Source organism: Ruegeria sp. B10, assembly GCF_056539825.1.
Window position 1 is genome coordinate 1 of record NZ_JBQFVP010000009.1, and the last position, 57671, is coordinate 57671.

The following is a 57671-nucleotide window of genomic DNA, read 5'->3' on the forward strand; positions in this document are numbered from 1 at the left end:
CAGGCTCTTCCATGTTGGCTTCAGCAAATCCCGGAAGCGTGCGCCAGACTGTAACGTCCGTGGTTTCAACACCGTAAAACTCGTCGAATCCTTGATTCGTTGGATAGCGTCCTTCGGTCCATCCAAGGTGCCACTTGCCGTACATGGCTGTGTTGTAGCCTACCACCTTCAGCATCTCGGCCATTGTGATTTCCCACAGAGTCAGACCGTAAACGCCGCCTCCCAGTGGGACTGTATGGTTTCCGCTCCGAATGCCATATCGTCCTGTCATGGTCGCTGCGCGGGACGGCGTGCACTGACTTTCCACGTTGAAGTTCGTGTGTCGTAATCCTTCCGCAGCGAGAGCGTCCATCATGGGGGTCGCCGCGACACGGATTATGCCGTCTCCATGAGCCTAGGTTCGCACCAGCAAAAATTATCTAGAAATATGAATATGATGTTGGGCTTATCTTGAGCTGAAACGACCGAGGCAAATAAAAAGGGATAAGGACATTAGGAATGTTCGCGACAACCTCTTTGCGGCAACGCCTCCGATCAAGGTCTCGGTTTCAAGACTGGCGAGCCAAGTCACCAGTCGTCAAGAACGTCCACTCGCAGGGGTGCTTTTCACTGCGTCCGAGCGTCAAAGTTTTAGGCGAAGCTGCGGCCCGGGACTAGTCGAACCTCACCCGGGATCTCTTAAGCTCACATAAGAAAAACCTTTGTTTTCCTTGACGAACAGTCGGCTCAGATGTTGCCATAGACTAGAATTCAGCTCGGCTGGGAGGTTCAAATGAAGATTTTTCTTAAGACATCGACAGCAATAGTTTCCGCAGCGTTCATAGCAAACTCTTCAAATGCTCAAGACGCTGCACAAGGCGGGCAAGTTGGAGAGATGACCATATCAGTTGATGATATGCGTGAACCAGCGCCTACTGATTTTTCGCCGTATGCAGGTCGAGATTTTCCGACACGCCCGCTTTGGGGTGACACTCACCTGCACACGTCAAACTCGCTCGATGCGCGCGGATTTGGCGTCATCCTGAGCCCAGACGATGCCTATAGGTTTGCACGTGGTGAGGAGGTCACCACATCGCATGGCCTCCGTGTGAAGCTGTCGCGTCCCCTCGACTGGCTTGTCGTATCTGATCATTCAGATGCCATGGGTGCCATGAATGAGATCGTGGCGGGGAACTCTACACTGATGCGTGACCCAACGCTGCGAGACTGGAACGAACGCCTCAACGCCGGCGGGGACGTCGCTCTGGGTGCAACCATGGAAGTTATTGAAACCTTTGCTGGCATCACCGGAGATGCTCTGCCCGAGGCTGTTTCAGATCGCAGGTTTGTACAATCCATATGGGATGAGTTCACGCAAACTGCGGATCATCACAACGCCCCTGGCACATTTACCGCATTCATTGGATACGAATGGACGTCCACCGAAGCTGGCAACAACCTGCACCGCAATGTGATCTACCGGGATGATGCCATTCGCGCGCGGCAAATGCTGCCTTTTACAACCGCTGAAACCTTTAATCCGGAACGGTTGTGGGACTGGATGGAAACATATGAACAAGAGACTGGTGGTCGTGTACTGGCCCTTGCTCATAACGGCAACGTCTCTAACGGCCTGATGTTTCCGGTCGAGACAAACCCTGAAACGGGTGAGCCTTTGACAGAAGATTATGCAGAGCGGCGTGCCAAGTGGGAGCCGATGTATGAGATCACCCAAATCAAAGGTGACGGAGAAACGCATCCGTTTTTAAGCCCAAACGATGAGTTCGCGGACTATGAAACTTGGGATAAATCCAACCTCGGCCCAACGCCCAAAGAGGATTGGATGCTTCAGTACGAGTATGCCCGAGAGGCTCTGAAGAACGGACTGAAGCTTGAGGCTCAACTAGGCACCAATCCATACAAATTCGGAGTGGTAGGTTCGACAGACAGCCATACTGCTTTGGCAACGGCGGAAGAAGACAACTTCTTTGGCAAACACTCTGGCGTCGAACCGGAGCCCGGTCGTTGGCAGCACGTCGTTGGTGAGTTCGATACGACAAGAATTCTTGGATGGGAAATGGCAGCGTCTGGTTACGCCGCAGTCTGGGCAGAAGATAACAAACGCGAAGCAATATTCGACGCAATGGAACGGAAGGAAGTCTATGGGACGACCGGCAGTCGCATTGCAGTTCGCTTCTTTGGTGGCTGGGACTTTACCGATGCTGATGCAAGGTCTCGTTTGCCCGCCGAAATAGGATATGAAAAAGGCGTTCCGATGGGAGGGGACCTCGCAGATGCAACAGAAGGCGCGGACGCCCCAACATTCCTGGTTGCTGCGCTGAAAGATCCATTTTCCGGCAATCTCGACCGAGTTCAGATTGTGAAAGGTTGGTTAAATGCCGATGGCGAAACTGAAGAGCGGGTCTATGACGTGGCGTGGTCGGGAGACCGAAAACTTGATGCGGACGGCAAGCTGCCAGCGGTCGGGAACACCGTGGATGTTGCAACGGGCACGTTTACCAATTCGATCGGTTCTCCAGAGCTGATCAGCGTTTGGACGGATCCTGAGTTCGATCCTTTAGTTAGCGCTTTCTACTATGCCCGTGTCCTAGAGATTCCCACTCCGAGGTGGACAATTTACGACGCCGTTCGGTTTGGAGACGAGGTGCCTGCCGAGGTGCCTACGTCAACGCAGGAACGTGCTTACACTTCGCCAATTTGGTATACTCCCAAAGGCTGAAATGTAACTCGTCCTTATGTTGGTGTCGTAAAAACCCGGCTGTTCCTGTCGCCGCAACATCGGGCTAGTCGGATTGTGCGAACGTCCACCTAGGGCTTCGAGCAGACATCGAAACACTCCAGTCGAGGGACTGCTTTGTGTCGGTACTGGCCACTACCGATTCAACGGATCAACTCCTGCAGTGTCCTAAAATCCTCGCTGCTTTCGGGTTCACCTCAAGGGCGATGACAGGCACGCAAAGAAAATCACTATGTTGACCGGTCAGTGATGACGCGCGGCGCATCAGTATGCTGTGTAAGAGAATAGCTTTTTGAGACTATGTACAAGCCGAATGGCTCGTGAATCCCAACGCAAATTTGTGTGACGCTGCCTCTTGCGGATCAAATAGGGAAATCGTCTGACGCTGATTGAAACCTCAAAATCCCCAAACAATTATCATGATTATCAAATTTTTGCAGAGAGAGCTGTCGCCTCCTTACGGCTGGTTCGATCCTCAGAACCGGAGCATACGTAAACGCGTACGGCTTTTCTTCAGGAGCACACATGAGCAAGCAATACTACGCACCCCATGGCGGACACCCCGGACAAGACCAGCTGTTGACGGACCGCGCCGTGTTTACGGATGCTTATGCCGTGATCCCCAAGGGCACCATGCGGGACATCGTGACGAGCTTTCTGCCGTTCTGGGACGATACGCGCCTATGGGTGATTTCGCGCCCACTGACAGGATTTGCCGAGACCTTCTCGCAATATATCGTGGAGGTGCAGCCGGGCGGAGGCTCGGACCGGCCCGAAACCGACCCCGAGGCCCAAGGCGTTCTGTTCGTAGTCGAAGGCACCGCAACGCTGATCGCTGCAGGTACGCGCCATGAGCTGACCCCCGGCGGCTATGCCTATCTGCCGCCCGGATGCGATTGGACCCTGCGTAACCACTCCGATGACACCTTGCGGTTCCATTGGATTCGCAAAGCCTATGAGGCCGTTGAGGGGTTGGGCACTCCAGATGTCCTTGTGCTGAATGAAAACGATATCGCGCCGACTCCAATGCCTGGCACAGATGGCAAATGGGCGACAACGCGATTTGTCGACCCGAATGACCTGCGCCACGACATGCATGTCACCGTGGTGACATTCGAACCCGGTGTGGTCATCCCTTTCCTCGAAACCCATGTCATGGAACACGGCCTCTATGTGCTTGAGGGTAAGGCGGTGTACCGGTTGAACAATGACTGGGTCGAGGTCGAGGCCGGAGACTACATGTGGCTGCGCGCATTTTGCCCACAAGCCTGCTACGCCGGTGGTCCGGGCAAGTTCCGGTATCTGCTTTATAAGGACGTGAACCGACACATGCCTCTGCGCCTTGGATCCGCTGCCAATCGGCGATAGAGGCCTCTCAGTTCACGCTTCCTCCGATGGCCTGAGTCAACGCTTGGCCCGCCTCGATCACGGGGCGGCTGAGCTTTTCGATCCCGTCCTTGCGCACCCGGCTGGTTGGTCCTGAGACGGAAATCCCCGCAACCGCTTCACCGTTCACGTCGAACACCGGCGCAGCGATACAGCGCATGCCCTCGTTCTTTTCTTCATTGTCGATCGAAAAGCCCCGCGCGCGGATAGAAGTCAGGTCCTGCTTCAGACTTTCTACAGTCGTGATCGATCGGTCCGTGAACGCATGCAACTGGACCGAGGCCAGCAACCTTTCCAACCGGTCCTCATCCATATGCGCTAGTAGGATCTTCCCGATCCCCGATGCGTGCATTGGCGACAATGTCCCGGGCGGAAAGAATGCCCGAATGCTGGCATGTGTTTCCACCTGGCTTAGAAACAAGACCGATCCTTCTTTCTGAATGCCTAAATTGGCGGTCTCACCCGTCGCTTCCATCAGCTTGCGCATCACCGGTCTTGCCCGATCCACAAGGCTGGTGCGCCGTAGAAATCGCGATCCTATGACAAAGGCGCGGGGGCCGATATGCCAGATCTGCTCGACGGGATCGAACTCTACCAGGCCTCTGCCCTCTAGCGTGACAAGGATGCGATAGACCGTGGCCGGGGACTGCTGCATTTCATCGGACAACATCGTCAGCGACTTGCCTTGCGCCTCGCTCAGATACTCGAAAACCTCCATCGCTCGGTCGAGGGATTTGATCGTGTTCTGAGCCGTTTTGTCATCCCACCCCCGCGGCCTTCCCCTGGCTTTTCGAAGGGAGCCAGCGCCATTTTTTTGAGAAACCATAAGAACCTTCGGATTTTTCGAAATTTTAATTCATCATATGAAAAACATAAGATACTGACAACTATAATTTAAATCTCGATTATTATTTTTTGAAAATCGTTTTCAAAAAAATTTAAAATCAAGAAGCTTGGCCTTAGGATGTCCCCAACGACGGAAGGAGACCATCCATGAGCTTTCAAAATCCCGTTTTCATTCCAGGCCCGACCAATATCCCTGAAAGCCTGCGCAAGGCTTGTGACATGCCCACGATCGACCACCGGTCACCGCTGTTTGGGCAAATTCTGCACCCTGCCCGCGCAGGTGTTCGGAAAGTTCTGAAAAGCGACAGCGCCGAGGTGTTCATCTTCCCCTCGACCGGGACGGGCGGCTGGGAAACAGCTTTGACCAACACCCTATCTGCCGGAGACAAGGTTCTGGCCGCGCGCAACGGTATGTTCAGCCATCGCTGGATCGACATGTGCCAACGCCATGGGTTGAACGTCGAGATCGTCGAAACCCCGTGGGGCCAAGGCCTGCCTGCCGACCGCTACGAAGAGATCCTGACCGCCGATACGAACCACGAGATCAAAGCTGTTCTTGCCACACACAACGAAACGGCGACTGGCGTAAAGTCGGACATCGCTGCCGTGCGCAAGGCGCTGAACGCGGCAGGGCATCCTGCATTGCTGTTCGTTGATGGTGTTTCGTCCATCGCGTCGATGGATTTCCGCTTTGATGAATGGGGCGTCGATGTGGCCGTCACCGGATCGCAAAAAGGGTTCATGCTGCCTGCTGGTCTCGCGATCGTCGGCTTTAGCCAAAAGGCGATGGAAGCCTCCAAAACCGGCACCCTGCCCCGCACCTTCTTTGACGTCCATGACATGGCCAAGGGCTACGCAAACAGCGCCTATCCCTACACGCCTGCCGTCGGCTTGATGAATGGCCTAAACCAGGCCTGCGACATGTTGCTGAAGGAAGGGTTGGAGAACGTCTTTGCCCGCCATACCCGCATTGCCGAAGGGGTGCGTGCCGCTGTAGGCGCATGGGGGCTGGACCTTTGTGCCGCGAACCCTGCGGTCTATTCCGACACGGTCAGCGCGATCCGCACGCCGGATGGTTTCAACGCGACCGATATCGTCACCCATGCCGCCGAGAAATACGGTGTCGCCTTTGGCGTCGGCCTCGGAGAAGTCGCTGGCAAGGTCTTCCGGATCGGACATCTGGGCAGCCTGACCGATGTTATGGCCTTGTCGGGGATCGCGACGGCCGAAATGTGCATGGTCGACCTGGGCCTCAACATCCAACTGGGTTCGGGCGTGGCGGCGGCCCAGGAATACTATCGTGGCCATCCAGCCGCCGTTCAAAAGGACGCTGCATGATGAAGGACCTCTCCATGTATATCCCGACCTATGAGGACATGCTCGAAGCGCATACCCGGATTGAGCCTTACATCCGCCGGACCTCGGTTCGGACCTCGGACTACCTGAACGAATTGACGGGCGCCCAGCTGTTCTTCAAATGCGAGAACTTTCAGGAACCGGGTGCCTTCAAGGTGCGCGGCGCCACCAACGCAGTGTTCGGCCTTGACGAGGATCAGGCGCAAAAAGGGGTTGCCACCCATTCCTCGGGCAACCACGCGTCGTGCCTGTCCTACGCCGCATCGAGGCGCGGTATTCCATGCAACGTGGTGATGCCGCGCACGGCGCCTCAGGCCAAGAAAGACACGGTGCGTCGCTACGGAGGAAAAATCACCGAGTGTGAGCCTTCAACCACCTCTCGCGAGGCGACCTTCGCCCAAGTTCAGGCGGCCACGGGGGGGGATTTTGTCCACCCCTACAACGACCCGCGAGTGATCGCCGGACAGGGGACCTGCTCGCGCGAATTCATCGAACAGACCGATGGTTTGGACGCGGTGGTTGCCCCCATCGGCGGCGGCGGCATGGTGTCTGGCACGTGCCTGACCTTGTCCACCCTTGCGCCCGAAACCGCAATCATTGCGGCGGAGCCTGAACAGGCCGACGACGCCTATCGCAGTTTCAAGGCGGGCCACATCATCGCCGATGACGCGCCAAAAACCATTGCTGACGGCCTGTTGGTGCCCCTGAAAGACCTGACATGGCACTTCGTTTCGAACCACGTTTCCGAGATCTACACGGCCTCGGAACAAGAAATCATCGACGCGATGAAGCTGACGTGGAAACACCTTCGGATCGTGATGGAGCCGTCCTCGGCCGTGCCTCTGGCCACAATCCTCAAGAACCCCGACGCGTTTAAAGGCAAGCGGGTCGGCCTGATCATCACCGGTGGCAATGTCGATCTGGACAAGCTGCCCTGGCTGAACACCTGACCCAGTCGCAACAGACATCAATCCCGACACAGGAATACGGACATGAAAGATATGACCAATCTCGACTCATTCGAAGTAGGCTATGACATTCCGGCCAAGCCCGGAATGGATGAAGCAGATATCCAGACCCCCAGCCTCGTGCTGGATCTCGATGCACTTGAACGCAACATCAAGAAGATGGGTGACTATGCCAAGGCCCACGGTATGCGCCACCGCGTCCACGGCAAAATGCACAAATCCGTCGATGTCGCGAAACTTCAGGAACGCCTCGGCGGAGCCGTGGGCGTGTGCTGTCAGAAGGTCTCAGAGGCTGAAGTTTTCGTGCGTGGCGGGATCAAGGACGTGTTGGTCTCGAACCAGGTACGCGACCCCGCCAAGATCGACCGCCTGGCCAGCCTGCCAAAACTCGGCAGCCGCATCATCGTATGTGTCGACGATATTGACAATGTCGCAGACCTTTCCGGTGCAGCGGTCGATCACGGCACTCAGCTTGAGGTCTTCGTCGAGATCGACTGCGGCGCGGGACGGTGCGGGGTGACCACAACACCTCAGGTGATCGAAATTGCCAAAGCCGTCGAGGCGGCCGACAATCTCAAATTCACCGGCATTCAGGCCTATCAGGGCGCGATGCAGCATCTCGACAGCTACGAGGCGCGCAAGGAAAAGCTGGATACCGCAATTGCGATGGTCAAAGACGCCGTTGACGGCCTGAAAGCCGCAGGAATCGATTGCGAGCTGGTTTCCGGCGGCGGTACCGGCTCTTACTATTTCGAATCCAACTCGGGCGTATATAATGAGCTTCAATGCGGGTCCTACGCCTTCATGGATGCCGACTACGGCCGCATTTTGGACAAGGACGGCAACCGTATCGACCGGGGTGAGTGGGAGAACGCTCTGTTCATCCTGACCAGCGTCATGAGCCACGCCAAAGCCGACAAGGCGATCGTCGATGCAGGCCTCAAAGCGCAATCGGTAGACAGCGGCTTACCCGTCGTGTTTGGGCGCGACGACGTTGAGTACATTAAATGCTCGGACGAGCATGGCGTTGTGATGGATACGGATGGTGTTCTCAAGGTCAACGACAAGCTCAAGCTGGTGCCCGGTCACTGCGACCCAACGGCCAATGTACATGATTGGTATGTCGGCGTGCGCAACGGCAAGGTTGAGGCCGTCTGGCCCGTATCTGCCCGTGGTCGCGCCTACTAAGGCCAAACAATCTAAGAAATCTGGCTCGACAGCAGCCTGATCCTCGCCCGTGTGCCTCCTCTCCCTTCGGGGAATCGCGCGGGCGAACGAATTCCAAGTGGAGACTGACATGTTGATCGTACCCGAGCGCGAGATCGCCGGATTGATGACCCGCCAAGCGGCCTTTGATGCCGTTGAGAGCGTCTTTGCGGCAATGGCCGCGGGCGATGCCTATAACTTCCCTGTCGTGCGTGAGGCTATCGGCCACGAAGACGCTCTGTATGGCTTCAAGGGTGGTTTTGACCGCGCCGGCCTGACTTTGGGCCTGAAGGCCGGTGGCTACTGGCCAAACAATCTTGAGAAACGCGGGTTGATCAACCACCAATCCACGGTTTTCCTGTTCGATCCCGACACCGGCAAACCCTCAGCGATGGTGGGCGGCAACCTGCTGACGGCGCTGCGCACAGCGGCGGCCTCGTCAGTGTCAATCAAACATCTGGCCCGCGCAGATGCCAAGGTGATCGGCATGATAGGGGCGGGCCATCAGGCCGCCTTTCAACTGCGCGCCGCGCTGGAACAGCGTAGCTTTGAAAAGGTCATTGGCTGGAACTACCACCCGGAAATGCTGCCCAATATCGAGAAAGTCGCTGTTGAGGCAGGTGTCCCATTTGAGGCGGTCGAACTTGACGGGATGACCGAAGCGGATGTGATCATCTCGATCACTTCGGCTTTTGCGCCGTCGTTGATGGCGCACCATGTCAGCCCCGGAACGCATGTTGCTTGCATGGGAACAGACACCAAAGGCAAGCAAGAGGTCGAATCCGCCCTGCTGGCCAAAGCGAGTGTCTTCACAGACGAGGTTGCGCAATCCATCACCATTGGCGAGGCACAGCACGCCGTCGCAGAAGGTCTGATCAGCCAAAGCGACGTCGCTCAGCTTGGCGCGGTCATCAATGGAACGCATGAGGGCCGCTCGGCCGATGATCAGATCACATTGTTTGACGGCACGGGCGTTGGTCTGCAGGATCTTGCGGTGGCCGCAGCGGTGGTCGACCTTGCCGTAGTAAAAGGGATCGCGATCGAGGTCGATTTCTGACTCCAAAGCAAACGCTGAAACTTGGTTCCGAGTGACAAGTCGTTCCTCGGTGTGCAACGGACACGCTGGCTGACGGCCCGGGGTAAGCGCCCCGGCCAATGTCATTCCACCCGGAAGATGTTGATAGGCGTTGAATTTTCGCTGGATTTCCAGCCTCATGCGCAGGGAAGTTGCGATACCCTGCGCATCTTAACGCGGTTTATTCGACGATAAGGTACGGGAACTCGAACCAATGCTCCTGTAGGTTGGGTCCAGTTCCAATTCTATCCACGACCGCAAAAAGGCCCGGATCATGGAGCGGGGTCAGTACCCCGTGCCAAGTGTTGCGGTGGTAGTTCACCCCCTGCCCCGGCGCAGTTATGAACGCAATCGGGTGGCCGGGTTTTCCGTCTTCATCGGGGGCCACAACCACAACGAACGGCTTATCCGACAATGGCAGAAACGCCTGACTGCCTTCAGGGTGACGTTCCACCATATCCAGCCTGGTCGGCAGGCTGAAAGCCTCGGACTGGAACACGCTGATCCCCGCACGGCCGTCGTGGAAATCCAACTCCGCGCGGTCATGATAGCGGGCGCATTTGCCCTGATTGATGTACTTGTCCACCTCACCCGCCGCTTGGATCACATCTCCAAACGGCGCAAAGGCATCGGAGGTCAGGGGCTGCAGCTTCAAATCGATGGTCATTCCGAGAACTTCTCGATCAAGCGCAACTCGGCGATCCGTTCGACCTGACGGCAGGCTTCGTCGAACTCGGTGTCCCGATCACTGTCAATGCGACGGTGAAAGGCCTCCAGGATGCTGGCCTTCGTGTTGTCCTTGACGGCGATGATGAAAGGAAAGCCGAATTTGGCCGTGTAGGCCTCATTCAACGCGGTAAAGGTTTCGCGTTCTTCATCCGTCAGCATATCTAGACCGGCCCCAGCCTGTTCCGCCGTGCTTTCCTTGGTCAGCCGCCCGGCGGCGGCAAGCTTGCCCGCCAGATCCGGGTGCGCCGTCAGGACACCAAGGCGTTGCTCGGTCGTGGAGGTGCGGAAAACACGCGCAAGCGCGTTATGGACGCCAGCCGCATTGTCATGGGTCAGTCCCAGTTCAAGGTCAAACGCGCCTTCGGCAATCCATGGGCTGTGTTCGAACACGCCGCCAAATTCCGACACGAAGGTGGGCTGGTCCATTTCGGACGGGGTGAGGCGTTGCATCGGCGGGTATTCCTTTGCCCAGTGATCGGCAATCTGTTCACGTGTCGCGAACCAGACACCATCATGTTGTCTGAAATAGTCCAACGCGCGTTTCAGCGCCATGGCGCGACCCGGACGGCCGATCAAGCGGCAGTGCAACCCGATCGAGAGCATTTTCGGCGTACCCGCAGTGCCCTCGGCATAGAGCATGTCAAAACTGTCTTTCAGATAGCTTTCGAATTGCTCTCCATTTGTATACCCGGCCTGAATCGCAAACCGCATGTCATTGCAATCCATCGTATAGGGCACAATCAACTGATCCTTGCCCCCTGCCTTGATCCAATAGGGCAGATCATCGGCGTAGCTGTCCGCGATATAGGCAAAGTCGCCCTCTTTGGCGGCAAGATCGATCGTATTCATCGAGCACCGACCAGTATACCAACCGCGCGGAGGCTGGCCGGTGACTTCCGTGTGCAGTCGGATCGCCTCGCGGATTTGGGCACGCTCATCTTGCGGGTCCATATCCTTGTGTTCGATCCATTTCAGCCCGTGGCTTGCGATCTCCCAGCCTGCATGCTTCATCGCCGCAATCTGCGCCGGGGCACGCGCCAAAGCGGTCGCCACGCCATAAACAGTCACAGGCAGATCCTGCAAAAGGTGGTGAACACGCCAGAACCCGGCACGACTACCGTATTCGTAAATCGATTCCATGTTCCAGTGCCGCTGCCCTGGCCAAGGGGCCGCACCGGTGATCTCGGACAGAAATGCCTCGGAAGCAGCGTCACCGTGCAAGATGTTGTTTTCGCCACCTTCTTCATAGTTCAATACGATCTGAATCGCGATCCGGGCCCCATTGGGCCAGTTGGCTTTGGGCATTTGACTGCCATAGCCGGTCATATCTCGTGGATAAGGCTTCACATCTGTTTCCTTCTTCTTGAGTTCCTCAATACTCCGGATAATCAAAGAAATTTTTCAAAAAATACGAAAAGCAGCTTCGGATACTCTGGCTTTGCCCTCGGACGAGAAAACAGACTAAGGAATGAGCAACTTTAGGAGTGGCGCAAATGACCGGTTACCTTACCACACATGTCCTGGATACTGCGCGGGGATGTCCCGCCGAAGGACTGAAAATCGAGCTGTACCGCATCAATGGCACAGACCGCACCTTGCTGAAAGCACTGGTGACAAATGACGACGGCAGAACCGACGAACAGATTCTGCCGCAATCCGAGTTTTCAACGGGCGAATACGAGCTGATTTTCTATGCTGGCGCGTACCTTGATGCCTCAGGCACCCCGCCCGAAGATCCTCGATTCCTGGATGTGATACCGATCCGGTTCGGGATGTCCGAGCAGTCTCACTATCATGTGCCTCTGCTTCTTTCCCCTTTTGGATACTCTACCTACCGCGGCAGCTGAGGCCTTGTCGCTCTAGTTGTTCGCAGCAGCGATCGAGGATCCGATACGCTCTATGATAAACTCCATGAACAGACGCGTTTTGGGGTCTTGCATGCGGCGGTGCGTAAACAGGCACGCCATCTGAATGGGTTCTGGTGGCGTTTCTGTTGCGACCGGAACTAGATTTCCGGCCTTAAGGTGCTGTGCGATCTCAAAGATCGGCTTCAGCGCGATCCCGTGACCCGCAAGCGCCCAATCCGTCAACACATCACCATCGTCTGATTCATAGCGGCCAGAAACGCGAAATCGCTTTGGCCCCGTTTGAGTTCTGAGAAGCCATTGAAACTCGGTCGCGCCCGGAAAGCGCAGGTTGAGGCATTCGTGATTGTCGGCGATCAAATCGTCTCCACTTGCCGGCATTCCGCGTTTTTTGATGTATTTTGGGGATGCGCACAGCACTCTTTCAACATCGGCGATCTTGCGAATGCGCAAGTTGCTGTCCTCGGGCTGCCCAAGAAAGAACGCAAGATCCAGACCTTCTGTTGTCAGGTCGACTTTTCGATCTGTCAGCCTCAGCCTGACATTGACCTCGGGGTACTCGGCCAGAAACTTTGGCACCTGCGGCGCGATCAGTCTGCGACCGACACCCAGCGGCGCAGCCACGTAGAGAGATCCTTTCAGATTCTCGGTAATATTGACGATCTGAGCCTCGGCATTTTCAACGGCCTCAAGTATTTCAGCGGCCCCCCGATAAAACGATTGCCCCTGTTCCGTCGGCGTCAGGCTGCGCGTCGTGCGTTGAAACAGCCGCACGCCCAGATGCTCCTCCAATTGCGATATCCGCGCCGAGGTGACAGCCGGAGAAACCCTCAGATCACGGCCAGCGGCGGACATGCTGCCCAACTCGTAGACTCGGACAAAGGTTCTGATGTTATCTAGATAAGACATTTTTTTGCATTTTTTGATACTGCTTGGTCTTTGCTAGCAATACCAGAACAAAGCAGTCTCGCATAGAGTGAGCGGAAGCAAAGAATCTTAGGAGCAAACCCATGTATGATCTGGCCGTGATGTGGGAGTGGATTGCCTTTTCCGTCCGCTGGCTGCACGTGATCACAGCGATGGCGTGGATTGGGGCATCTTTCTACTTTATCGCGCTTGACCTGATGCTTAAGCCAAACCCTGCGCTGCCAGATGGGGCCTATGGCGAAGAATGGGAGGTCCATGGCGGCGGGTTTTACCACACCGTAAAATACCTCGTGGCGCCCGCCCGGATGCCCGAGCATCTGACTTGGCACAAATGGCAAAGCTACACGACATGGCTGTCCGGCGCCGCGCTTCTGATGATCATCTACTGGGTCGGAGGAGAGCTGTTCCTGCTGGACCCGACCAAGGTCGATCTGGCGCTGTGGCAGGGAATTCTGATCTCGGGCGGGTCGCTGACCATTGGTTGGTTGCTCTATGACCAGATGTGCAAATCCAAGCTGAGCGATCATCCCACCATTCTGATGCTGTTGTTGTTCGTGATCCTGGTGATCATGTCCTGGGGCTACAACCAGATATTCACCGGACGGGCCGCGCTGCTGCATCTTGGGGCGTTTACCGCAACGATCATGACGGCCAATGTGTTCTTTCAGATCATGCCGAACCAGCGCATCGTGGTCGCAGACCTCAAGGCGGGTCGAACCCCTGACGCCAAGTACGGCAAGATTGCCAAGGTACGCTCGACTCATAATAACTATCTAACACTGCCGGTCGTGTTCCTGATGCTGTCGAACCACTACCCGCTGGCCTTCGGCACTGAATATTCATGGATCATTGCAAGCCTCATCTTTCTGACCGGCGTCACCATTCGCCACTATTTCAACACCATGCATGCGACCGGAACAGGCCCTCATTGGACCTGGGCAGTAACGGTCCTTCTGATGATCGCGATTGCATGGCTGTCCTCGGTCCGGTCCGGCGAAACATGGGAAGAAGCCGAAGCGCGCGAACTGACACCCTATGAACAGAAATTCGCCTCGGCCGAGGGGTTCGAGGCGGCCTATGACATGGTTCTGGGCAACTGCTCCATGTGTCATGCGCGCGAGCCGGTTTATGGCACAATGAAATGGGCACCCAAGAAAGTGTATCTTGAAACGCCCGGCGATGTCGCTCGTCAGGCTGATCAAATCTATCTGCAGGCCGGGATCAGCCATGCTATGCCGCCGCCAGCCGCGGTTCAAATGGATGACGAAGCCCGTCAGACAATCATCGCATGGGTGCGAGAAGTCAGAGGCCAGTAGATCCCGACGTGTAGCAGGTGATACAGGCCCCGCCTGCTGCTTTATCCAAAGAACCTTTTGCTGTTTTTCGCGATGTGTTCGACGAACAGGCGGACTTTGGGATCCTGAAGTTTTTTATGCGGATAGAGGCAGCCGAAGATGGTCGGCAATGGCGGTGTCGCGGGTAGAACCTCAACCAACTGGCCTGACGCGAGATACTCTTTCACATCAAAGCGCGGTTTGTTGACGATCCCCTTGCCCGCCAAGGCCCAGTCCGTCAGGACATCGCCGTCATCCGCATCATACTTGCCCCGAACCTCAAGCTTGCGCGGACCCATATCGGTATTCAGGGTCCAGAAATACTCGGGCGATCTGGGGTAGCGCAGCAGCAGGCAATTGTGCTGAGAGTGCAATAGGTCATCCGGCGTTTTAGGCACACCAAAGTTTGACAGATATTCGGGCGAGGCACATAGCAGCCGGTCGCAATCCGCGAATTTCCGCAGTTTCATCGTGGAATCGCCCGGCTCTCCGATAAAGAACGCAATATCCAGACCGTCGGCCATCATGTCCACTTTGCGGTCGGACAGGCGCATGCGGATCTCGGTCTCTGGATAACGCTCCGAGAAATCCGGCACCAGCGGCGCAACGATTCTGCGCCCAACCCCCAGCGGCGCTGTGATGCGGATTGCGCCTCGAGGGGCGTCCGAAAAACTGGCGACGCGCGCCTCGGCGTGGTCCAACGCCAGCAAAACGGCCTTGGCCTCATCATAGAAAACCTCGCCGACCTCTGTTGCCGTCATCGAGCGGGTCGTTCTGTTGAACAGGCGCACGCCCAGATGGTTCTCCAGCTCTTTCAGACGTTTGCTGGCCACCGCGGGTGTCAGCCGCAGGTCACGGCCGCCGGACGTGATGCTGCCAAGCTCCATCACCCTAACGAAGACCCGCAAGCTTTCGATGTATGACATTCATTCCTCCGACTGCGGGAAGACTGCGACGGTGGGATTTATTTTTCAACGTTTTGTTGAAAGTATTTGTCATTTCCGACGATTTTAAGACTCAATCTCTGACTCTATGGTCCTGCGGCGACCCACCCGAAGGCAGGTGTAGAGGGAGATTAGCATGACGCCGCGCACTGACATCCGATTTGTCCTAAATGGCAAGGATGTATCCGTTCCAGACCTATCAGCCGACCAGACTCTTCTGGATTTTCTACGTCTCGAACGACGACTGACCGGCACCAAGGAAGGCTGCGCCGAAGGCGATTGCGGCGCATGTACCGTATTTGTCGGGCGGCTTGGGCGGACAGGACTTGCCTATGCTCCGGTGAACGCGTGCATTCGGTTCCTCGCCTCTTTAGACGGCTGCCATGTCGTGACGGTTGAGCATCTGTCCGGCCACGAAGGTCGCCTGCATCCGGTACAGCAAGCTATGGTGGACCATCACGGCAGTCAGTGCGGGTTCTGCACGCCGGGCTTCGTGATGGCGCTCTATGCGCTGTGGATGCAAACGCCTGAGCCAACAGAGGCGCAGGTCGAAACCGCTTTGCAGGGCAATTTGTGCCGTTGCACCGGGTATGAGCCGATCATTCGGGCGGCCGTTGCAGTCAGTCGCTATGGCACCCCAGCCTCGGACTACTTGAACACCGAACGCGAGGCCATGACCGCGCGTCTGGCAGCGCTGAAAGACGGGCGGCGCGTTGTCACGGGGCCGAAGGACAATCTGAGCATCCTTCCCTCCAGCGTGGATGACTTGGCCGAGTGCCTGCAGACCTATCCGGAGGCCACCATTGTCGCGGGCGCAACGGATGTGGGCCTTTGGGTCACGAAATTCCTGCGCAAAATCGGACCGGCGATCTTTACCGGGCATCTCGAAGACTTGAAAACAGTTGAAAAACAGGGCCAACACCTGCTGATCGGTGCAGGTGCCAGCTACACCGATTGCCAAGACTTGCTCTCCGAGCATCTACCGCACCTGGCCTCATACTGGGATCGTATTGCCGGGTGGCAGGTGCGCAATATGGGCACAGTGGGTGGCAACATCGCCAACGGCTCTCCCATCGGGGACACGCCGCCCGTCTTGATCGCGCTTGGAGCGGAAATCACGCTGCGCCGTGGGCCGGATGTCCGGACAATGCCCCTTGGAGCCTTTTTCATTGACTACGGCAAACAGGATCGCCAACCGGACGAATTTGTCGAAAGCATCCGCGTTCCCCTTCCCCAGCCAAAAGACCTGAACGCCGCCTACAAGATCTCGAAGCGCCGGGATGAGGATATCTCCTCGGTCGCGGCAGGAATTCATATCTCGGTTGAAGATGGCATCATCCGCGACGCCCGCATCGCTATGGGTGGCATGGCCGCGACGCCAAAACGCGCATCTGCTGCCGAGGTCGCTCTGAACGGTCAGCCCTGGTCGCGGGAAAGTTTCGAAGCTGCGGCAACGGCGTTGGCTCAGGATTTCTCGCCCCTGACCGACTGGCGAGCCTCGTCCGACTATCGGATTCTGATTGCCCAGAACCTGCTGCGTCGGTTCTTCCTTGAGCACGATGCCCAGACAGACACCCCCGTTCAACTGGCCTGCGCGTAACAAGGAGACGACACAATGAAAGACACCGTTTCCATCGTTGGAGCCGCCCACACCGACGTCAACCACGACAGCGCGATCAAGCATGTTACCGGAGGGGCCGACTACACCGACGATATCGCCCTGCCCCAAGGCGCGCTGCACGCCTATCTTGGCGTGTCCGGAGTGGCCCATGCCAAACTGTTGGGCATCGATTTTGCGAAGGTTCTGGCGACACCCGGCGTTGTTGGGGTTCTGACGGCAGATGACGTGCCCGGGATCAATGATATAAGCCCGACGCATCTGAACGACGAGCCGGTTTTCCCAACCGATACCATTCAGTTTCACGGCCAGCCTCTGTTTGCCGTCATTGCCGAAACTCGCGACATCGCACGCCGTGCCGCCGAGCTGGCAGACATAGAATACGAACCCCTGCCCCATGCGCTAGATCCGATTGAGGCCAAAAACGCAGGCTACCCGCATGTCACCGCCCCCCTCAAGCTAGAGCGCGGAGATGTTGCCCCGGCTCAGGCGGCGGCCCCCAACCGGATTAAGGGCCGGATGCGCGTGGGCGGTCAGGATCACATGTATCTTGAAGGTCACATCGCCTTTGCCATTCCGGGCGAGGATGATGATGTGGTTTTGCATTGCTCGACCCAGCATCCGTCTGAGGCGCAGAATATGGTGGCCCATGTGCTTGGCGTGCCGTCCAATGCCGTTGTGGTCAATGTCCGCCGCATGGGTGGTGGCTTTGGCGGCAAGGAAAGCCAGATGAACCTGTTCTGCGTTGTGGCCGCCATGGCCGCGAAGAAGTGGAACAGGGCCGTCAAGATCAGACCCGACCGGGATCAGGACATGACGGCGACGGGAAAACGCCATGACTTTGTGATCGACTATGACGTGGCCTTTGACGCTGCGGGACGCATTCAGGCTGTTGAAAGCAACTTTGCCGCGCGCTGCGGGTTCTCGGCTGATCTGTCGGGGCCGGTGACCGACCGGGCGCTGTTTCATGCAGACAATGCTTATTTTTATCCGAATGTGCGCCTTAACAGCCACCCGATGAAAACCAACACGGTCTCAAACACCGCATTCCGCGGATTTGGCGGACCGCAGGGGGTGATCGCGGCGGAAAGGATGATCGAGGAAATTGCCTATGCCACGGGTCAGGACCCTCTGGATGTGCGCAAGGTCAATTTCTATGGAATCGAAGACCGGAACGTGACGCCTTATCATCAGGTGGTCAAAGACAGCATTCTGGACCGGCTGGTCGGAGAGTTGGAGGAGACCTCAGACTACCGCCAGCGCCGTCAGGACATTATCGCTTTCAACCAATCCTCCCCGATCCTGAAAAAGGGGATCGCGCTGACGCCGGTGAAATTCGGCATCTCGTTCACGGCGACGTGGTACAATCAGGCCGGTGCACTGGTGCATGTCTACAAAGACGGTTCGATCCATCTTAACCACGGCGGCACCGAAATGGGGCAAGGCCTCAACACCAAGGTCGCGCAGGTGGTGGCTGAGGCCTTTCAGGTTGATTTCAGCCGGATCAAGATCACCAAAACGACGACCGAGAAGGTCCCGAACACATCCGCCACTGCAGCCTCCAGCGGCACCGATCTGAACGGAATGGCCGCGTTGAATGCGGTCGAGCAGATCAAGGAACGGCTGGTGAAATTCGCCTCGGAAACATGGGATGTGAGCCCCGAGCAGGTGATCTTTCTCACCAATCATGTCCATATCGGCGAAGATGTTCTGCCCTTCGATGCCTTCATAAAAAAGGCCTATCTGGCGCGTGTGCAGCTGTCGGCAGCCGGGTTCTACAAAACCCCCAAAATCCACTGGGATCGTGACAAGGGACAAGGCCGTCCGTTCTACTACTACGCCTATGGGGCATCCTGTTCGGAAGTGACCATAGATACCCTGACCGGAGAATACCGGGTCGACCGCACGGATGTTCTGCACGATGTCGGACGCTCACTGAATCCCGTTCTCGATAAGGGTCAGGTTGAGGGGGCTTTTGTTCAGGGTATGGGCTGGCTGACCACCGAAGAGCTTTGGTGGGATGATGCCGGTCGCCTGCGCACGCATGCTCCGTCGACATACAAGATCCCGCTGGCCTCGGATCGCCCGCGTGTCTTCAATGTCAAACTCGCCGATTGGTCGGAAAACCGAGAGTTGACGATCAAACACTCTAAAGCCGTGGGCGAGCCGCCCTTCATGCTGGGTATTTCGGTCTTCGAGGCCCTGTCGATGGCTGTGGCATCCGTCACCGACTACCGGGAATGTCCTCGACTGGACGCCCCAGCCACACCCGAGCGTGTCCTCATGGCCGTTGCTCGCCTTCAAAACGGTTCCTAAGCGATGCCCGCCGAGCAGTCCCTGAAGACGTTTCTGTCCGAACAAAGCAGCGTGATCCGTATCGCGCTGACGCGTGTGCGCGGGTCTTCGCCCCGCAACGAAGGGACCGAAATGTTCGTGGCGCCAAATGCGCTTTGGGGGACGATCGGCGGTGGGCAGCTTGAGTTCATGGCTATCAACGCCGCGCGGGATATGCTGCGGGACGGGTCGCTACAGCGGGATATGGATGTACCGCTCGGACCCGAAATTGGCCAATGCTGCGGGGGACGGGTCGAGCTGCAACTGACCCGCATGCGGTCCTCGGACAAAGGGGCTGCAACCGACCGGGCGACGCGACGCGACGATGCCTTGCCACATGTCTACGTGATGGGAGCTGGTCATGTGGGGCGCGCGCTTGCGGATCTTTTTCAGCACTTGCCTGTGCGCTGCATTCTCGTTGACACACGGGCCGAGGAAATCGACCTCTGCAATGCGGATGTTGAAACCCGGCTGAGTGCAATCCCCGAAGCCGAAATCTTCGGCGCGCCTGCCGGCAGCGCCTTTATCGTCCTGACCCATGATCACGGGCTGGATTTCCTGCTGACCACCGCCGCGCTTGAACGTCAGGATGCGGCCTATGTCGGGATGATCGGATCCGCGACCAAGCGGATCAAGCTGAGGAATTGGGCACACAAACAGTGTGACGGACAATCCATCGAACATTTGAGATGCCCCATCGGGGCAAGCGGTAGCCGCGACAAGCGGCCCAGCGTCATAGCCGCCTTCGTGGTGGCTGAGGTGATGGCTGAACTGACCTCTGAAACTGCCGCGACCGCCCCAACCGGGGCAACCAAGGCGCCCCTTGCGGGCCAACATCACGACCGGAGAGGGAGATCCGCCTGACATCCACCAGGCAATTCCGGTCCTATCAGAGGAGGAGACCGTCATGGACGGGAGGACCTACGAATACAAGCTGTTTACCCGCAGCGACTTCAGCGCTTTCTGGGCGCTTTTTACGGATAACCTAGTGAACCTGCTGATCCTTTCCGGGGTCTGTCAGTTCGTGTTCCAGATGCCAGCCGAGATCGTCTTTGGCCGCATCGTGCCTGGTGCCGCTATAGCAATCCTAGCCGGTGTCGGAGTTTATACGTTTCTCGCCAAATGGGCGGCCACCAGGAAGGGCGAAGATGTCACCGCCCTGCCCTACGGCATCTCGACCCCGGTCATGTTCGTCTATCTTTTCGGCGTGATCGGACCCATTTACTGGGCCACCAACGACCCGATGCTGGCCTGGCAGGTCGGTATCGGCGCGGGTTTCATGGGAGGGATCGTTGCAGCCCTTGGGGCGTTTGTGGGTCCTTACCTCAAGCGGATTACACCGCGCGCCGGGATGCTTGGCACGCTGTGTGGCATTGCGCTGGTCTTTATCGGCTCAGTCCCGTTGGCCGAGGTGTTTGAGAACCCAATCATCGGTTTTACCTCATTGCTGTTCATCCTTTGGGGTCTGATCGGGCGGTTCCGCCTGCCGGGCAACGTGCCTGCCGGTCTGGTCGCGATTGCGGCGGGCACGGTGATTGCCATCATCCTTGGTGAATCGAAAATCGACACAAGCGGCATCGGCTTCTACCCACCAATCCCCTATTTCGGTGACCTCATCGTCGGTGTTCAGTACCTGTTCGCCAACCCTGAGCTGTTTCTGGTGCTAATCCCGGTCCAGATCTACAACTTCATCGAAACCATGAACAACGTGGAATCCGCCGAGGCCGCGGGCGATCACTACCCCGTCGGGCTGTGCCAGGTAACGGATGGCGCGGGCACGATGCTGGGCGCGCTGTTTGGCTCTCCATTCCCGACGACCGTTTATATCGGTCATCCGGCCTACAAGCGGCTTGATGCACATGCGGGCTATATCGTGGGGGTGGCCGTCGTGATCGCGGCTGCCGCTTTCCTTGGTTTCCTATCCTTCCTCGCGGGCCTGATCCCGATTGCGGCTGCGGCGCCTGTTCTGGTCTTTGTCTCGGTCAGCCTGATCACCAACACGGCCTGGGCCGTGAAGCCAATGCATATGGCTGCGGTATCTTTCGCGATCCTGCCCCATATCTCGGCCTTTCTGATGGTCAAATGGGGTTCGCTGATGAACGCACTTCGCAGTAGCGGCGTCGAAGGCCTGCCTGCGCTGGGTGACGAAGGCCTGACGGCCGCGCTGTTGATGGAGGGTGCCCATTACGAAGGACATCTGGCGCTAAGCCAGGGTGCGATCATCACCGGTCTGATCTGGGGGGCCATTGTGGCCGACGTGATTGACGGCCGGTTCCGCATGGCAGGGGCGTTTGCCGTCGCCGGCGGGCTGATGTCGGCGGTAGGGATCATCCACTCTTATACGCTGCAGATGCCGCAATTCGACGGGATTACCATCGGCTATCTGATCGTCGGTGGGTTCCTCTACCTCTACCCGATGCTCGCCCCGAAAGAGGATCTTGAGCATCGCGTGATCGTCCCAGATGAGCCCGATCTGATCGACGACGATACACCTGCACAACAGGCCTGAACCATGGCGGGGCAGCCTCAGGGCTGCCCCTCTGCCCGTTTTCCCACGACATACGAGACATTCCATGACACAGAGATTGCTGCGCGGTCGTCTGCTGACCTTTCATCGCGAACCTCAAAATGGCGACGATATCGGCGCCTATACCTATCTTGAGGACGGCGCGCTGCTGATCCGGGACGGGATCATTCAGGACACCGGCCCATTCTCGGCCATCAGCGCAAAGGCCGGAGACGTGCCTGTGACAGACCATCGCCCTCATCTGATTATGGCGGGCTTTATCGACACCCACATTCACTTCCCCCAAGTGCAGGTGATCGCCTCGTGGGGCGCACAGCTCTTGGACTGGCTCAACACCTACACGTTCCCAGAAGAAACCCGCTTTGCCTCGGACGGGCACAGCGCGACCATGGCGCGGGCGTTCTATGATCAGCTGATTGCGCATGGCACCACGACGGCGGTTGCCTATTGCTCGGTCCACAAAACCTCGGCTGACGCGTTCTTTACCGAGGCGACCAGACGCAACATGCGCATGCTTGGCGGAAAGGTCCTGATGGACCGCAACGCGCCCGAGGCGCTGCAGGATACGCCCCAATCCGGATATGACGACACCAAAGCTCTGATCACCGACTGGCATGGCAAGGGACGCAACGGCTATGTCATCACGCCCCGGTTTGCAATCACCTCAACCCCGGACCAGATGGCCATGGCCCAGGCGCTGGCGCAAGAGCATCCCGACTGCCACATCCAGACACACCTATCGGAAAACAAGGACGAGATTGCCTTTACCAAAAAACTCTATCCGCAGGCGCGGGACTATCTGGATGTCTACCAGTCCTACGGTTTGCTGGGACGGAGAACCCTGCTGGGACACTCCATCCATCTTGAGCCGCGCGAGATCGACGCGCTGGCCGAAACCGGCGCGCATCCCGTGTTCTGCCCGACCTCGAACCTGTTTCTAGGCAGCGGCCTGTTTGATCATGCCGGGCTGAGCGCGCGCGGAATCGCCAATGGGATCGCAACGGATGTTGGTGCTGGCACCAGCTATTCAATGCTGCAAACCCTGAACGAAGGTTACAAAGTCCTGCAATTGCAAGGGACAGCCCTGCACCCTTTGCAAGCATTCCATTGGGCAACCCTCGGCAATGCCTGCGTTCTGGGCCTCGAAGACAAAATCGGCACGCTCGCCCCGGGAAGTGAAGCGGATGTCGTCGTTCTGAACGCACGCAGCACCCCGGCCATGGCTCTTCGCATGGACCGCGTGGACAGCCTGGCGCAAGAGCTTTTCGTTCTGCAGATGATGGGAGACGACCGCGCGATCGAGAAAGTCTACGTGTCGGGGACACCCAGCAAAGTTGCAGGGCCGCAACCTGAACGAGCCAAAGTCTCTGTCTAGCGGCACCTGTAACGCGGGCCCATTTCCATCCCGCGACGGTCTTTGATTGAAAGCCCGGATCAGTTGACTTGCTCGATCCGGGCTAGACCCTTCAAAACCGCGCGGCCAAGTTCCTGATCGCACAAGGCAAAAAGCGCGGGATGCCTCGGGTACCCAATAAATCCTTCTGGTGCAATGAAAAATCGATCTGTATCCCGTCATTCCACAAATTGAGTAACAAGGCAGGTGACGGCATCATCTGCTGCGACATGGCGGCAAATACCAGTGTGTTAGGTTAGGAGGCGGGTCTGCAAAGAGATTTGATCTTCTAGCAGCCACCACTTCCAATCCTTCAACTTGCGATGTGGGGTTCCGACTTGTTTGCTTGGCTTCTGCCTGCGTTTTTCGTGATCCCGAGTCTACCCCTCAAACTTCAAGGCGATGCTTTCTTGTGTCGCAACGCTTTGACAGCACAGGATGAGTCCTTTTGAGATATCGTCGTCTTCAAGTGCGACTCGGTTCCGCATATGGACGGCCCCTTCGGTAAGGCGGGCAACACAGGCACCGCAAACACCGGACTGGCAACTGTATGGTGGGTTCAAACCTTTCGCTTGAGCAGCTTCCAGTATGGTTTGACCCGCAGCCACTGGTACATCATGCCATGCACCATGCAGATTTATGCGGGCTGTCGCCGCGACTCCTGACGTGCTGAGATCGGGTTTGACATCGCCACCAAAGCTTTCCGCGTGAATGCGATCCTCTGGCACGTCCAAATTCTTGAGCGCCGCCCGCAGGTCCGTGTTCATGCTGCCCGGACCGCAGATCCAGTACTGCACGTCCTGCGCTACAGGTGGGGTCTCGGCAATAGCGGCCTGAACGGTGTTTGCGTCCAACCGACCCGTGCGCCAAGGGCTGAACCAACTGAGCAATAACGGGTGTGACAGAACATGGCGCACAGAAAAGCGTTTTGGGTATCGCGCTTGAAAATGCTCCAACTCGTCCCGAAAAAGGATGTTGTTCGCGTTGGTATTGCCAAAGATTAAATGGGCGACGGAATGCGGCTCGTCCGTCAAAACGGCATTGATCATCGCGTATAAAGGCGTGATGCCGCTGCCCGCGCCAAAGAAATAGTGCGTGCGGCGTTTAAGGGGTCCGGGCGTTAAGGTGAACTGTCCAAAAGGGGGCTTGACTTCGATGATATCCCCTACCGACAGAGCATCACCGATATGGTTCGACACGATCCCGTCTTTCACACGTTTCACAGTGATGCGCAGTGCGGATCCAGGAGGGTTTGAGATCGTGTAGCTGCGCCTATGCTCCTGTCCTTCGATCAGAAATCTGACCGTAAGATGTTGTCCTGCCGTCCATTTAAACAGATCAGCCAGTCTGGCAGGGACATCTAAAGTGACACTTGTGGCTACACCGCCGATCTCTGTGCGGATGTCAGATACGGTCAATGGATAGAAGTCGCGTCGCATTAAAACACCCAATCATCGGTAGTCATATGTGGTGGTCAATGAGCGGATCACCATCCCGCCAAGGTAAGGTTCAAAGGCAAACTCATCTGTTTGACGCATTTTTCCTTCATATCCTTGCCAATCATATTCAACATCCGTAACCGCGGTTACGTGGTGGACCTCATCTTCAGTGCGGGTGGTCATTTTAGGCTTGGATCGCTCAGTTTCCTTGTAGTCCGCCAGATCCTTGGAGAATTCAGCATCGGTAGCGGCCGCCACATCTCCCACACGATAAGTGAAGACATCATCTTCCTGCTCGGTACCGTATTTGAGGACGATCCGGTGTGTGGCTTCGGGATGCCAGATTTCCCACGTAGCCAGAAGGCTATCTTCGTCTTGAGCCGCAAGGACACGGGCAGAGATCTCCTCAGGCGTGTCTGCTTGCGCTGTCAGCACCAAAGCCGACGCGATGAACACGCCTGTCAGGGTGGCTTGAACGGGCGTCATGAGCGATCTCCGCATTGTTCAATCATCCTTCATGAACTCCAACACGGCTTTCTGGTGCTGGGTAATCGGGTTTTCGCCAATCCCAGCCGGGCCGATTTCCAGATACGGGCTTTTCAGAGACTTCTGTTGTTGTTCGCAGGCATAGATATCCTCGGTCGTGAAATCTCCGGATGCCATCGGATCGTCTTCGCCGGCGACGTCGTCCCCTTGGTACTTTGCACCGCCAAAGTCCTTCCAAAAGCCCCAGCTTTTCCACTGCTGTTTTTGAAACGCCCAGTCTGATACGTTGGCCAGCTTCGTGCGGTTTTCGATACGCGTCAGGTCCGGCGCCAGTGGCGTAATGATAAACAGGTTCCAGCTTTCCTCACTGGCCCCGATACCAATGCCGGGAAAGAGCATTGGAACCCAGGCGCCAACATGGGGTTTTGGAATCGCGCGCGGCATCGGCAGGTTCGCCTCATGGTCCTTGGCGTACTCCGCGGACGGAGGCTCCCAAAAGTAATAGTGCGGCCCCTTCCACCCGTATTCTGCCTTGGCATGATCATACATGTGCAGGGTGTTCGAGTGCAGGTGGCTCAGGTGATAGACGTCGATGTAATTCTCGACAACGATTTTCCAATTGGCCTTGATCTCATAGGTGTTCCGGCCTTCCGTGTACTCTACCAATTCCTCAGGTTTGTGCGGACCAAGGAATGGATCGACCTCTCCGAACCACTCCGCGAGCGTGGGCGCGTTCGGATCAGGATGAACGAACAGCATACCGCGCCAGACGTCTACGCTGGCCGGTTTGAGGCCAAGGCAGGATTTATCGATACCACCGGGAAATTCCGACGCCTCATCGGGGACGGAGATCAGATTGCCTTCCAGATCATAGGTCCAATCGTGGTAAGGACATGTCAGCGCTTTTTGCGTCTTGCCAACCGCGCGGATCAGTTGTGTACCGCGATGGCGGCAAATATTGTGAAAGGCCCGCAGCCGGTGATCGCGCCCCATGACGACAAACAGGTTGTTCAGACCTGCCTGCACCGACAGATAGTGCCCAGGGCCTTCGATATCCTCAACCAGTCCCGAAAAACGCCAGGTGCGTGAGAAGATTTGTTGTTGTTCTCGGTCGAACCAATCCTGCGAGGTATATGCTTCGACAGGCAGATGATGATACATTTTGGTCATCTTGTTCCCTCAGGTCATCAGATGGGCGTATTGCGGAAAAAAGCTGGCGGCGAGCATCATCAGTCCTGACAAGGCCCAGAGGCAGGCAATGGCCCAGAATAGAACTGGATCGTCGTCTCGGTTGATCTCGAACACTAGAAAGGCCTGACCATTCAGGATGGTCGGAATAGTCCACCACAGGAAGAGCAGCCCCCAGACCCAGTAGTAACCCAGGACAGCAGCAGCCAACAGGATAGGCAGAGCAATATAGTTCGCGGTTCTGGAGTGGTTCATCGCTCGGCCTCTAGTGTTGAGGCCAGCAAAGAAGCCGCCAGTTTCAATTCCGCGCGCCAGACTTTGGGCGGCTCGAGTGGCGACAGGGCATCCATGCTGACAAAGATTGCGGAAATACCCTGAGTCACGGCGCGAATGCTAGTATCCGGCGCGTCAGGGGCAGCGCGCCTCAGGACATCCTCAACAACGTCAAAGAAGGCAGTCAGGCTGTCCATAAGATCTTGCCGAAATTCGGGACGATCCGGAACAACAGTTACCAGTGCCTGATAGGCCAGCATGAGCCGCGGATCTGTTCCGCTGTTTTCGGCAAAAAGAGCGTCCACAAGATCGGTTGGCGTTGCTCTGTCTGGCAGGGCGTGTCGCAGGCCGTCCAGTGACATCGCAAAGCCTTCAAGGGTGTACTCGGCAAGTGCAGCAATCATTTCGTCCTTGTTGCCAAGATAGTGGCGCAGCAGGGGGCGCTTGACGCCAGCTTCCTCTGCAATCCGTTCCTGGGTCGCGCCGTCAAGGCCGAACCGCGCCACACATGTGAGGTACGCATCCAGGATTTCCTGAGATCGTTGGTCTTTCAGTGATGGTCTTGGCATTGCGGCCTCGTAGATTGTCATTGATGACAAATAATGATTGAAGATTAATTGTCAACCATGACAATTTATTTTGGGACCAGCGCGTAAAAAAAATGTATTTCGGAGTGGCTAAAGTGAGGGGCAAGCGACCATCCTCTGCGTTCGCGAGTGCGACAACCCGCCCCTCAACTTTTTCAACAGGACCGCAAACCGGTTTGGGAAAGAGTGTTCAGTCCGGGCAAAATGCCCGCAAAACACCGTCAAAACGACTCGATGTTTCCCAAAAGAATAGAGGTCATATCCATCGCAAACGAACCATCTTGGACCGTAACATCCAACTGCGTGTCATAATTCACCGCATTTCGCGTTATCCCTGAGAGGTCGGCATCTGCGTCTAGAAAAACCCACTTCGCCGGATAGGGTGAGCTTTGTCCGACCGCCGCTTGCAGGATGGACAGCGCGTCCAGTGCGTTGACGGCTCCGTCCTGTGTTATATCGGCGGCAATCAGGTTCTCCGGAGCCGCCGGCCCCCATGTCGGATCCAAACCAACCGAGATACGCAGAACCTGCAACGCATCCAGAGCGTTGACCCGTCCGCTCGCTGTTGAATAGGTTTTGACGACCTCCAGCTCTCCGGTCAACGTCCCGTTCGGAACGTTCAGATCGAAGCGTCCGGTCTCATCCGTGGTTGCGGTGACGGGGCCGCCTCCGGTCGGAGTGAACTTGACCTCAGCATCTGCAAGGCCCGGATTGGCGGCCTCAGAATCGACGCTCACGCGGCCCTGAATACCGTCCGAGCTTGCAGGCTCCAACCCGCCGAAGGTGCCGAAATCCACGGGGATGTGATCTGGCTCGCCAAACCCGGAGCCAAAGACTTCTTCTTTCGTCAACGGCGTGCCGGTTGAGGAAATCACGTGGACGACCTCATTCAGATACTGGATGTCGGCCCCTTGGGATGTGGCAGTAAAGGTCAATTGATCGGGGGTGCGCAGCAGTAGATAGTCGAACATGTCCAGCCGATCGTTACCAGCTTCGAAATCCGTGATCGTCGTGGGGTCACTACCATATTGCATGACGAAAATATCGGCTCCTGCCCCGCCTGTCAGCGTCGTCTCACCACTCCCTGCAATGAGGATGTCATCTCCCTCCCCGCCAGACAGTTGGGCATCCAGCACCCCCGCGCTGAGCATATCGTCTTGCGCCGTGCCCATAACCGGCCCGCTACCGTCCAGGACGGCACCGAGATTTGCCAAAGAAACGCTCAGCTGCGTCAGTCCGGGATCCTGCTGCGAGGTTGCAAGCACCTGAAGCTCATCACCGATATGGGCGAGGTTTAGAGTCTGGACGTTCCCCAACCCGCTATCCAACGTGTCGGCAAAGCTGTCCAGATAGACCAGCTTTCCATTCGGGGTCAGCGTGAACAGACTGACCCCATCGTCGGACCCACCTGCAACGACGAACGCACGGCCATTCACCTCGATCACCGACAGGTCCTGCACGGATTCAAACCGGGTATTCAACGTATCAAGAACATGATCCTTGGGGATCAACCGACCATCGCTGCGCAATCCCATCACGCTGAGGGAATTGCTGCCCGACCCCGCCACGATGACCCAGGATTGGCCATAGGCCTCGACCACCTCGATCGCCGTGGGCGTAGAGATTCCCATCGTTGAAACAGCGGCACTGTTGTCCAGAGCGCTGAGGCTGCCATCGCTTGCGGAAACGTCAAACACGGCGATTTCACTATTTGCAGCGTTTGTGGTGATCACGAATTGTTCGGTCCCGACCGTCGCAGCATGCATCGAATCGGCTTGGCCTGAGACCAGCGAAACGACCGAAAGTGTGCCGTCTGGGTTGATCTGATAGCTGCCGATCTGATCGGTATCTTCATGCGCGAGGGTCAGATTGCTCTGCCCTCCGACGGCCAGTTGCGTCATCGCCGAGATGTCTCCGCCACCGACGAGCGTCCCGGTTTCCTGCAGATCGCCAAAGGTGCCGTCCGCGTTCAGAGTATACCCCACCAAACCCGTTGCATTGTTGATATCAAGGGCCAGTTGGTCCTCAGCGCCCAAGGTGATTGGCACACCCGTCCGCCCCACCTGATACAGGATCGGGCCGCTGTGATAGACCGTATCTAAAAGCTGCGGCCCGGCCCCTTCGGTGAGGCGCCAGGCGGCAACGCCACCGAACGGACCGGTGACGGAATAGAGATACGTATCCCCGTTAAACGTTTTTAAAGCCGTATCGCCGATACCTGAATCGAGCGCCGGGCTTCCCGTTGCAACCACAGTTTCGAATTGAAGCATCACCTTGATCACCCCCGATGCCACCCTTGGCAGTGACCTGAGGATGATCTGATGCCCAGACCGAAACAAAAGCGGGAATGTGGTGAAAACGAGGAGTTCGGCTTCAGTTTAACTCAATTTTTTCAGGTTCGCCCGCGGCGGTAACCGGAAGGCAAGACAGATGAACAAAGCGTCATGTCGAGGACAGCCTTCCCAGGATCGCGGACACCAAATCTGAGGGGCAAGACGATGAAGACACCTGAGCGCCATACTGAAACGCCAGCCGATCTTTCAGGGGCAGACCGTGATCGACACAAACGCTCGTGGATCGAACGCAATCTGCGCAAACTATCCGGGCGCGGCATTGCGGGCAGTTTGGTGTCGACCTTGCTGGCCCTTCCGGCATTTGCGCAGGCGACGGTTGAGGAACTCTATGCGTTCCAATTCGCGGATACGATCCCGGGTGTGAAATCTGCAAAGCTGATGGACAATGGGGATGTTCTTTTGAAAATGCTCGACGGCCGCACCATGGTTGTTGCGGCTGAACATGTTCAGGTCCTTGAAAGCGGCTCGATCATGATCGCCGAGGCGATGGTTTCGCAGATCGTCGAATTCAGCGCTGTTGCCGAGGCCGGAGCCGCCTCAGCAGCAGGTGGTCTGGGCGGTGTGGGTGCCGCGGCGGCGGGTATTGGTCTCGCCGGTGCTGCGGCGGCAGGTGGCGGCGGCGGAGGCGGCGGGGACGATCCAGCCCCTACGCCAAACTTCCCGACGCTGAATTTGGCAGAGTTGCAGGCCACCTCCCTCAACAACACTCTGACCAACGCAACTGCGCCGGACGATGCGACCTCGGTCGAGGTTACGATCGGCTCCGTGACCAAGACCGTGACACCGGATTCCGAAGGGAACTGGACCGTCACCCTCACAGCGCCCGAGGCGAGCGCCCTGGCCCAAGGCCAGTCCACAGTGACCGTTCGTATGCTTGATACCTTGGGGGACGAGATCTCCGTATCGACGGCAACCGTGGTCGTAGACACCATCCCACCAACACTCAGCATTGACAGTTTCTCGGATGGCGCCGTCATGAACGCCGCCGAGCAGGGAACAGATCTTGTCGTAGGTGGTGCGACAGACGCAGAAAACGGGCGGTCGGTGAGCGTCACTCTGAATGGTCAGACTTACACCGGTACGGTGTCCAACGGCCAATGGTCGGCAACCGTTCCAGCCGCCGATCTGGCAGCCTTGTCGGATGGGGCAACCATCAGCGTGACAGCGGACGTTTCGGATCGCGCTGGCAACACGGCCGTTCAAGCCAGCAACAGCTTCGATACGGACTTCACGGCTCCAACCCTCACGCTCGATCCGGTCGGCGGAGGGTCCATTGACCTTATTGATTTAACCGGCGATCTGACCGTGACCGGGGCGACCTCGGCTGAGGACAACCAAACTGTAACGCTTGTATTGGATGGGCAGTCCTTTACCGGCACGACACTGGGCGGCAGTTGGTCTGTCACTATTCCCAACGCGGATCTTGCCGGGTTGACGACGGGCACTCCGGCAGAAATCAGTGTTACGCTCGCGGATGCGGCTGGCAACCCGGCGACCACCGTGACGGCCACGGTGCCCGTCGACCTCTCAGGCCCATCCATTGCCATTTCGCCCTTGTCCGTAGGTGATATCCTGAACGCTGCCGAGGCCGGTTCAGACCTTGCCATTTCAGGCACAACCGGAAATGTTGGCGACAACCAGCAGGTTTCCGTCACGCTGAACGGCCAGACCTATACGGACCTCGTCTCGGGTGGCTCTTGGAGCGTTACCGTACCGACCGCCGATCTAGCATCTCTGTCCGATGGCGGCGATTTTACGATAACAGCCAATGTGTCTGACGCGGACGGGCTGGCTGCGCCTCAAGCAACGGCGCAATTGACCAAGGATGTCAGCGCTCCGACGGTGACCGTCGACAGCTTCTCGGACGGTGCTGTCATGAATGCGGCGGAGCGCGGAACCGACCTGACCATTTCGGGTTCCACCTCAGCTGAAGACGATCAAACCGTAACCGTTGGGATGAATGGGCTCACCTATACCGCCGAGGCTTCAGGCGGGTCGTGGACCGTTACGGTACCAGCCGCTGATCTGGCACTCTTGGCAGACGGAGCAACAATTGCGGTAACAGCAGATGTCTCGGATATCGCCGAAAACCCAGCTGTTCAGGCGACAGGCAGCTTCGATACTGATTTCACTGATCCGACCATCGCGATCACGAGTGTTTCCGACGGCTCGATCATGAACGCTGCAGAGCGGGCGACGGACCTGACCATTTCAGGCACTAGCGGTGCAGGCGTAGGGGCGGTTGTATCTATCACGATCGCACGCGCCGACGGCACGGTTGACATCAGCGAGACGACAACCGTCACTGGTGGCAATTGGACATTGGTGACAAATGCGTCCGATCTTTTGGGGCTTCAGGATCAGGAAAGCTATACCATCACCGCGACCGTGGCTGATGCAGCTGGAAATACGTCCCAGACCACAATGGGCTTCATAACTGATTTTGCGGCACCCAGCATTACCCTCGATCAACTGTCCATCGGATCAGTCCTGGATATCGTGGAACGTGGGCAGGACCTGACGGTTTCAGGCACAACAACGGCCGACAACGGAGACACTGTAACCATCAACTTGGACGGCGAGACCTATACAGCCACCGCAATGAACGGAAGTTGGAGTGCGGATATTCCAACCGGCGATCTCGCGGCCTTGGCAGACAGCACTAGCTTCCAGATCTCGGCATCGGTTGAAGACGCTGCAGGCAATACCTCCAACGCGGCAACAGGTTACTTCTCAACCGATTTCCGACCAACCTTGAACCTCGATTCGATTGGAACAAATGGGGCAATCTCTCTTGCCGATGCGCAGAGTTCCGGGATTACAATTAGCGGTTCTTCGGTCGGTCTGGCCGCTGGGCAGACAGTGGATATCCTGTTGGGCAGTACATCCGTTGGCACCGCAACCGTCGCCGCAAATGGAACATGGTCTGCGCCTATCGCAGCCTCAGCTTTTGCCGCCACGACAGCCGGGACGGATCTGAACTTCTCGGCCGAAGCAACAGTATCAGGAGGGCCTGATCCCCTTCCGGTGAGTGCTGAAGCCACGGCTCATACGCCCGCAGCCTATGTCATCTCGGAAGTCGGCAGAAGCGGCTCAACCGTCCAGTTCGCGGTCTATTCGGAAGCCGACCGTGAATTGTCGAGCGGGTTATTTGTAGACATGCGTTTAGAGTTCGACTCCGCTCAGGTCACCTTTGACAGCGGCTCCATCATATTCAACGGGCAATTGCCTCTTGCCGTGAACGCAGCCAACCCCAGTTTCGTCAATTTCGCCGGAGCCACACTCAGTTTCTCCGACATTTCGGCCCCTCTCGTGCAGTTTTCCGTCGACATTCAGGACATCAATCAACCCTTTGAGCTGAAGATCGTCACGCCAAACGGAGGCGACTCTGTCTACCAATCAGGGACGACCACTGACGATGTCATAGGTGCAAGCAATGTGGACACGATCATCAGGGGGGGCGATGGCGACGATACGATTGACCTGACAGAGGCAGGCCGAGACATCGTTGTGTTCGAAGCAGACCCTGCAATCAATGGCACGGATATCATCACGGGGTTCAGCACCGGAACTGCAACGGAAGTCGCAGATACCCTGATGTTCAGGGGCCTCGACGTCGCCACGTTGCGAGGCACGGGAACGGACGTGGAGTTCCTGAGCCAAGGCGGCAATCTGGGAATAGATACAGGCTTCGTCGGCTTTACGACCATCCTCAGCGACCTCACGGCCAGCACCATTGAATTGTCATTGGAGAGCCTGGTCGGAGCGCAGGCCGGAGACGAGATCTATGCCCTGACAACCGATGGAACCGACGCCAAGCTCGTCAAAGCCAGCTTCTCTGCATCAGACGACGTCACTGTTAATACGCTCGCCGTGTTCGATGGTCTGAATGATCTGAGCAGCCTGAGTGCAGACAATATCCTGCATACCGATCCGACAGGTGCCACCGCCTAGTCCTTTTCTAGGATTGGCCGAGAGCTTGGAAGGCTGCCATGTCAAAAACCCACCTCAAACCCCTCTCATTCCAGAGGTATGGTCACAAGTTCTGGAAACGCTTCACCTCATTCGACCATACAAGGCACGTGACCGAATGTTCAGTTGTTGCGGCAGAAGTTTTCCCCGTAGCGGCTGCTTTCCCGCTTGTGTTCCGCAAAACGGAGAGCGGGGTAGAGCCGGTCGCAGTGTTTTCCCTGACAGAAGAGGCTGAAAACCCATTTGTGTCTGAAACAGGCATATGGTTGGCGCCCTACTTGCCCTCTGCGATGAGGTGCCCGCCTTTCGATGCCGAACCAATGCCAAGAGGTGGGCAGGTCAAGGACGCTCAATTCCAATTGCTCATCGACGAATCCCTTGGCTTGATCAGTGATGACCCCAGAGATGAGGCGTTCTACCGTGAAACAGGAGCGCTTTCTTCCAATCTTGAAGCCGTAAAGAGGTTCTTCCAAGGTCGAATGTCGTCAGCACAAACCACAAAGGCCGTTTGTGATGTGCTTGCGGATATGAACTTGTTGGCCCCACTCACCCAACATGCGGGTTGCTCTTTACCAAAGGGCTGTTGGGGTATCTCGCCCGATGGGTTGAACAGTTTGACCAATAGGCAACTGGCCACACTGACAACTTGTGGCGCTCTGCAGCTAGTCCACGCGCATCAGGTCTCACTGTCTCACATAGCTTGGTTGGCCCAAGCACAATCACGAATTACACAAAATCCGAGCTCGGTGGATCTTTCGCGGAAGACGAATGCCGACGGCTTCTTGTCTGCATTGGCCGATGCGCAAACGAACGAAACCTCTTGGGGTCCGAATTCGGAGCTACATGCTTATGCCCAATGACCCCTGGTTGCCATGCAGCGGGCCAAAACCGAAAACAGGTTCGATCAGCGGACGCACTCCATTCCTTCGCTGCCCTAACTTGCCGAAGAGGAACTGAGACATGACGCGGCACGAATCCCAACCGGACACATCTCGTTTAACAGAACTAGAAAAGTGTATGCTGCATGTGGGTGAGACACTTGAACGTCCAATAACAAAAGCGTCTCTCTTTGCCGCGCAGTCAAATTTGGAAAATGGCCTCTCGATAAGTGATGCACTGGCGCTTTCCCGCCAAAGCGGTCTTCAGGCAGGGTATGGTAAGCGCTTGCTGAGCAAATTGGATGACGACTTGTCACCAGCCATACTGTTGCTGGAGGGGGGACGATCCGTGGTCTATCATGGGCGCAGCGACGACAGCATGCTATTGGTGTATGACCCTTGCATCGGGTCAGGAATCGGGACAATTCCCGAGAAACAGTTGGAAAAAGCGTATACCGGCTATGCAATCCTATGTCGCCGTGACCATCAAGATATCAATAAGAGCGGCGAGATCCAAAGGTCTGGACATTGGTTCTGGTCTGCTTTGGCGTCCAGTCGATGGTCCTATTGCCAAGTCATTCTCGCAGCAGCGCTCGCCAATCTTCTAGGACTTTCAACGTCTATCTTCATCATGGTCGTCTATGACCGCGTTCTTCCCAACGAAGCAACGGAGTCTCTGATTGCACTGACCATAGGCGTAGGCCTCGCCCTTGGATTCGATTTCCTACTCAAGATTCTAAGAGCTGGATTCATTGATCAGGCCGGCCAAAAGGCTGATAGGCTGATGGGACGGCGCATTTTTGACAAGTTACTCGATATTCAAATGAAATCTCGCACCGGATCGACCGGCGCGACGGCAAATACAGTTCGCGAGTTCGAAACCCTGCGCGAGTTTTTCACGTCCGCAACATTGGTTGTGATCGTCGACCTACCCTTCATCGCTCTGTTTGTCTTCGTGATCTTCCTGGTGGGCGGCCCGCTGGCCATCGTTCCTGCGATGGCGGTACCCATCGTGCTGATTTCCGGATTGCTCGCCCAACCTATCCTATCGCGGTTGGCCGAACGCCAATTCAAGGATGGTCAATCCAAACAATCGGTTCTTGTTGAGACCGTCTCTGGCCTCGAAACCATAAAAACCACCTCTGCAGATCGTCAGATGCGTACCCGTTGGGAAAGCGCGATTGAACGACAATCGAACCACGGAGTTCGCAGTCGCGCGATTGCACAATTCGCCCTGAACCTGACCGGCCTCACGCAACAGGCGGCGCAAGTTCTGATCGTTTTCTATGGTGTGTTCCTGGTCATGGAAGGAAAAGCCAGCATGGGTGCCTTGATCGCCGCTGTCATGTTGACCGGCCGTGCCTTGGCCCCTCTGGGGCAATTGGCGCAAACTTTGACGCGGTACAATCAGGCGCGCAGCGCTTTTCGAAACCTCAACCAGATTATGCGAGCAGATAGCGAGAGACCAGAAGGCAGAACCTGGATCAGTCGTTCAAGCTTCAAAGGTGCAATCTCATTTAGCAACGTTCATTTCACATACCCGGATCAATCCGAAGATACGTTGAAAGGTGTTTCCTTCACCATCAACCCCGGTGAGAAAGTCGCAATTCTTGGCCAAATTGGCTCGGGCAAAAGCACAATTGCGCGACTGTTGCTGGGCCTCTATGCGCCTCGGGTCGGGTCGGTCATGCTGGATGGGTTGGATATTCGGCAAATTGACCCAGGCGACCTTAGGCGCGGTGTCGGCTCTGTTCTACAGGATGTTTGGCTGTTTTCCGGCTCTATCCGCGAAAACATCGCCAGTGGCGCTATCAGACCAAACGACGAAGAAGTAGTTGAAGCCGGGTATATTGCCGGAGTTGAAGACTTCGTAGCTCGCCATCCAGCAGGCTATGATCAACAGCTTGCGGAACGGGGTGAAGGGCTTTCTGGTGGGCAAAGACAAGCGATTGCCTTGGCGCGAGCCATGATTGGCAAGCCATCGGTTTTACTGCTGGATGAGCCAACGAGCGCCATGGATGTTCAAACCGAAGCGCGCGTTCTGACCCGCCTCAAGCAGGCGACCCCGGACACGACAATGGTGATCGTCACGCACCGTCCTAGCCTCTTGGAATTGGTGGACCGCGTTATTGTCATTGCCGACGGTCAAATTGCGAAAGACGGGCCCAAAAGCCTTCTTTCACAACATGCAAGTCAAAACAGGAGGCACCTGAATGTCGCAGCATCATGATCTTGCCTCATTGGCACGCGCGACGCGCGGAACTTCACCTTTGCGAAACTCTCTTCTGCTTGTGGCAATTCTCGCATGCCTCCTCACGACCGGGCTTTGGGCGTATCTGACCGAGTTGGACGACGTAACCCGCGTGGATGGCCGGATCGTGCCATCTGGAGACATCCAGATCATCGAAGCAACAGAGCCAGGTGTTTTGAAGGCACTGCACGTGCGAGAAGGTCAAGTGGTTCAAGCCGGCACCTTGTTGATGGAATTCGACACGACCCAAATCGACAGTCAGTTGAATCAGGAACAACAACGTGCTTTTGGCCTGATGGCTCGGATCCAGCGGCTACAGTCCGAGATCGAGGGGCGGGACCTTCAGTTTGACGCTGCGCTCGTCACAGGCGCCCCAGATGTCGTTCAATCTGAAAGGGCTTTGTATCAGGGTCGGCAAGCCGAACTGCAGGCTGAAGTTGATATTTTGCTGCGACAGCAACAACAACGCCATAAGAAATACGAAGAAGGATTGGTGGATCAGGTCACCGCCGAAGAGACATTGAATGTTCTGGCTGAGGAAAGGGCAATGATGGCGCCTCTGGTCGCCAGCAAAATGGAACCCGCGACCACACTTTTGGCGCTACGGCGCAGCGAGGCGGAATGGAAGGGTCGCCGGGTCAGAGCCGAGGCTGCGACCAGTCGACTAAAAACCGGTCTGGAAGAGATTGACGACCGAATTCGAGCGGCGCGCAGGAGATTTCGGAGCAATGCTCTGACCGACCTCGCCGTCGCAACCGCTGAACTGTCCGCTCTAGAACCAATGCTACCAGCTTTGCAGGATCGGGCGTCCCGCGCAAAGGTTCAATCTCCGGCGCGCGGCATCGTAAACCGCATCCACCGTACCACGATTGGTGGTCTTGCGCGCACCGGGGAGGAGTTGGTCGAGATCGTTCCACTGGATGACAGTTTACTGGTCGAAGCCTATATTCGCCCGCAAGATATCGCGTTTCTTCACGCTGGACAGCCCGTCAAAGTCAAAATCACCGCCTATGATTTCGCCCGCTACGGCGGGCTGGACGGGGAAATTGTTCGTATTGGTGCAGACACTATCACCCGGTCTGAACGCAATGATGAAGAGGTCTTTGTCATTGAGATCCGGACGAATGGTACGATGCTCGACGCCTCGGGGCTTGCTGTTGAAATCATTCCCGGCATGGTTGCCGAGGTCGATATTCTGGCTGGGCGTAAAACCGTTCTGGACTACTTGATCCAACCGGTCGTGAAGATTAAAGATCAAGCGCTGCGGGAATAGTGCAGGCTTGATCATTTCATCACTTTCAATACATTGAAGTCGCGGGAAGACGCAGACCGATTAGGAAGTAGGCTTTCTAAATTGCTGATCAAACAGGCGTTTGAATGCACCATTTTCTTCCAACAACACATTCAAGGTCCCCTGCTCAACGATTTGACCATCCTGAACGACCATGATGTTGTCCGCTTCCAGAACCGTCGATAGCCGGTGGGCGATTACGATTGTCGTGACCCCTTCCGTCAGTTTGCCCAACGCCTCTTTAACAAAAGTTTCGGATTCTGCGTCGAGCGCACTTGTGGCTTCGTCCAGCAGAAGGATTTCCGCTTTGCGCAAAATTGCCCGGGCAATTGCGATCCGCTGTTTCTGACCTCCAGACAGGAAAGCTCCGTTTTCGCCAACCTGAGTGTCATAGCCCTCAGGCAGTTGACTGATGAAATCATGAGCATGTGCCGCGCGTGCCGCAGCAACAATTTCTTCATCGGTCGCGTCAGGCGCGACATAGCGCAAATTGTCCATGACGGTGGTCGAGAACAGGAACGTGTCCTGCCCGACATAGGATATTTTTCGGCGAAGCGATGCAAAGCTGACCTCGGTCAAATCCTGACCGTCAATCTCGACATAGCCCTGATTAGGATCATAAAATCGCATGATCAGGCCGAAAATCGTGGACTTTCCTCCGCCGGATTGGCCTACGAGGGCCGTGGTTTTTCCTGCTTCGAAAGTGACATCCATATCCTTGATAACGGGTATTGCCCCCTGATACCCGAAGGTCACATCACGCAAGCGAATTTCGCCCGGACCTTTAACCATCTCTTTAGGTTCTGAATGCTCCTGCATAGAATCCTGTTCATCCAGAAGCTCGAACATCAGACCAATCGGTACCATGCAGGTCTCGATCGAAACCCTCATTTTCGACAAGCGTTTGGCGGGTTCATAGGCCATCAGCAGGGCCGTGATAAACGACATCAGCTGACCCGCCGTCGGAGGCTCAGACCCTCCGATACCCAAAGTACTGACAACCAGAATGCCGGCAACAGCAAGACCGGCCAGAAATTCCATCAGCGGGCTGGCGATGGCCTGCAAAGAGGCGATGTCGTTCGAACGTTTCTCGACGCGTTTGATCGCTGTGTTCATCCGATCGGTCATGCGGTTTTCAAGGCTGAAGACCTTGATAACTTTGATCCCGTTCGACGTTTCCTGAAGGACCTGGATGATCTCGGAAAGGTATTTCAACTCGGCCTGCATAATTCGCCGTACGTTCTTCAAAAGGTAGCGCACGCTGATCAAAGCAACTGGACCAACGACGAAAAACAGCACGGAAAGCAGCGGTTGCTGATAAATCATGACAATAACCAGACCAACAAGCGTCAGCGCGTCGCGTACGAAGCTGGTCACGATGATGTTTACCAGGTTCCGCGCGGCACCCGCCCCTGCGGTGACCCTCATTAACAGGTTCGAGGATTCAATCTCGGCAAAATACCCAATGCCGCGCTGTAGAAGCCGATTGTATAACCGCTCCTGCTGGACTGCGATAATTCGGTTCCCCGCGCGCGCCAAAAAAATCGACTGAATATAGGAAGCGAACGCCTTAGCGCCGAACAACCCGACAACAAGAAGCGCGATCCAATGTGCCTGAGACCTCATTTCCGGGGTGGTCATGGCATCAACGATGTTCTCCATCATCCAAGCCGTACCAGCGGTCGTGGCAGCAACGATTACCATCGCACCCATCGCGATGCCGTACATCCATCCTTGCTTGCGCAGACTTTCCACGACAAGCCGACCGATATAGCCCGATCGCCATTTTGCCCAGGCCTTGCCGATCATTTCACACTCCAGATCGTCGGTGTCGCCGCCCTTATCGGGCAACCGCACGGTTAAACAGAGGTGCCTTGTACCTCTGCCCCTCGGTCGTCGAGGTCGCTTTAGTTAATCAGGACAAGCCCAAGATTCCAGCCCACCCTTGCAGATATACTTGAAGCAGGGTCAAATGCGCGCACCGGGACCTTCAATGCCAGACCACATCGCCCAGGAAAATATAGCCTGCGCCATAAATCGTTTTGATCAATCGAGGGTTTTTGGGATCTTCACCCAGCTTTGTTCTGAGGCGGGAAATACGCACATCCATTGCACGATCAAAGCTCTCGCCGGCCGCGCCGCCCAGCGTTTCCTGCATCTGGGCGCGGCTAATCAGGCGTTTGGGGCTTTCGAGAAACAGCCGCAGTACTTCACCTTCTGCATGGCTGAACGCGGTTTCTGCGCCTTCTTGATCCTCAAGCACATAGCGGTCAAAATACGCAACCCAACCGTTGAAACTGGCCGTCTCCGAATGCGCCACCTGCCCCTTCGGCGCCCGCAAACGCGCCCGCACGCGCGCGACGACCTCGGCGGGGTCGAAGGGTTTGGTGATATAGTCGTCAGCGCCAAGCTCTAGCCCGGTGACCCGGTCTTGCACCTGCGCGCGTCCTGAAATGATGATGACGGCGGCGCCCTGTTCCAGCGCCAGCCGATGAACCAGCGCCAGACCATCCGTATCTGGCAGGGACAGATCGACCAGACAGACATCGGGCGTCACACGGTTCAACGCGGCCTCGAATTCTCGAGCCCGTGAAAAGCTCTGCGTTCGAAAACCTGCGTCTTGCAGGGTCTCCGTCAGAATATGGCGGATCTCGGGTTCATCATCGAGAATGGTCACCAAAGGTTGAGTCATCACGCAGCCTCGGTTCGGATCAAAGCCGAAAGTTGTTTGGGAGTGAATGGTTTGTGCAAGACGGGCGCCCGACCGATCGCGCGCTTCAACACAGGATCAGTCGATGGCAACGACGTCATCAAGATACATGGCAGCCGGGGTTTGAGACGCTCCATCAGGTCCAGCCCGGTTGCCTCCCCTTCCAACCGGATATCGGACAGGACCAGAACAATATCATCCAGTTCGCTCACCAGCGTCAATGCCTCGTCGACCGAGGTTGCCTCGATGACCGAAAACCCAAAGTCGATCAGCATGTCGCGAAACTGGAGGCGCAAGTCCTGATTGTCTTCGACTAGCAGAACCAACCCCCCGCGCATAGGGGGCGCAGGACGGTAGGGAAGCCGCAATACCACTGACGCGCCCGAGGGCGTGTTCTTCAGGCTCAGGTCGCCTCCGGCCAGTTTCACCGTGTCATAGACCATCGGCAAACCAAGACCGGACCCTTCGCTGCCTTTCGTCGTGAAAAACGGATTGAGTGCATTCTCCAACGCCTCGGGCGAGAACCCCGGCCCGGTATCAGAGACCGTAATCTCAACCCAAATCGCGCCAATTGCATGGGCGCTGATGGTGATCTGACCGTTGTTGCCGCAAGCATCACGGGCATTCAGGACTAAATTCAGCAAGGCATCCTGCACCATCCCCGGGTCCAGCATCAGGGCCTGATCCGGCAGAGTGTTGACCACCGACAGCCCCATCCCGCGCGGCAGAGAAGGTGAGGCGAGAATACGGAGGTCCTCAAGCAGCTGAAGCATATCCGTCGCCTTGGGCTGCGGCGTCCGGTTCCCCGTCATATCCGCTATCCGGTTCAAAAGCTGCCCACCACGCTGCGCAGTCTGACGGGTCGCCGCAATCAATTCATGCGCTTCATCGGAAAGGTTCATCTTATCCAGCCGTCCCTGCATCCCCAGAATGATGGTCAGCAAGTTCGAAAAATCATGTGCAAGCCCGCTGGTCATCTGCGCGGCCATCTCGCGTCGGCGGGTTTGTTGCAATGCAACGCGGGTTTGGGTTTCCTCGGTGATATCCACAGACATGATATAGACGCCACCTTCCCCATCAGGGGTAAAGGACACGCGAATGCGGCGGGAATCCTGTTCTTCCGTGAACTCGAAAACGGAAGTTTGGCCGCTATAGGCTTTTGACAGATGCGGCTCGACTCGTGAAAAGGCGTGTAGGCCTAGGGCGTCGGAGATATGCAGCCCCAGAATATCCGAAGGGCGACCCGGCAGCACCGAGCTGAGCCGCCGGTTTGAGTAATCGTAGCGCCCATCGACATCGAGATGCGCAATATGCGCGGGCATCATCTCGGTCGTCATACGCGTGCGGGCTTCGATCTCGGTCAGTTCGCGCTTGGCCTCTTCCAACGCAGCAATGGTGGCAGCAAGCTTGCGGTTGGTAGCCGAAAGCTCCTCGGTATGGCTGAGCAGTTGGTCGGAAAGCTCCTCAGATCGGGCGCGAAGCAAGTTTTCGGCGCGTTTTGTGCCTGTGATATCGGTGTAAACCGCGACCCAACCACCCTGAGGCAGCGGCGATCCCTCAACAGCGACAACCTGCCCGTTTGGGCGGACACGCTCCATGTAGTGCGGCTCAAACGCCATGGCTTGCTCGACGCGCTGCTGCACCATTTCGTCTACATCGCCCTCGGACCCGTATTCTCCGCGGGTGACCAGAAAATGGATCGTGTCCCGAAACAAAGCGCCCGGTTGCACAAGGTCGTCGGGAAGGCCGAACATCTCTTGAAAGCGCCGATTGCTGAGAACCAGACGCAATTTGTTATCATAGATCGACAGCGCCTGACCGATCAAATTCAGCCCGGCAGTCGTCATCGCTTTGATGCGCTTTTCGCTAACGGTCAAGATCGCCCTCCCTGCGGCCTATCCGTAGCATCAGATTTAGACTTGGTGTAGAGGCGAACGCCCAGCCGGTTATTTTGTCCCACAATCGGCAAGCAGGTCCGCGCCAAACAACCGTGGCGTGCTAGCTGCAAGTGTCGCAGCGGCGCAATCCCAGATTTGTAAATCCGACAACAAAGGCATACAACCATTGCAGATTCAGGCTTTTTTACATCACATACAAATATGAGCAGCCCAACCATTTCTGCCGAACGCGAAAGCGATGGCACTCGGATCCGTATTGCAGGCGAAATGCTGACGCAATCGCTTGCCCCTGTCGAGCGACCTTTTGCAGGCGTTCAGCCAGAGGGCGGGCATGTGACGCTGGATCTGTCCGATGTCGAAGCATTGGATACAAGCGGCGCGTGGCTTGTTGCGGATCTTGCCAAGCGGTTCACGACGGCTGGCGCTCAGCTGGAGTTCCGGGGTGTTCAACCGGCTCATGCCGCACTGATCGAGACCGTGTCGCAGAACATCCCCGACCATCCCGGAAAGCTTGCCCCGCCTCGCAATGCCGTGGATTGGGTTGCCAGCGTGGGTCAGAAAACAGTTGGCGCTTGGAACGACACGCTTTCGATCCTTGGGTTCCTGGGACTGACGCTGCATCGGCTTGGGCGCACGCTGGTGATGCCCTGGCGTTTGCGCCGGGCCGCCCTGTTTACACATATGGAGGAAACCGGGTTCAAGGCCCTGCCCATCGTGGCTTTAATGGGATTTTTGATCGGCGTTGTTTTGGCCTTTCAGGGGGCGACACAGCTGAAACAGTTCGGGGCCGAGATATTCGTGGTCGAGCTGATCTCGATCTCTGTTCTGCGAGAGCTTGGGATCCTTCTGACCGCAATCATCGTGGCGGGGCGGTCGGGGTCGGCCTTTACTGCCTCAATCGGGTCGATGAAGGTGCAGGAGGAAATAGACGCAATGCGCACGCTGGGTCTGGACCCGATCGAAGTGCTGGTGGTTCCGCGAGTTCTGGCCCTTTTGATCATGCTCCCAATCCTAGGCTTTGTCGCCGATATTGCTGGCTTGTTCGGCGGCGGATTGATGAGCTGGATCGACCTCGGCATCAGCCCCGGTATGTTCGTTACTCGTTTGAACGAAAGCACTGATGTTTGGCAATTGGCGGTTGGGCTGATCAAAGCGCCCTTCTTCGCGCTGGTCATCGGCGTGATCGCCTGCTGGCAGGCCATGCAGGTCAAAGGCTCGGCCCAGAGCGTGGGTCAGCGCACCACGGCCTCGGTCGTGCAGTCGATCTTCATGGTGATCGCCATCGACGCCCTGTTTTCGATCTTCTTCTCTGAGATTGGGATCTGACATGGACGGCACGGTGCAACATCAGACCACTCAGGCAGATGCGCAACGCGAGGCGGTGATCCGCGTGCGCGGGCTGCGCAATCAGTTCGGGCCGCAGGTTGTCCATGACAATCTGGATCTCGATGTCTGGCGGGGTGAGGTCTTGGGCATCGTGGGCGGCTCGGGCACCGGTAAATCGGTACTGCTGCGGACGATTGTGGGGTTGAACACGCCAGCGGCAGGCAGCATCGAGGTACTAGGCGTAGATGTCCTGAATGGACCCGAGGAAGATCGCCGCCGTATAGAACGCCACTGGGGCGTGGCGTTTCAGGATGGTGCGCTGTTTTCCTCGCTCACCGTTTTGCAGAACGTTATGGCACCGCTGCGCGAACATACTGGCCTGAGCGAAAAACTGATGGAATCTCTGGGCGCATTGAAGATCAGCCTAGTGGGTCTGCCACAGCTGAGTTGCGGCAAGTTTCCATCCGAACTTTCGGGCGGGATGCGCAAACGGGCCGCGCTGGCTCGCGCCTTGGCCATGGACCCCGAGATCGTGTTTCTAGATGAGCCCACCGCTGGTTTGGACCCAATCGGTGCCGCCGCCTATGATGAGTTGATCCGAGAGTTGCAGCAGGCATTGGGCCTGACGGTTTTTATGGTCACCCATGATTTGGACAGTCTGTATGCGATCTGCGACCGCATCGCGGTACTTGCAGAAAAACGCGTACTGGTTGAAGGTCCGATAGAAGAGATGACCAAGGTCGACCATCCTTGGGTTCAGGAATACTTCACAGGCCCCCGCGCCCGCGCGGCGCAGCAGAAGGGGTAAGGCAGGTAAGGCGATGGAAACCCGAGCGAACTATATTCTAATCGGCGCATTTACCCTTGCAGCGCTATTGGGGGCTTTTGGCTTTTTCCTATGGCTCGCCAAGTTCGAGGTGACCCGCCAATACGCCTACTATGACGTGTTGTTCGACAACGTCTCCGGTCTATCTGCTGCTGGCGGGGTGAGTTTCAACGGCCTTCCTGTCGGTCAGGTGATCTCATTAAATCTGGATGATAGCGACCCCTCGAAAGTGCGGGTGAGGATTGAGGTCGATGCAGATATCCCCGTCACAGAAGACACGATCGCCCAATTGCAGTCGCTTGGTGTCACCGGCGTCGGCTATGTCGAACTGACCGGAGGATCAACCACCGCCGCCCGCCTGCCACAAAACAGCGTGATCAAAAGCAAACGCAGTACGATTCAATCTCTGTTCGAAGGCGCGCCAAAGGTGCTCGATGAAGCGATCACTTTGTTGCAGGAGTTGAACTCAGTCGTCGATGAAAAGAACCGCAAGGCCGTCTCGGATATTCTCGAAAACCTCGCTTCCGCCACCGGGCGTCTGGACAAGACGATGTCGGATTTTGAAACCGTTTCCGGCAATATCGGCGATGCGGCCAAGGATATCGGTGAGTTCACCAAACGTCTCGACCCGCTGATCGCTGCGGCTGAAACCACGCTTCAGACCGGAAACGAGACGCTGCAATCAGTCAAAACAGCAGCGGACTCGGCGACAGGCGCGTTGGATGAAGCCAAAACAACCCTGACAACGGCAAACAGCGTCATGGCCGAAGACATCAAGCCCTTTATTCAGCGCGGCTCGGAACTGGCCGAGAACCTGACGCGGCTGTCGAATGAGGCCAGTGTCTCACTAGGTGTGATCACCGAAACTGTGGCGAATGCCAACACCACGCTGGCGTCAATCACCACCGCGATGGACTCGACCAAAGGCGTATTGGCCTCGGCCGAGCGTGCCTTTGATACGGCCAACCGGGTGATAGACGAAGACGTGGCTCCTGTGGCTGAAGACATCCGCAAAGCGGCCAATCAGGTGACCGAGACCGTCTCAAACATCACCAACAAAATCGACGAGATCTCGGACGATGTCCTCAGCGCCTCGAACTCAGCGAAAGAGCTGCTGGGTACGGTCGACAAGATCGTACAAGACAACAGCCGGCAGGTGTCGAACTTCCTACGCGTTGGCCTGCCTCAATTCGTCCGTTTTGTCGAAGAGGCGCAGCGGCTGGTCATTTCCCTCGACCGCTTGGCTGACAGAATAGAACGCGACCCGGCACGGTTCCTGCTGGGCACCCAAGCATCGGAGTTCCGTCAATGATTAGGACCCTGTTTCTGACCCTGTCTTTGACGTTGCTGGGGGCCTGCGCCGGTCTTGGTACGCTGCGACAGGCCTCAAAACCCAACAACCTGTATCTGCTGACACCTAAAAGCACATTTTCTTCTTCGCTGCCCCGGGTCCAAAAGCAGATCGTTGTGCAAGAGCCGACGGCGACGGCCGCCGTAAACACTGACCAGATCGCCATTCAGCCCACTGCGCTTCAGGTGCAATACCTGCCGCAAGCGCGCTGGGTCGATCGCGCGCCGCTGATCGTGCAGGCGCTGATGGTTGAGAGCTTTGAGAACTCAGGCAAGGTTGCTGCGGTGGGTCGATCTACGGTCGGACTGCGCGCGGACTATGTCATTCAACCGGACTTGCGTGAATTTCAGGGTCTTGTCGTATCGGAAACTGAGGATTCCACGTCGGTAAGGGTCGAGGTGCGGATGAACATCAAGATCATCGACGAGTTCGAAGACAAAATCATCGCCTCAAGCTCATTCCGCGAATATGTCGTCTCGGCCAGCGATCAAACCCCTGATCTGGTAGAGGCTTTCGACATCGCGCTCGGCAAAACCATGCGGGATGCCGTGGAGTGGAGCGTGCGTAAAATCCACTCGCACGCGGCCAACAATCCCCGACCGTCTTTGCAATAGACCCTAGAAATGCTGGGCCGACGCACGGTTCCAATCGTCGGCAAATTCGGCGGGAATAGCGTCCGACAGCAATGCGCCTTCTTCAAGGATCGTGTGCATTTGCGCGTAGGAATGCTCCCGCTCGTCGGCGGTCCGGCGCAGGATGTCACGGGGGTGAAGCTCGGCCACGGTTGATTTCCCCATTGCACCCAGCAGTTCGCGAAAGCTCTCCAAGGTGGCATCGTGGTAGCGATGTACTCGCTTTCGTTTTTGCGGCACGTTTACCGCCCTTCCCCGGATCGGGTCTTGGGTCGCCACACCGGATGGGCAGCGGTTGGTGTTGCAATGCAGCGCCTGAATACAGCCGACCGCAAACATCATGGCACGCGCGGCGTTGCACATATCAGCCCCCAGCGCGAATTTTTCGACAAGATCGTAGCCTGTGGCCACTTTGCCCGAACAGATGATGCGGATTTTGTCACGCAGGCCCACGCCTTTCAGACAGTTGTTCACGAAAATCAACGCCTCGTTCAGCGGCATGCCAAGACGGTTCGTGAACTCAACCGGAGCAGCCCCTGTGCCCCCTTCGGAGCCGTCAATGGTGATAAAATCAGGCAAGATTTCGGTCTCTAACATTGCCTTGCAGATTGCCATGAACTCTGACGGGTTACCGATGCACAGTTTGAAACCAACGGGTTTGCCACCTGACATCTCGCGCAGATGCTGGACGAATTCGAGCAGCTCGGTCGGGCCGTCAAAGGCCGAATGAACCGGCGGGGAAATGACGTCCTGATGCTCCGGCACGCCCCGAATCTCAGCAATCTCTTTGTCGACCTTGGCCGCGGGCAGTACCCCGCCATGCGAGGGTTTAGCCCCCTGAGACAGCTTGATCTCAATCGCTTTGACCACGTCCTTAGTGGCCTTTTCTGCGAACTTGTCCTTGTCAAACCCGCCGTCGGGGGTCCGACAACCGAAATAGCCGGTGCCAATCTGCCAGATAATGTCACCGCCTTCGGCCAAATGATGCGGAGACAACCCGCCCTCACCCGTGTTGTGGGCAAAACCGCCATCTTTTGCCCCACCATTCAAAGCCCGAATGGCGTTGGCGCTCAGCGCCCCGAAACTCATAGCCGAGACGTTCAGGCGCGACGCGCTATACGGCTTTTCACATTGCGGCCCGCCCAACATGATACGTTCTTCGCTTTCATCCACGTGTTTGGGGGCCAACGAATGATTGGCACGGTGGTAGCCCACGGTCGTGATGTCGTATTGGGTGCCAAAGGCCTGCGTATCGACCTGACCCTTGGCACGGGAGTAAATCAGGCTACGAACGATCCGGTTGTAGGGACGACCGCTTTCGTTAGTTTCCACGAAATACTGGCGGATTTCCGGACTGACAAACTCCAGCATGTACCGGAAATGACCCAGCACGGGATAGTTGTTCAGCACGTTATGTTTGGTGGTCAGAATGTCGTACATTCCGATCACTGCGTAAGGGATCAGAATGATCAGGAGCCAATGCGCCGGGTGCCAGACAAAGCCCAAAACCAGAACCAGAGGCAAACAGACGAAGCTGAGGAAATAATAAAGCCTGCGTACAACCATTCCTGATCTCCTTGGGTGGGTCGTTTTGGAGTGCGGCGTAAAATCCATTCAGATCAAAACCGAAAATGATAAATCAAAGTGAAACAGCTTGGCTTTTGATTGCAAGCCCTCAGACAGTTTGCAATCAAAGGAGACGCGTTTGTGAAATCGCGTTACGAGTTTGATCGATCTAATGTTTTTAGGCGCGACGCCTGACAGGCTGGCATTAAGGGCAGGCAGAGTGAACACGCAGAACTCTCAATCAGGTACACAAGGCCGCGTCTTGATGTTTCTTGCCGTTTTTGTCGGCGGCGCACTGGGTTCTCTAGTGCGGGAGTTTTTTTCAGTAGAAATCCCGAGCGCTTCGGTCCTGACTGCAACGTTCGGGATCAACGTTTTCGCCTGTTTCGCCCTTGGCTGGCTGTATTCCATTCGCCATCGGGTTCACGCGCACGTTTTGCACCTCGGAGCTGTCGGGTTTTGTGGTGGCCTGTCCACGTTCTCTTCATTCGTGGCCGAGCTTGAACGGTTGGCTGCAAACACGCTTGGGGCGGCAATGACGGCGGCCGGGTTGGAAATCGCCGTTGGCCTGGGTGCCGCAATCGCCGGTGAGGCCCTCGGGCGGCGTTTTCATGCAGGTCGGGGGTCCGCATGACGAATCTGTACCTGCATGCTCTGTTTGGCCTAGGCGGTGGTTTGGGTGCTGTGCTTCGACATTGGGTGGCGCTGCGGATCACGCATGACCTCCCTCTCTCAACCTTGATAGTGAATGTGCTTGGCAGCCTGTTGCTTGGGCTGTGGCTGGGCTATCTGGGAGGCCCCGTCGACATGGGCGAGGAGGAAATGCGATTGGTATTCGGCTTTTGCGGCGGGTTTACCACTTTTTCCAGCTTCGCCTATCAATCGCTAGAGCTGCGACGCAAGCAAACTCTGGCTCTGGCGGCAGGCAATATCGTCGTCAGCCTTGTGATGTGTTGGGGCGCGTTGTGGTTGGGTCTCGTTATAACACGCTGACGTACCGGCTACATTGCGTGCAAGTGCATTCGAACCGCAAGGTTGCCCAAAATCCAGACCGTTCCGAGAATGATGATCAACAGAACAAGGGTCGAAAACAGGATCAGATCCAGATCCTCGCGGCTGCTGCGACGACGATCTATGTGCAGGAAATAGACCAGTTGAAAGATCAGCTGCGCCAAACCCAACAGACCGATGGTCAAATACACTCCAGTCGTTTCAATACCAAACACTTGCGCAACGCCAAACATCGCAAGCGTCAAAAGCAGTGAGCCTCCGTAGCCGATGACATAGCGCCGTCGCTCGCGCCGGTGCATCTCGGAGCGTTTATCCATAGGTCAGACCTCCGAAATAGACGATTGTGATGATGCCGATCCAGATCAGGTCGAGAAAGTGCCAGAACAATGCAAGGCGCACGACGCGTGAGATGACCAGATCGGTCATTCCCATGAAGCGCAGTTGAATACCTAAAACAATCAACCAAACACAGCCTGCCGCCACGTGCAGCCCATGCAACGGCACCAGCCCGTAGAAGGCAGAAAGGAAGCCGCTGCGCTGCGGGATACCGCCTTTTTCGACCATTGCCATGAAGTCTCGGACTTCAAGAACAAGGAAGCTGATTCCCAGGAACAGCGTTACTCCGAACCACAGAATGATCTTTGACCTTGGCAGGTTGTATTTCAAAGCCAGCATGGCCAAGCCGACTGTCAGGCTGCTGGTCAAAAGGATCATGGTTTGTGCGAAGATACTTTTGAGGTCGAACAGCTCGTGCGGGCCGGGACCACCCGCCTGCGCGTCGATCATCGTGATGTAGATCGCGAACATTAGGCCGAAATAGACCAGATCGCTCATCAGGAAGACCCAGAAGCCGAAGGTAACGACTTCGGACGCTTTGTGGGCACTGGCGTGGCGTTCACCGAGGTTGATGCCGGGATAGCTATGGGTCGGGGCGCGTTTCATGTCACCGCCTCCATATCGGGTCGGGCAAGGCCTCGGTTATCCGTCGCCGTCTCGTGGTCGCGATCCACGGGGGTTTCGCTGTGAACCAGTGCAAGCCAGGCCTCGTGTTCCTTGCGGACCTCCTCGGCGGGGATGGTGATTTCGGTGCTGGTGTCGAAGGTCCAGATGATAAAGACAAGGATCATCGCACCCGTCATCAGCGCTGCCAGCCACCAGATCCACCAGACCAACGCAAACATCCAGATACCGCTGGTCACGCAAAGGATGAATCCGATCCCGGTATTGCGCGGCATATCGATATCTTCATAGGCGTCGGGGGTGGGATAGGCCGCGCCCCGCTCTTTAGCGGTGGCGAAGTCATCCCGCGCGGTCACCTGTGGGATGATGAAAAAGTTATAGGGCGGTGGCGGTGCTGGGATCGACCATTCCAACGAGCGGCCATCCCAAGGGTCGCCCACAGGAACGCGGGTTTTGTCGCGGTCGCGGATGCTGACCCAGAGCTGGACCAGAACCGATAGCAACGCGGCTGTGATGACCAATGCTCCGACCACCGCGACGATCATATAGGGGTGAAAGCTCGGATCCTCCCAACTGAACGATCGGCGTGGCATGCCCATCAGGCCGACAAAGTAAAGCGGTAGGAAGGTCAGCATGAATCCAACGGTCCAGAGCGCAACCGTCACCCTGCCCCACCCTTCGTGCAAGCGAAATCCGAACGCTTTTGGAAACCAGTAGTTATAGGCTGCGAGCAAGCCAAACAGCACGCCGGGCAGCAGAACATTGTGGAAATGCGCCACCAGAAACAGAGTGTTGTGGACTTGATAGTCAACAGTTGGATTGGCCAAGATCACTCCGCTAAGGCCGCCAATGACAAACAGCATTAGGAAAGCCAGCCCATAGAGCATTGGGACCGAAAACCGGATACGGCCCCGCCAGAGCGTTGCCATCCAGTCATAAACCTTCACTCCGGTGGGAATGGCAATCAGCATGGTCGCGATACCGAACACGGCGTTGATCAGCGCGCTTTGGCCCATGGTGAAGAAGTGATGCAGCCAGACTGTGAAGGACAGGACCGCAATCGACATGGTGGCAATCACCAGCGAGGTATAACCATAGATGCGCTTGGCCGAGAAGGTCGCGAAGACCTCGGAATAGATGCCATAGGCGGGCAGTACGAGCAGGTAGACCTCGGGGTGGCCGAACAGCCAGAACAGGTTGGCATAGTTCATCATGTTGCCGCCGAGGTCGTTGGTGAAGAAATGAAAATCCAGATAGCGATCAGTGGCCAGCAACAAGGCCGCGACCCCGAGCGGCGGCATCGCAAAAACGATGAGGATTGAGCTACAGATGATCGTCCAGCAATACATCGGCAGCCGCATGAAGGTCATTCCTGGAGCCCGCAGCTTGTAGATCGTAACGGCAAAATTGATCCCGGTCAGAGTCGTTCCTATCCCCGACACGACTATGGCCCAGATCCAGTAGTCTGGCCCGACACCCGGATTAAACGCGGCCCCGGTATATGGCGGATAAGCGGTCCATCCCCCGGTCGAGAACTCTCCGACCACCAGAGAAACCATCAGCATCATGCCCGCCGAGACCGTCAGCCCAAGGCTGATCTGGTTCATCACCGGAAAGGCGACATCCCGCGCGCCGATCATCAGTGGAATGACGTAGTTCGCGATGCCAAAGACAAAGGGCACAGCGACAAAGAAAATCATGATCGTGCCGTGGGTGCTGAAGAGTTCGGCAAAATGCTCGGCCTCAAGGAAACCGTCGCCCGGCCCGGCCGCCTGCTGGGCGCGCATGACAACGCCTTCCAGCACACCGCGGGCCAGCATGACGATGGCAAAGACGATGTACATGATGCCGATTTTCTTGTGATCGGCACTGGTCAGCCAGTCGCGCCACAGCGGCCCCCACAGCCTAAACCAGGACAGCAGAAAGACAACGGCAGCCGCTCCGACTATGACTACGGCGGCGGCGGCATTGGCGACGATCTCATTTGCGTTGGGGTTCTGGATCAGTCCGGCAATGGGAAACGCGTCCCAACTGAGGCGGCCGAAGAAACCGGTGTCTGATGTCATTGGCCGACCCCCTGCCCATATGATGTCGTGCCCGGTTGCTGATCGTGCGGCAGGGCTTGGCCAGAGTGATAGCGATGCAAGATCGACTGAAACAAATCGCCGTCATCCAAGCGGAAATACAAGGCGTTTTCAGGCATATCTGAGGTTCCGAGGGCCTGCTGCACCTCATCCCGGTCCGAGCGCATGGCGACAGTCTTATACGTCGCCGCATCCAACACGATGCCGTTCTGGCGCACAGTTTCGACCCAAGCGTCAAATTCCTCCGCCGATAAGGCAAGCGTTTCGAACTTCTGTTTCGTGAAGCCGCGCCCGTTATATTGCGTATTCTCGCCCTGCATCTGTTCGGGTTGATCCGCGACCAGATGCAGCTGAGTGGTCATACCTGGCATTGCGTAAATCTGCCCGGCCAAGGCAGGGATCATGAAAGATTGCATGACCGTGTCCGTTGTCAGGGTCAGAGCGATTTGCTGTTTGACTGGAATACCCATCTCACCCACGGTCGCGATCCCCAGATCGGGATAGATGAACAACCATTTCCAATCGAGGCCAACGACCTGAACCTGAACGGCGGGTTCATCCCCAAAGGGAGCCGCGTAAGGGTCCAGACGATGGGTCGCTTTCCACAAGTAGACCGACAAAATCGTGACGATCACCACCGGAACGCCCCACATCACCATCTCGAGCTGGGGCGAGAAGTCCCAGTCTGGCCTATAAGCAGCTGTACTGCCCTTCCGACGACGATATCGCAGCGCAATAAGCGGAACCAAAACAAGAACAGGCACAACAGCGATCAAAATCAACCACGTTGCCCGCAAAAGATGTGCCTTCTGCACTGCCGCGATCGGCCCCTGAGGGTCCATGAAGCTGTCACTGGCACCTGCGGTCCGGGCCGACGATACCACTACCACAAGGGCCATCAGCATCGCCGCCGATATGAGGGCCGTTCTGACCTTGGTCATAGGCGACTGTCCTCTTTCGCATCCGTTTCAGTGCAACTATCGACAAAGGCAAGAGATTTCTCAAGGCTTTTGATCGCAGCCTTCAAGCTGGCGCCAATGGTGCTCTGGTTTAGGTTGACTTGCAGGCATCGTCGGGACACAGCTTGGCTAAGATGCGTATTCTCATTTTGATTTTTTGCCTTGCCGTCCAACCCCTGGCGGCCAACGCGCAAGATCGCGCCAAGGTTGAGCGCCAGTTTCAAAACTGGTTGCAGGAAACGGTGTGGCCGCAAGCCCGTGCCAAAGGCGTTTCGCGCCAGACCATGACACAGGCTCTGTCCGGCGTGACATTGAAATGGGACCTTCCCGATCTGGTGCCGCCGGGCAGCCCGCCGCAGTCATCAAAGCCACAATCCCAGGCCGAATTCGGAGCACCGGCGCGCTATTTCAAAGCAGGCTCTTTGCAGGGCGCGACTGCTCAGGGGCGCAAAATGGCCAAACGGCACGCCGCGGTGCTTGCCCGTGTCGAGGCCGAAACCGGCGTTCCAGCCCGCATCATCCTCGGCATCTGGGGACGTGAAAGCGGCTATGGTCAAGTGGCGATCCCTCACAACGCGTTTCAGGTCCTCGCGACAAAGGGATTCATGAGCTCCCGCTCGCAATATTTCACAGCCGAGTTGCTGGCCGCCTTGCAAATCGCAGAAGCAGGGCATTTGAACGGTCGTGAGATGAAAAGCAGCTGGGCCGGAGCGCTGGGGCAGCCGCAGTTCATGCCCTCGAGTTTTCTGACCTACGCCGTGGACGGAGATGGCGATTCCAGCGCAGATATCTGGCAATCCGAAGAGGACACGATCGCCTCGATCGCCAACTACTTGTCGAAGCATGGCTGGATTTCGGGCCGTGATTGGGGATTTGAGGTTTTTGTGCCTGATACAGTCAGCTGTGCATTGGAGGGTCCTGATCAGGGTCGCAAGATCGAGGAATGGACCTCGATGGGGATCACGCGCGCTTCGGGCCGTCCATTTCCAGCGCATGAACTGCCTGCCCAAGGGTTCCTAATGATGCCCGCAGGTCGAACCGGACCGGCGTTTTTGGTGACCGAGAATTTCTATGTCCTGAAAGAATACAACAAGAGCGATCTATACGCCCTGTTCGTGGGTCATGTCGGGGATCGGATTGCATTCGGTGTCGGAGACTTCACGGCGCGCTGGGGTCGGGTTGACACACTATACCGATCAGAAATTGCAGCGATGCAAAGAGGGTTGGAACACCTTGGCCATGATGTCGGCGGTGCAGATGGGCTGCCAGGTTTCAAAACGCGGCGCTCAATCGGGCGCTGGCAGAAAACGCAAGGTCGGGCCGAGACGTGTTTCCCTAACAATGCGCTTGTCTCTGAACTTGGGCAGTAACCATCCTCAGTCTAAGTCAACAATGTTTATTGTTCATCACTATCGTTGCTTTTTTAAGGTCAATTGACAGGCTTGCCCAAATTAGCTTGATGCACGGTCTTTCCATTGTCCGGACGTATCGCACAGGCTTGGCGCGGCTGTTTAGAATCAACCCGTTATGGATACATCGCCAAGAACGCGATACTGGAGCGCTTCAACGAAGCGACCTCGCGGCTTGAGATGCCAGCCCAAGCAACCAGAAACTGGCAACATAACTGTCTTTTGACTTGCGGTTCCCGCCATGGCACGATCTGACCGATTTAAGCTCAGGCCCTTCGGGTAATATTGAATGATCTGGCCCCAAAGCCTAAGAGGAATAACCCGATTGGTTTCGACCACGAGGGGCAACTAGATTGAGAGGCACTATGACACGCAAGGTCACCAAGGCGATTTTCCCCGTAGCAGGACTTGGAACACGCTTTTTGCCCGCGACGAAATCCGTCCCGAAAGAGATCATGACGCTGGTTGACCGCCCTCTGGTCCAGTACGCCATCGACGAGGCCCGCGCTGCTGGGATCACCGAGTTCATATTTGTCACGTCGCGCGGAAAATCCGCGCTTGAGGATTATTTCGACCATAACCTTGTTCTGGAACAAGAGCTTAAAGCCAAAGGCAAGGACAAGCTGCTGGATACGCTCAATGCGACAAACATGGAAAGCGGCGCCATCGCCTATATCCGCCAGCACAAGGCGCTTGGGCTTGGCCACGCTGTCTGGTGCGCGCGCCGCCTGATCGGGGATGAGCCTTTCGCCGTCATGCTGCCCGATGACGTTATCGCCGCCGACAAGCCCTGTTTGCAGCAGATGATCGAAGCGTATGAAGAAACCGGCGGCAATATGGTTGCCGCGATGGAGGTTCCGCCCGAACAGACCAGCTCCTACGGGGTGTTGGATGTGGGCGACAATGTGGGCACGGTCGTGCGTACGCGCGGCATGGTCGAAAAACCCAAGCCCGAGGATGCGCCCTCAAACCTCGCCGTAATCGGACGCTATGTGCTTGGGCCGTCAGTTCTGTATAATTTGAACCAAAAGAAGAAGGGCAGCGGCGGAGAGATACAGCTGACCGACGCCATCGCCGAAGATATCCGCAACGGTGTTCCTGTCTTTGGGTACAAATTTGACGGTCAACGCTTTGATTGCGGATCTAAAGCTGGGTTCCTGCAAGCAACCGTCGCATTTGCCTTGGCCCGCGATGATCTGCGCGATGACCTGAGCGCGTATCTGCACGACCTTGTCTCGGCTGAGAAAGCCGCCCAGTAAACGGGCGATAAGACACACAAATGAAAGACGCTGCGCGATCATGACAACCGTATATCCAGTAATTCTATGCGGGGGGTCTGGAACCCGTTTGTGGCCGCTCTCCCGGAAAAGCTATCCCAAGCAGTTTGTACCCTTACTGGGCGAAAACAGCCTATTGCAGGATTGCGCCCTCAGAATGCGTGGGCCTGAAGCTGCGCCTTACGCCAAACCTGTCATCCTCACGAATGAGGCGTTTCGCTTCGTTGTGCCAGAGCAATTGACCGAGATCGGCATAGACCCTGGCCCGGTTCTGATCGAACCCGAAGGACGCAACACCGCGCCCGCCGTTCTGGCCGCAGCCTTGTTCCTGAATGAAATCGACCCGGATGCGGTTATGTTGGTGGCCCCCTCTGACCACGTCGTCCCCGATTCCAGCGCCTTTCACGACGCAGTCATCGAAGGTTTACGCGCGATTGCCGAGCGTGGTGATCTGCTGACCTTCGGCATCACTCCGGATCGGCCGGAAACCGGCTATGGCTACCTGAAACTGAGCCAAACGCCCGAAACCCGCGCGGTCCCTCTGGATCGGTTCGTTGAAAAGCCCGATCTCGAAACTGCCCAATCCATGCTGGCCGATGGCAGCTATCTGTGGAACTCGGGCATCTTTCTGTTTGCCGTTCGCGACATCATCGCAGCATTCGAACAGCACGCTCCTGCCCTGATGAGCCCTGTCAAAAACGCTGTCGAAAACGCCAAAAGTGACCTTGGTTTCCTCAGACTGGATGCCGAGGCGTGGTTTGAGGTCGAAGATATCTCGATCGACTATGCCGTGATGGAGAAAGCGGACAACCTGAGCGTGGTGCCCTATGCGGCCGGGTGGTCGGATGTAGGCAGTTGGTCCGCGGTGCAAGAGTTGACCCATCCCGACGCAGATGGCGTCGCGACCTCTGGTGAAGTCACGGCAATTGACTGTCAAAACGTGCTGGTCCGCTCGGAATCTCCGGCGCAGGAGGTTGTAGCGCTGGGTTTGCAGGACGTGATTGCCGTTGCCATGCCCGACGCGGTTCTGGTCGCCAGCATGGATAAGGCGCAGGACGTCAAAAAGGCCGTGACCGCGCTGAAGGCCAAAGGTGCGAAACAGGCCGAATCCCTGCCCGTGGATCACCGCCCTTGGGGCTGGTTCGAAAGCCTGGTGATCGGGGACCGGTTTCAGGTCAAGCGCATCCACGTCCATCCCGGCGCGGCGCTCAGCCTGCAGTCGCATCACCATCGGTCCGAACACTGGATCGTGGTGGAAGGTACCGCAAAGGTCACAATCGACGAAGAAGAGCGTCTGGTTTCCGAAAACCAGTCTGTCTACATTCCTTTGGGTGCGGTCCATCGGATGGAAAACCCCGGCAAGGTGCCCATGGTGCTGATCGAGGTCCAGACAGGCACGTATCTGGGTGAGGATGACATCATCCGCTATGAGGACATCTATTCACGCAGTTAAACTGTTTGAATTCAGTTTTTTACACGAGATTCAGGTGAAAAGGTAAACAGAAACACCTCCGGGCGTTCGCTTCGGTCAGACAGAATTCACGCGTCCTGCGGCAGGGTGGCGCGCAACGAAATGTCGGACCGACAGCCTAAGGAGGACGCCCGTGTCTCAGACCTCACCCCGATTGAACCTGCCGTTTCTGCAACCGTCTCAGGCGCAGAAACATGTCACCCACAACGAAGCCCTGCGCCAGTTGG

Annotated in this window: 47 protein-coding genes (1 of these 47 running past the window's edge); 27 read left to right on the top strand and 20 right to left on the bottom strand. The window is 56.7% G+C overall.

The annotated features are described in order from the left end of the window. The coding region (locus ACR0J4_RS13480) for a sulfatase-like hydrolase/transferase (protein ID WP_480668699.1) at nucleotides 1-355 on the bottom strand (355 nt) is incomplete at its 3' end. 417 nt (nucleotides 356-772) lie between these two features. Between ACR0J4_RS13480 and ACR0J4_RS13485 the strand changes: the two genes are divergently transcribed. Continuing rightward, nucleotides 773-2719 (top strand): DUF3604 domain-containing protein, encoded by a 1947-nt coding sequence (locus tag ACR0J4_RS13485; protein ID WP_480668700.1) that lies wholly within the window; start codon nucleotides 773-775, stop codon nucleotides 2717-2719. Between the two features lie 543 nt (nucleotides 2720-3262). Next, complete coding sequence (locus tag ACR0J4_RS13490) at nucleotides 3263-4105, top strand: bifunctional allantoicase/(S)-ureidoglycine aminohydrolase (RefSeq protein WP_170643364.1); 843 nt, start codon at nucleotides 3263-3265, stop codon at nucleotides 4103-4105. Between the two features lie 7 nt (nucleotides 4106-4112). On the opposite strand, the gene bhcR is transcribed toward ACR0J4_RS13490, so the two are convergent. After that, entirely contained in the window at nucleotides 4113-4949 is an 837-nt protein-coding gene (gene bhcR / locus ACR0J4_RS13495; RefSeq protein ID WP_170643363.1) for an HTH-type transcriptional regulator BhcR, read from the bottom strand. A 167-nt stretch (nucleotides 4950-5116) separates the two neighbouring features. On the opposite strand from bhcR, the gene bhcA reads away from it, so the two are divergent. The 4 genes from bhcA (at nucleotide 5117) to bhcD (ending at nucleotide 9556) form a co-directional block, all read left to right on the top strand. Next, nucleotides 5117-6307, top strand: a complete 1191-nt coding sequence (gene bhcA / locus ACR0J4_RS13500; protein WP_170549605.1) for an L-aspartate--glyoxylate aminotransferase BhcA — start codon at nucleotides 5117-5119, stop codon at nucleotides 6305-6307. Next, on the top strand, nucleotides 6307-7275 hold the full coding sequence (gene bhcB / locus ACR0J4_RS13505) for a beta-hydroxyaspartate dehydratase BhcB (protein ID WP_170747388.1): 969 nt from the start codon (nucleotides 6307-6309) through the stop codon (nucleotides 7273-7275). The genes bhcA and bhcB overlap by 1 nt, the downstream gene beginning before the upstream one ends. 42 nt (nucleotides 7276-7317) lie before the next feature. After that, nucleotides 7318-8481 carry a 3-hydroxy-D-aspartate aldolase BhcC gene (gene bhcC / locus ACR0J4_RS13510; protein ID WP_170549599.1) on the top strand — a complete coding sequence of 388 codons (1164 nt, stop codon included), beginning with the start codon at nucleotides 7318-7320 and terminating at the stop codon, nucleotides 8479-8481. A 109-nt stretch (nucleotides 8482-8590) separates the two neighbouring features. Beyond that, nucleotides 8591-9556, top strand: coding sequence for an iminosuccinate reductase BhcD (gene bhcD, locus ACR0J4_RS13515; protein ID WP_170549597.1), 966 nt, complete (start codon nucleotides 8591-8593; stop codon nucleotides 9554-9556). A 199-nt stretch (nucleotides 9557-9755) separates the two neighbouring features. Here the strand turns inward: bhcD and ACR0J4_RS13520 are convergent, their stop codons facing one another. Together ACR0J4_RS13520 and puuE are read right to left on the bottom strand one after the other, a co-directional pair. Continuing rightward, nucleotides 9756-10241 (bottom strand): ureidoglycolate lyase, encoded by a 486-nt coding sequence (locus ACR0J4_RS13520; protein WP_170549594.1) that lies wholly within the window; start codon nucleotides 10239-10241, stop codon nucleotides 9756-9758. Further along, a complete protein-coding gene (puuE, locus tag ACR0J4_RS13525) occupies nucleotides 10238-11650 on the bottom strand; it encodes an allantoinase PuuE (RefSeq protein ID WP_170549591.1) in 1413 nt (470 codons plus the stop codon). The genes ACR0J4_RS13520 and puuE overlap by 4 nt, the downstream gene beginning before the upstream one ends. Before the next feature lie 146 nt (nucleotides 11651-11796). Here puuE and uraH point away from each other — a divergent pair, with 146 nt between their 5' ends. Further along, nucleotides 11797-12150: a hydroxyisourate hydrolase gene (gene uraH, locus ACR0J4_RS13530; RefSeq protein ID WP_170378283.1), complete on the top strand. Its 354-nt coding sequence runs from the start codon at nucleotides 11797-11799 to the stop codon at nucleotides 12148-12150. Nucleotides 12151-12162: 12 nt separating this feature from the next. On the opposite strand, the gene ACR0J4_RS13535 is transcribed toward uraH, so the two are convergent. Beyond that, complete coding sequence (locus tag ACR0J4_RS13535) at nucleotides 12163-13077, bottom strand: LysR family transcriptional regulator (protein ID WP_170549587.1); 915 nt, start codon at nucleotides 13075-13077, stop codon at nucleotides 12163-12165. A 101-nt stretch (nucleotides 13078-13178) separates the two neighbouring features. Here ACR0J4_RS13535 and ACR0J4_RS13540 point away from each other — a divergent pair, with 101 nt between their 5' ends. Then, nucleotides 13179-14411 carry a urate hydroxylase PuuD gene (locus ACR0J4_RS13540; protein ID WP_170643361.1) on the top strand — a complete coding sequence of 411 codons (1233 nt, stop codon included), beginning with the start codon at nucleotides 13179-13181 and terminating at the stop codon, nucleotides 14409-14411. 41 nt (nucleotides 14412-14452) lie between these two features. On the opposite strand, the gene ACR0J4_RS13545 is transcribed toward ACR0J4_RS13540, so the two are convergent. Beyond that, nucleotides 14453-15355 (bottom strand): LysR family transcriptional regulator, encoded by a 903-nt coding sequence (locus ACR0J4_RS13545; protein WP_170643360.1) that lies wholly within the window; start codon nucleotides 15353-15355, stop codon nucleotides 14453-14455. Between the two features lie 154 nt (nucleotides 15356-15509). On the opposite strand from ACR0J4_RS13545, the gene xdhA reads away from it, so the two are divergent. From xdhA to guaD, 5 genes are all read left to right on the top strand, one after another. Then, nucleotides 15510-16973, top strand: coding sequence for a xanthine dehydrogenase small subunit (gene xdhA / locus ACR0J4_RS13550; RefSeq protein WP_170643359.1), 1464 nt, complete (start codon nucleotides 15510-15512; stop codon nucleotides 16971-16973). Nucleotides 16974-16988: 15 nt separating this feature from the next. Continuing rightward, a complete protein-coding gene (xdhB, locus tag ACR0J4_RS13555) occupies nucleotides 16989-19307 on the top strand; it encodes a xanthine dehydrogenase molybdopterin binding subunit (protein ID WP_170747381.1) in 2319 nt (772 codons plus the stop codon). 3 nt (nucleotides 19308-19310) lie between these two features. Next, complete coding sequence (gene xdhC, locus ACR0J4_RS13560) at nucleotides 19311-20189, top strand: xanthine dehydrogenase accessory protein XdhC (protein WP_170549575.1); 879 nt, start codon at nucleotides 19311-19313, stop codon at nucleotides 20187-20189. Between the two features lie 43 nt (nucleotides 20190-20232). After that, nucleotides 20233-21834 (top strand): permease family protein, encoded by a 1602-nt coding sequence (locus tag ACR0J4_RS13565; RefSeq protein ID WP_170643357.1) that lies wholly within the window; start codon nucleotides 20233-20235, stop codon nucleotides 21832-21834. A 64-nt stretch (nucleotides 21835-21898) separates the two neighbouring features. Next, nucleotides 21899-23227 (top strand): guanine deaminase, encoded by a 1329-nt coding sequence (gene guaD, locus ACR0J4_RS13570; RefSeq protein ID WP_170643356.1) that lies wholly within the window; start codon nucleotides 21899-21901, stop codon nucleotides 23225-23227. Between the two features lie 398 nt (nucleotides 23228-23625). Here guaD and ACR0J4_RS13575 read toward each other — a convergent pair whose 3' ends face one another. The 6 genes from ACR0J4_RS13575 to ACR0J4_RS13600 all read right to left on the bottom strand — a co-directional run bounded on the left by ACR0J4_RS13575 (nucleotide 23626) and on the right by ACR0J4_RS13600 (nucleotide 29488). Continuing rightward, nucleotides 23626-24684 carry a ferredoxin--NADP reductase gene (locus ACR0J4_RS13575; protein WP_170643355.1) on the bottom strand — a complete coding sequence of 353 codons (1059 nt, stop codon included), beginning with the start codon at nucleotides 24682-24684 and terminating at the stop codon, nucleotides 23626-23628. Between the two features lie 12 nt (nucleotides 24685-24696). Next, nucleotides 24697-25170 carry a hypothetical protein gene (locus ACR0J4_RS13580; protein ID WP_170643354.1) on the bottom strand — a complete coding sequence of 158 codons (474 nt, stop codon included), beginning with the start codon at nucleotides 25168-25170 and terminating at the stop codon, nucleotides 24697-24699. Between the two features lie 18 nt (nucleotides 25171-25188). Beyond that, nucleotides 25189-26340 carry an SRPBCC family protein gene (locus ACR0J4_RS13585; protein ID WP_170643353.1) on the bottom strand — a complete coding sequence of 384 codons (1152 nt, stop codon included), beginning with the start codon at nucleotides 26338-26340 and terminating at the stop codon, nucleotides 25189-25191. 9 nt (nucleotides 26341-26349) lie between these two features. Beyond that, on the bottom strand, nucleotides 26350-26613 hold the full coding sequence (locus ACR0J4_RS13590) for a hypothetical protein (protein ID WP_170549563.1): 264 nt from the start codon (nucleotides 26611-26613) through the stop codon (nucleotides 26350-26352). Beyond that, nucleotides 26610-27221: a TetR/AcrR family transcriptional regulator gene (locus ACR0J4_RS13595; protein ID WP_170643352.1), complete on the bottom strand. Its 612-nt coding sequence runs from the start codon at nucleotides 27219-27221 to the stop codon at nucleotides 26610-26612. The genes ACR0J4_RS13590 and ACR0J4_RS13595 overlap by 4 nt, the downstream gene beginning before the upstream one ends. A gap of 218 nt (nucleotides 27222-27439) precedes the next feature. Next, nucleotides 27440-29488 carry a dockerin type I domain-containing protein gene (locus tag ACR0J4_RS13600; protein ID WP_480668701.1) on the bottom strand — a complete coding sequence of 683 codons (2049 nt, stop codon included), beginning with the start codon at nucleotides 29486-29488 and terminating at the stop codon, nucleotides 27440-27442. Between the two features lie 228 nt (nucleotides 29489-29716). On the opposite strand from ACR0J4_RS13600, the gene ACR0J4_RS13605 reads away from it, so the two are divergent. The 4 genes from ACR0J4_RS13605 to ACR0J4_RS13620 all read left to right on the top strand — a co-directional run bounded on the left by ACR0J4_RS13605 (nucleotide 29717) and on the right by ACR0J4_RS13620 (nucleotide 37946). Next, nucleotides 29717-33526 (top strand): Ig-like domain-containing protein, encoded by a 3810-nt coding sequence (locus ACR0J4_RS13605; RefSeq protein WP_170643350.1) that lies wholly within the window; start codon nucleotides 29717-29719, stop codon nucleotides 33524-33526. Nucleotides 33527-33564: 38 nt separating this feature from the next. Continuing rightward, nucleotides 33565-34404, top strand: coding sequence for a SapC family protein (locus tag ACR0J4_RS13610; protein WP_170549555.1), 840 nt, complete (start codon nucleotides 33565-33567; stop codon nucleotides 34402-34404). A 100-nt stretch (nucleotides 34405-34504) separates the two neighbouring features. Beyond that, nucleotides 34505-36652: a type I secretion system permease/ATPase gene (locus ACR0J4_RS13615; RefSeq protein ID WP_170643349.1), complete on the top strand. Its 2148-nt coding sequence runs from the start codon at nucleotides 34505-34507 to the stop codon at nucleotides 36650-36652. Then, nucleotides 36636-37946, top strand: a complete 1311-nt coding sequence (locus ACR0J4_RS13620; RefSeq protein ID WP_170643348.1) for an HlyD family type I secretion periplasmic adaptor subunit — start codon at nucleotides 36636-36638, stop codon at nucleotides 37944-37946. Before ACR0J4_RS13615 ends, ACR0J4_RS13620 begins: the two co-directional genes overlap by 17 nt. A 60-nt stretch (nucleotides 37947-38006) precedes the next feature. On the opposite strand, the gene ACR0J4_RS13625 is transcribed toward ACR0J4_RS13620, so the two are convergent. The 3 genes from ACR0J4_RS13625 to ACR0J4_RS13635 form a co-directional block, all read right to left on the bottom strand. Beyond that, complete coding sequence (locus ACR0J4_RS13625) at nucleotides 38007-39773, bottom strand: ABC transporter ATP-binding protein (RefSeq protein WP_170643371.1); 1767 nt, start codon at nucleotides 39771-39773, stop codon at nucleotides 38007-38009. Between the two features lie 181 nt (nucleotides 39774-39954). After that, on the bottom strand, nucleotides 39955-40656 hold the full coding sequence (locus tag ACR0J4_RS13630) for a response regulator transcription factor (RefSeq protein WP_170643347.1): 702 nt from the start codon (nucleotides 40654-40656) through the stop codon (nucleotides 39955-39957). Beyond that, nucleotides 40656-42521, bottom strand: a complete 1866-nt coding sequence (locus ACR0J4_RS13635) for a PAS-domain containing protein (protein WP_170643370.1) — start codon at nucleotides 42519-42521, stop codon at nucleotides 40656-40658. The genes ACR0J4_RS13630 and ACR0J4_RS13635 overlap by 1 nt, the downstream gene beginning before the upstream one ends. A gap of 252 nt (nucleotides 42522-42773) precedes the next feature. Here ACR0J4_RS13635 and ACR0J4_RS13640 point away from each other — a divergent pair, with 252 nt between their 5' ends. From ACR0J4_RS13640 to ACR0J4_RS13655, 4 genes are read left to right on the top strand one after another with little or no spacing between them, the layout of a single operon-like run. After that, the gene (locus tag ACR0J4_RS13640; RefSeq protein WP_170643346.1) at nucleotides 42774-43898 is read left to right on the top strand and encodes an ABC transporter permease; all 1125 of its coding nucleotides are present in this window, start codon (nucleotides 42774-42776) and stop codon (nucleotides 43896-43898) included. A 1-nt stretch (nucleotide 43899) separates the two neighbouring features. Continuing rightward, entirely contained in the window at nucleotides 43900-44706 is an 807-nt protein-coding gene (locus ACR0J4_RS13645) for an ABC transporter ATP-binding protein (RefSeq protein WP_170639677.1), read from the top strand. 13 nt (nucleotides 44707-44719) lie between these two features. Further along, nucleotides 44720-46036, top strand: a complete 1317-nt coding sequence (locus tag ACR0J4_RS13650; RefSeq protein WP_170643345.1) for an MlaD family protein — start codon at nucleotides 44720-44722, stop codon at nucleotides 46034-46036. Beyond that, nucleotides 46033-46689, top strand: a complete 657-nt coding sequence (locus ACR0J4_RS13655; RefSeq protein WP_170378328.1) for an ABC-type transport auxiliary lipoprotein family protein — start codon at nucleotides 46033-46035, stop codon at nucleotides 46687-46689. Before ACR0J4_RS13650 ends, ACR0J4_RS13655 begins: the two co-directional genes overlap by 4 nt. Nucleotides 46690-46692: 3 nt before the next feature. Here ACR0J4_RS13655 and ACR0J4_RS13660 read toward each other — a convergent pair whose 3' ends face one another. Then, entirely contained in the window at nucleotides 46693-48273 is a 1581-nt protein-coding gene (locus ACR0J4_RS13660; protein WP_170643344.1) for an FMN-binding glutamate synthase family protein, read from the bottom strand. Nucleotides 48274-48538: 265 nt separating this feature from the next. Between ACR0J4_RS13660 and ACR0J4_RS13665 the strand changes: the two genes are divergently transcribed. Both ACR0J4_RS13665 and crcB read left to right on the top strand, forming a co-directional pair. Further along, complete coding sequence (locus tag ACR0J4_RS13665; RefSeq protein WP_170378332.1) at nucleotides 48539-48907, top strand: FluC/FEX family fluoride channel; 369 nt, start codon at nucleotides 48539-48541, stop codon at nucleotides 48905-48907. After that, on the top strand, nucleotides 48904-49266 hold the full coding sequence (gene crcB, locus ACR0J4_RS13670; RefSeq protein WP_170643343.1) for a fluoride efflux transporter CrcB: 363 nt from the start codon (nucleotides 48904-48906) through the stop codon (nucleotides 49264-49266). Before ACR0J4_RS13665 ends, crcB begins: the two co-directional genes overlap by 4 nt. 8 nt (nucleotides 49267-49274) lie before the next feature. Here crcB and ACR0J4_RS13675 read toward each other — a convergent pair whose 3' ends face one another. From ACR0J4_RS13675 to ACR0J4_RS13690, 4 genes are read right to left on the bottom strand one after another with little or no spacing between them, the layout of a single operon-like run. Next, entirely contained in the window at nucleotides 49275-49601 is a 327-nt protein-coding gene (locus tag ACR0J4_RS13675) for a cytochrome o ubiquinol oxidase subunit IV (RefSeq protein ID WP_480526005.1), read from the bottom strand. After that, complete coding sequence (locus ACR0J4_RS13680) at nucleotides 49594-50226, bottom strand: cytochrome c oxidase subunit 3 (protein ID WP_170643342.1); 633 nt, start codon at nucleotides 50224-50226, stop codon at nucleotides 49594-49596. Before ACR0J4_RS13680 ends, ACR0J4_RS13675 begins: the two co-directional genes overlap by 8 nt. Beyond that, nucleotides 50223-52310, bottom strand: coding sequence for a cbb3-type cytochrome c oxidase subunit I (locus ACR0J4_RS13685; RefSeq protein ID WP_170643341.1), 2088 nt, complete (start codon nucleotides 52308-52310; stop codon nucleotides 50223-50225). Before ACR0J4_RS13685 ends, ACR0J4_RS13680 begins: the two co-directional genes overlap by 4 nt. Continuing rightward, on the bottom strand, nucleotides 52307-53269 hold the full coding sequence (locus tag ACR0J4_RS13690; protein WP_170643340.1) for a cytochrome ubiquinol oxidase subunit II family protein: 963 nt from the start codon (nucleotides 53267-53269) through the stop codon (nucleotides 52307-52309). The genes ACR0J4_RS13685 and ACR0J4_RS13690 overlap by 4 nt, the downstream gene beginning before the upstream one ends. A 152-nt stretch (nucleotides 53270-53421) precedes the next feature. On the opposite strand from ACR0J4_RS13690, the gene ACR0J4_RS13695 reads away from it, so the two are divergent. From ACR0J4_RS13695 to ACR0J4_RS13710, 4 genes are all read left to right on the top strand, one after another. Beyond that, nucleotides 53422-54657: a lytic murein transglycosylase gene (locus tag ACR0J4_RS13695; protein ID WP_170643339.1), complete on the top strand. Its 1236-nt coding sequence runs from the start codon at nucleotides 53422-53424 to the stop codon at nucleotides 54655-54657. Between the two features lie 404 nt (nucleotides 54658-55061). Beyond that, on the top strand, nucleotides 55062-55955 hold the full coding sequence (gene galU, locus ACR0J4_RS13700; RefSeq protein ID WP_170643338.1) for a UTP--glucose-1-phosphate uridylyltransferase GalU: 894 nt from the start codon (nucleotides 55062-55064) through the stop codon (nucleotides 55953-55955). 40 nt (nucleotides 55956-55995) lie between these two features. Then, the gene (locus ACR0J4_RS13705) at nucleotides 55996-57426 is read left to right on the top strand and encodes a mannose-1-phosphate guanylyltransferase/mannose-6-phosphate isomerase (RefSeq protein WP_170643337.1); all 1431 of its coding nucleotides are present in this window, start codon (nucleotides 55996-55998) and stop codon (nucleotides 57424-57426) included. A 151-nt stretch (nucleotides 57427-57577) separates the two neighbouring features. Continuing rightward, nucleotides 57578-57671 carry the 5' end (the start) of a DUF2793 domain-containing protein gene (locus ACR0J4_RS13710; protein ID WP_170549513.1) on the top strand. The gene runs 977 nt beyond the window's last position, so the window shows 94 of its 1071 coding nt (coding positions 1-94); the start codon lies at nucleotides 57578-57580; its stop codon lies off the right edge, out of view.

Coding starts and splice junctions, on each gene's coding strand:
- ACR0J4_RS13485 (WP_480668700.1), top strand. CDS start 773: ATGAAGATTTTTCTTAAGACATCGACAGCAATAGTTTCCGCAGCGTTC.
- ACR0J4_RS13695 (WP_170643339.1), top strand. CDS start 53,422: ATGCGTATTCTCATTTTGATTTTTTGCCTTGCCGTCCAACCCCTGGCG.
- ACR0J4_RS13610 (WP_170549555.1), top strand. CDS start 33,565: ATGTCAAAAACCCACCTCAAACCCCTCTCATTCCAGAGGTATGGTCAC.
- ACR0J4_RS13580 (WP_170643354.1), bottom strand. CDS start 25,170: ATGACGCCCGTTCAAGCCACCCTGACAGGCGTGTTCATCGCGTCGGCT.
- bhcD (WP_170549597.1), top strand. CDS start 8,591: ATGTTGATCGTACCCGAGCGCGAGATCGCCGGATTGATGACCCGCCAA.
- ACR0J4_RS13660 (WP_170643344.1), bottom strand. CDS start 48,273: ATGGTTGTACGCAGGCTTTATTATTTCCTCAGCTTCGTCTGTTTGCCT.
- ACR0J4_RS13490 (WP_170643364.1), top strand. CDS start 3,263: ATGAGCAAGCAATACTACGCACCCCATGGCGGACACCCCGGACAAGAC.
- ACR0J4_RS13605 (WP_170643350.1), top strand. CDS start 29,717: ATGAAGACACCTGAGCGCCATACTGAAACGCCAGCCGATCTTTCAGGG.
- ACR0J4_RS13540 (WP_170643361.1), top strand. CDS start 13,179: ATGTATGATCTGGCCGTGATGTGGGAGTGGATTGCCTTTTCCGTCCGC.
- ACR0J4_RS13545 (WP_170643360.1), bottom strand. CDS start 15,355: ATGTCATACATCGAAAGCTTGCGGGTCTTCGTTAGGGTGATGGAGCTT.
- bhcA (WP_170549605.1), top strand. CDS start 5,117: ATGAGCTTTCAAAATCCCGTTTTCATTCCAGGCCCGACCAATATCCCT.
- ACR0J4_RS13595 (WP_170643352.1), bottom strand. CDS start 27,221: ATGACAATCTACGAGGCCGCAATGCCAAGACCATCACTGAAAGACCAA.
- ACR0J4_RS13645 (WP_170639677.1), top strand. CDS start 43,900: ATGGACGGCACGGTGCAACATCAGACCACTCAGGCAGATGCGCAACGC.
- ACR0J4_RS13690 (WP_170643340.1), bottom strand. CDS start 53,269: ATGACCAAGGTCAGAACGGCCCTCATATCGGCGGCGATGCTGATGGCC.
- ACR0J4_RS13680 (WP_170643342.1), bottom strand. CDS start 50,226: ATGAAACGCGCCCCGACCCATAGCTATCCCGGCATCAACCTCGGTGAA.
- uraH (WP_170378283.1), top strand. CDS start 11,797: ATGACCGGTTACCTTACCACACATGTCCTGGATACTGCGCGGGGATGT.
- ACR0J4_RS13685 (WP_170643341.1), bottom strand. CDS start 52,310: ATGACATCAGACACCGGTTTCTTCGGCCGCCTCAGTTGGGACGCGTTT.
- bhcC (WP_170549599.1), top strand. CDS start 7,318: ATGAAAGATATGACCAATCTCGACTCATTCGAAGTAGGCTATGACATT.
- ACR0J4_RS13705 (WP_170643337.1), top strand. CDS start 55,996: ATGACAACCGTATATCCAGTAATTCTATGCGGGGGGTCTGGAACCCGT.
- ACR0J4_RS13620 (WP_170643348.1), top strand. CDS start 36,636: ATGTCGCAGCATCATGATCTTGCCTCATTGGCACGCGCGACGCGCGGA.
- xdhC (WP_170549575.1), top strand. CDS start 19,311: ATGCCCGCCGAGCAGTCCCTGAAGACGTTTCTGTCCGAACAAAGCAGC.
- ACR0J4_RS13565 (WP_170643357.1), top strand. CDS start 20,233: ATGGACGGGAGGACCTACGAATACAAGCTGTTTACCCGCAGCGACTTC.
- ACR0J4_RS13575 (WP_170643355.1), bottom strand. CDS start 24,684: ATGCGACGCGACTTCTATCCATTGACCGTATCTGACATCCGCACAGAG.
- bhcB (WP_170747388.1), top strand. CDS start 6,307: ATGAAGGACCTCTCCATGTATATCCCGACCTATGAGGACATGCTCGAA.
- ACR0J4_RS13655 (WP_170378328.1), top strand. CDS start 46,033: ATGATTAGGACCCTGTTTCTGACCCTGTCTTTGACGTTGCTGGGGGCC.
- ACR0J4_RS13635 (WP_170643370.1), bottom strand. CDS start 42,521: ATGACGACTGCCGGGCTGAATTTGATCGGTCAGGCGCTGTCGATCTAT.
- ACR0J4_RS13675 (WP_480526005.1), bottom strand. CDS start 49,601: ATGGATAAACGCTCCGAGATGCACCGGCGCGAGCGACGGCGCTATGTC.
- xdhB (WP_170747381.1), top strand. CDS start 16,989: ATGAAAGACACCGTTTCCATCGTTGGAGCCGCCCACACCGACGTCAAC.
- ACR0J4_RS13640 (WP_170643346.1), top strand. CDS start 42,774: ATGAGCAGCCCAACCATTTCTGCCGAACGCGAAAGCGATGGCACTCGG.
- ACR0J4_RS13520 (WP_170549594.1), bottom strand. CDS start 10,241: ATGACCATCGATTTGAAGCTGCAGCCCCTGACCTCCGATGCCTTTGCG.
- crcB (WP_170643343.1), top strand. CDS start 48,904: ATGACGAATCTGTACCTGCATGCTCTGTTTGGCCTAGGCGGTGGTTTG.
- ACR0J4_RS13600 (WP_480668701.1), bottom strand. CDS start 29,488: ATGCTTCAATTCGAAACTGTGGTTGCAACGGGAAGCCCGGCGCTCGAT.
- galU (WP_170643338.1), top strand. CDS start 55,062: ATGACACGCAAGGTCACCAAGGCGATTTTCCCCGTAGCAGGACTTGGA.
- guaD (WP_170643356.1), top strand. CDS start 21,899: ATGACACAGAGATTGCTGCGCGGTCGTCTGCTGACCTTTCATCGCGAA.
- ACR0J4_RS13585 (WP_170643353.1), bottom strand. CDS start 26,340: ATGACCAAAATGTATCATCATCTGCCTGTCGAAGCATATACCTCGCAG.
- xdhA (WP_170643359.1), top strand. CDS start 15,510: ATGACGCCGCGCACTGACATCCGATTTGTCCTAAATGGCAAGGATGTA.
- ACR0J4_RS13630 (WP_170643347.1), bottom strand. CDS start 40,656: ATGACTCAACCTTTGGTGACCATTCTCGATGATGAACCCGAGATCCGC.
- ACR0J4_RS13665 (WP_170378332.1), top strand. CDS start 48,539: ATGTTTCTTGCCGTTTTTGTCGGCGGCGCACTGGGTTCTCTAGTGCGG.
- bhcR (WP_170643363.1), bottom strand. CDS start 4,949: ATGGTTTCTCAAAAAAATGGCGCTGGCTCCCTTCGAAAAGCCAGGGGA.
- ACR0J4_RS13615 (WP_170643349.1), top strand. CDS start 34,505: ATGACGCGGCACGAATCCCAACCGGACACATCTCGTTTAACAGAACTA.
- ACR0J4_RS13650 (WP_170643345.1), top strand. CDS start 44,720: ATGGAAACCCGAGCGAACTATATTCTAATCGGCGCATTTACCCTTGCA.
- ACR0J4_RS13535 (WP_170549587.1), bottom strand. CDS start 13,077: ATGTCTTATCTAGATAACATCAGAACCTTTGTCCGAGTCTACGAGTTG.
- ACR0J4_RS13590 (WP_170549563.1), bottom strand. CDS start 26,613: ATGAACCACTCCAGAACCGCGAACTATATTGCTCTGCCTATCCTGTTG.
- ACR0J4_RS13625 (WP_170643371.1), bottom strand. CDS start 39,773: ATGATCGGCAAGGCCTGGGCAAAATGGCGATCGGGCTATATCGGTCGG.